Here is a 57,329-nt window from a genome sequence, read left to right as displayed (position 1 = left end):
GCTGGGCATCCTGCTCACCCGCAAGGCCTTCCGCAGGGCAACCCCGGCGGCCATGGCGATCGCCAACACGGGCCAGGCGACCCCGGCGATCGGCCTGCTCGCCCTGCTGGTGATCTGGCTGGGCATCGGCCGCACAGCGGCCCTGATCGGCATCATCATCTACGCCGTGCTGCCGGTGCTGTCGAACACCATCGCCGGACTGAAGGCCACCGACCCGAGCCTGCTGGAGGCCGCGCGGGGCATCGGCATGTCCCCGACGGGGGTGCTGAGGAAGGTCGAACTCCCCCTGGCGGTCCCGCTGATCCTGGCCGGCGTCCGTACGGCGCTGGTCCTGAACGTCGGTACGGCGACCCTGGCGACCTTCGGCGGAGGCGGCGGACTGGGCGTGCTGATCACCACCGGCATCACCAGCCAGCGGATGCCGGTGCTGGTGCTGGGCTCGATCCTCACCGTCTCCCTGGCCCTGCTGGTGGACTGGATGGCCTCGCTGGCGGAACTGCTGTTGCGGCCGCAGGGGTTGGAGGTGGGGAGATGAGGCGCGGGTGTCTGCTGCCGACGGGGCTGCTGGTGGCCGTCTCCGGCTGTGGCCTGACGAGCGGTTCGCCGATGGTGGACGACGTGCAGCCGGGCTCGATCGGACGGGGCGAGCCGCTCAGGGGCGCCGATCTGACCGTGACGTCGAAGGAGTTCACCGAGCAGCTCATCCTCGGTGCGATCATGGGCATCGCCTTCGAGGCGGCCGGCGCGAACGTCCTGGACCGCACCGGCATCCAGGGCTCCGTGGGCTCCCGCGAGGCGGTCAAGAGCGGTGACGCGGACGGCGTCTACGAGTACACCGGCACCGCCTGGATCACGTACATGGGCAACAGCGAGCCCATCACCGACCCCCGGCAGCAGTGGCAGGCGGTGCACGACGCGGACCTGAGGAACGGCCTGACGTGGCTGCCGCCGGCGTCCCTCAACAACACCTACGCCCTGGCGATGAACCAGGCCAACTTCAAGAAGTACGGCACGAGGACCCTCTCCGACGTGGCCGCCCTGTCCAGATCGAATCCCTCGGCCGTGACGCTGTGTGTGGAGGGCGAGTTCGCCAACCGGGCGGACGGGCTGCCGGGGATGCAGAAGGCGTACGGCATGAACATCCCGCCGGCCCGCATCACCCAGATGGACACCGGGATCATCTACACCCAGGCGGCGAAGGGGAGTTGCACCTTCGGGGAGGTGTTCACCACCGACGGACGCATCAAGTCCATGAACCTGGTGGTGATGGAGGACGACCAGAAGTTCTTCCCCAACTACAACGCGGCGCCCGTGATCAACACCAAGACGCTGAAGGAGTGGCCGGCGATCACACAGATCCTCGACCCCATCACGAAGAAGCTGAACAACTCCGTGGCACAGACACTCAACGCGAAGGTGGACGTCGACGGGGAGGATCCGCACCAGGTGGCGCTGGACTGGTTGGTGGAGGAGGGGTTCGTCAAGGAGGGGTGAGCCGTGCTCGGCCGGACAGTCCCTAGCAACTCGGCACCGAGCCGGTCCCCTTCTCCAGGTTCACCAGGGACTCCACCGCCCCCTTCAGCGTGGTCACCGGAATCAGCCGCAGCCCCTTCGGCAGTTCAGACTTCGCGTCGGAGCACTCGGCCCGCGGCACCAGGAACACCGTCGCCCCGTCCCGCCGCGCGGCCTGCGTCTTCAGGGCCACGCCTCCCACCGCGCCGACGGTGCCGTCGGCGTCGATCGTGCCCGTACCGGCGATGGTGCGGCCGCCCGTGAGGTCGCCGCCGCTGCCGTCGCCGTCGAGTTTGTCGACGATGCCCAGGGAGAACAGCAAGCCGGCGCTGGGGCCGCCGACGTCGGCGAGTTCGAGGTCGACCTTGATCTTCTCGTCGCCCCGGTCCAGGTAGGACAGCGCGGCCTGGGTCGCCTCGTCCTGGGACTCCCGCATCTGGGCCTCGTTGTGCCGCTCGATCTCCTTGACGCTGTCACCGCTCGGATAGACCGCGTCGCGCGGCATGACGGCCTGGTCGGTACGCCACCAGGCGTCGATCACATCGCCGAGCGAGATGTGCGCGTCCGGGTTGGTCGCCTCGATCGTCGTCATCCGCAGCTGCCCGCTCGTGTCCCGGGTGGGGGCGCCGGAGATCGTGATCACCGGCGTGCCCCGGTTCTCGCCGAGGACGTTCGCCGTCATCCCGGGCTGCGCCACCGAGAACGGCAGCGGCGCGAACACCGCCGTGGCGATCAGGCCCACGACGGGCAGAGCGCAGACGGCGAGAGCCTGGGAGCGTGTGAGACGAGAGAGCACGAGGTCAATCTAACGCGGCGGCGTGTTCGAACCGCCCCCGGTTCGGATCACACCCGTCAGCGCAGCGCCTCCGCGACCTCGCGTGCCGCGTCCACGACCCGTGGGCCGACCCGCTCCGGCACCGCGTCCGCCAGCATCACGACCCCGACGCTGCCCTCGACCCCGGTGACCCCGACCAACGGCGCGGCGGCCCCACAGGCCCCCGCCTCCAACTCCCCCTGCGTCAGGGTGTATCCGGGGTCACCGGCCGGCCGCTGCCGGGCCGAGAGGATCGCCTTGCCGGCGGCGCCACGTTCCAGCGGATGCCGGAAGCCCGCCCGGTAGGCCACGTGATAGTCCGTCCACGTCGGCTCGACGACGGCGACGGCGAGCGCCTCGGCCCCGTCCACCAGCGTCAGATGCGCGGTCGCGCCGATGTCCTCGGCCAGCGACCGCAGCGCCGGCAGCGCGGCCTCCCGTACCAGCGGGTGCACCTGGCGCCCGAGCCCCAGCACACCCAGCCCGACCCGGGCACGTCCGCCCAGGTCACGTCGTACGAGCGCATGCTGCTCCAGCGTGGCCAGCAGCCGGTACACCACGGTCCGGTTCACACCCAGCTTGGTGGACAGTTCGGTCACGGTCAGCCCGTGGTCGGTGTCGGCCAGCAGTTTGAGGACGCGCAGTCCCCGGTCGAGCGTCTGAGAGGTCTCCGCGGTCACGACGCCCACTCCTTTGGTGGTGAGGTCGGCAGCCCCCTCGCGGCGTATGCGTCGCCGAGTCCCGTCAACGACGCGCTTCAGAGGCTGCCGATCGGCTGACGGCCCGGCCGGTGGTCCGGACCCAGTCGCTTCACGGCTGCGCTCCGCGGCGGCGCTGCCACGGGGCGTGTGCGTAGCGGGACAGTAGCGAAGGGAGTTCGCTGAGCGGAAGGCTCCGTCCAGAATCCGGGCAGTGGCCGACGTGGGCTGTTTCGGTTTGCCCAGATACGTACAGGCGCACATCGCAGGGCGTGCACCACCCCGGCACACAGCGCGCACGCCTCACCGGGGTGGGCCGGTCACCGCATCCGGGTGGCCCACTCCTGCACCTTGGCGATCCGCTGCCGCAGTTGCCCGGCCGTGGCCTCCGCGCTCGGCGGGCCGCCGCAGACCCGGCGCAGTTCGGTGTGGATGACGCCGTGCGGCTTGCCGCTCTGGTGGACGTACGCGCCGACCATGGTGTTGAGCTGCCGGCGCAGTTCCATCAGCTCCTTGTGCGAGACCACCGGCCGCCGCTCGGCGGGCAGTTCGAGCAGGTCGGCCTCGGTGTCGGGCTTCTTGCGGCTGTGCGCGATCTGCCGGGCCTGCCGCTTCTGCAGCAGCAGCTGCACCTGCTCGGGCTCCAACAGCCCGGGAATCCCCAGGTAGTCCTGCTCCTCTTCACTTCCCGGGTGGGCCTGCATGCCGAACTCGGCGCCGTTGTACATGACCCGGTCGAAGACCGCGTCCGACTCGAGGGCCTCGAAGGGCAGCATGTCCTGCTCGCCGGTGTCCTCGTCCTGCTGCTTCTCGGCCTCCTGGAGGAGCTTCTCCTCCTCGGCGTACGGGTCCTCCTCGCCGTCCTTCTTCGGCTTGTCGAGGACGTGGTCGCGCTCGCGCTCCATCTCGTTGGCGAAGGACAGCAGGTCGGGCACGGTCGGCAGGAACACGGACGCGGTCTCGCCACGCCTGCGGGACCGTACGAAACGCCCGACGGCCTGCGCGAAGAAGAGCGGCGTCGAGATGGTGGTCGCGTACACCCCGACCGCGAGCCTCGGCACGTCGACGCCCTCGGACACCATCCGCACCGCGACCATCCAGCGGTCGGTGTTGTTGCTGAACTCGTCGATCCGGTCGGAGGCGCCGGCGTCGTCGGACAGGACGAGGGTCGCCTTGTTGCCGGTGATGTCCCGGATGAGCTTGGCGTAGGCGCGCGCCGAGTCCTGGTCGGAGGCGATGACGAGGGCGCCCGCGTCCGGGATGGCCTTCCTGACCTCGGTCAGCCGCTGGTCGGCGGCGCGCAGCACGGCAGGCATCCACTCGCCGCGCGGGTCGAGCGCGGTACGCCAGGCCTGGCTGATCGCGTCCTTGGTCATGGGCTCGCCGAGCCGGGCCTCGATCTCGTCGCCGGCCTTGGTCCGCCAGCGCATGTTGCCGCTGTAGGAGAGGAAGATGACGGGCCGCACGACGTGGTCGGCGAGCGCGCTGCCGTACCCGTAGGTGTAGTCGGCGGCCGACCGCCGGATCCCGTCGTTCCCCTCCTCGTACGTCACGAAGGGAATGGGGTTGGTGTCGGACCGGAAGGGCGTACCGGTGAGCGCGAGCCGACGGGTCGCGGGCTCGAAGGCCTCGAGACAGGCCTCACCCCACGACTTGCTGTCACCGGCGTGATGGATCTCGTCGAGGATGACGAGGGTCTTGCGCTGCTCGACGCGGTTGCGGTGCAGCATGGGCCGCACGCCGACACCCGCGTACGTGACGGCGACCCCGTGGTACTCCTTGCTGAGCGGGCCGGCGCTGTACTCGGGGTCGAGCTTGATCCCTATCCGCGCCGCGGCCTCCGCCCACTGCTTCTTCAGATGCTCGGTGGGCGCGACCACGGTGACCTGCTGCACGACGTGGTGGTGCAGCAGCCAGGACGCCAGCGTCAGCGCGAAGGTCGTCTTGCCGGCGCCGGGGGTGGCGACCGCGAGGAAGTCACGCGGCTGCTCCTGGATGTACTTCTCCATCGCACCCTGCTGCCAGGCACGCAGCTTGCTGGCGGTACCCCAGGGGGCGCGGCCGGGGAACGCGGGCGAGAGGTGATGGGAGGACGAGGAGGAAGCGGCGGTGGTAGTCACGGTCTCCGGGGGGTGGGTCGGGCGGCTCGGCTACGTAGGACAACCGGGCCACCCTACCGGCGGGCCGGCGGTGTCAATGCGCCAACTGCGCCGGGTCGCCCGTGGGTGGGATCCACGTCACAACTCCCGCAGCCGCCCCGCGATCCCCTCCACATCACGCTCCGCACCCGAGGCCACATCGACGACCAGGTCATACGCCGCGTCCTGGTCGCAGCCCGCCGGATCGACCCCGTTGAGGGTCAGAAACGTCACCGCAGCAAGCCACGCGGTGCGCTTGTTCCCGTCGACGAGGGGATGGTTCGTCGCGATCGCGTGAAGCAGGGCGGCGGCCTGCTCGTAGAGGTCGTCGTAGGCCGCCGTACCGAACATCCGGGCGCGAGGCCGGTGCACGGCCGAGGCGAGCAACCCGGGCGCACGGGCCTCCGGCGCGCGGCCGCCGAAGGCGCTCTCGGCGAGGGCGGTCACCTCCGCAACCGTCAGGTACCGGGTCACTCCCCCAACCTCCTCAGCAGATCGGCGTGCGCCGCGGCCAGCCGCTCCGCGGTGGAGCGCACGCGCGCGCCCTCGTCTTGCAGATGCCTGCGTACGGCTTCCAGGGCGAGGTCCTCCGGCCGACGACCGCACGCGTCCGCGAGGTCGTCGAGGGCCTGCCGGAGGTCGGGGGTGATACGGAGAGTGAGCTCTTGCATGCAAGGAGAGTAGGGGCCACGGTCACATGGCGGCGATCGGTTTACGGCTTACCGCTCCCGCAACCGCGTAGTCACCCAAGCCCCCACCAACGCCACCCCCGCCATCGGCAGGAACACGGCGGCGAAGGCGGCCGGATGCGAACCCGTGGCCTCGGTCGCCGCGTGCGTCACCGTGCCGCCGCCCAGGGCCGCGAAGGCCGCGCCGCCCGCCGAGAGGAGGACCACGTTGGACAGACCGTCGGAGATCTGGAGGGCGGCGGAGTTGGTGCCGGCCTCCTCGGGGGCGGAGAGGTGGAGCAGCAGGACGCTGGTGGACGAGATCACCAGACCCATGCCGAAGCAGCCGAAGCCCCAGGCGACGGCCACGATCCATACGGGGACAGAATCGAGCAGGACACTCGGCGCGGTGGCGATGGCCACCGCGACCAGCAGCATCCCCAGCGTCATCAGGCGTTCGCGGTACCGCTCCAGGCGCGGTCGCGACTGCACCCACGAACCCAGCGCCCACGTCGCCCCGCCCGCCGCCAGCGAGAAACCGGCGAGCGTCGGCGACAGCCCTCGCTGGGTGACCAGCATCAGCGGCACGAAGGACTCCGCGGCGATGAAGGATCCGGCGGCGACACCGCGCAGCAGCACCACGGAAGGCAGTCCGCGTGCCGCCCGGTAGGTGCCGCGTGGGAGCAGCCCGAGCACCGCCGGCACGAGGAGGGCGGCACCCACGATGCCGGGGATCAGAGAGGGCCAGCGCAGATCCTGGGCGGCGTACTGGAGCAGGCCCGCGCCGAGGGAGATGCCGAGGGCGAGCCGGATCCGGCGGTGGTCGAAGGAGGCTCCGTCCGCCGAGTCATCGACGGCCCCGGACGCCCGGCGTCGTATCTGCGGCAGCGCCAGCGCCAGCGGAAGGACGACGAGCACCGGGATCCCGACGAACACCCAACGCCAGCCGAGGTGTTCGGTCACCGTCCCCGAGGCGAGCGGCCCCACGATCGACGGCACGACCCAGGCCGCCGCGAACGCCGCCATGATCGCCGGCCGCAGCCGCTCCGGGTAGGCGCGGCTCACGACGACGTACAGCGCGACGATGACCAGCCCGCCGCCGAGCCCCTGCACCGCCCGCCCGAGGATGAACGGCCACATCGCAGCCGCGGTCCCGGACAGCAGCAGCCCCGCGGCGAACGCCGCGATACCCGTGGTCAGCGCGCCGAGGGGGCCGCGCCGGTCCGACCACTGACCGGCGAGCACCATCCCGAACAGGCTGGTCGTGAAGTACCCGGAGAACGCGAACGCGTACAGCGACACACCGTCCAACTCCCGCGCCGCGACCGGCATCGCGGTCCCGACCGCCGTCGCCTCGAAGGCGATCAGCAGCACGACGGAGACGATCCCGACGCTGAGCGCCCGGTAGGACCGGCTCAGCACACCCTCGCTGTCGGATTCCGACGGGACGGTCCGGGTGTCTGCGACGTCGGTGTCGCGGGGTTCCAGGGCAGCCATGTACGCCAGCGTAAGGGGCACAACCCGACGTGACCCCTGTCGGGAGACGGTGGTGCTCTCAGCCCATGGTCGTAGGTCCGGCGGCCCTTTCCTGAGCTTTCATGAACGCCGTATGGCAGTCCCGTTGCAGCGCCCCGGCTTTCCTTGAGACCCACGTCAGCCCGCCCTACCTTCGAATCACACGGCCGTGTGCCCGAGTGGTTGAGGGGCTCGCCTGCAAAGCGAGTTACGTGGGTTCGATTCCCGCCACGGCCTCAACTGCCTTGACCAGGCAAAACAAAAGGGCGGCACCCCCGAGGGGTTGCCGCCCTTTTGGTCGTCCGTCTCAGTTGGCCGGTACGGGCGCGCTCCGTGCACGGACAAGGTGAGGCTCGCCGGCGCGGGTGCGGCAGCAGACGCCAGGGCCCACCAGCCCTGCCAGAAACCGTGCCGTCATTAAACGACATGCCAGTCGTAAACGATGTCGTAGTCGGCGTCGTGTTCGCGTACTTTCTGGGCCTTCAGGGAATCGACGTCAGGTTGTGTCCTGATGCGCCAGGGACTGTCGACCGTGAGGGTGATCGGGATGGGCGTGAAGATCTCATCCTGCAAGCCTTCGTCAATGACACTGATCAGCCCGTCGTAGCCGGCGCCGGCGAGAGCCCCTAGAGCACCCCCTACGGCAGTTCCGATCCCTGGCACCGCTGAGCCTACTGCCGCGCCGATGCCTGCTCCCACGCCAGCGGCAACACCCACGACGGCTGCTTTCATCTTGCCGCCGACCTGCTGGTGGAGTTCTTGGAAGTCCTGTTGGAGATCCCCGTTGTCCTGCTCCACGACGAAGAGCGTGGTGGTGTATGTGCGTGGAAAGTCGCCCTGCTGCAGGAGATCGAACTCGATGAGTGCGTGAGGATTTGCACCCCAAGGACCTCGCACGGAATCCTCAGACACATCACCGACTGGCTGTGCCGTAATTAGATTCACAACGGGCTTGCCGTCCGGGCCGACTCTTACAGATGATGAGTCAAGTCCCGTGGCAGATATGAATATTTCATCGTCCCCACCTTGGAGAAAATCATCCGTTGATTGGTTTTCCCTGAAGCCTCGCAGACGGAACTGAAGACGCGAGGAGTGCGGGACAACATAGTTGAAGCTGTTTTCGCCGCTGTGAGTTTCACCGTCAGCCGGGCACTTTCCTCGGAACGGGCCGAAGAACAGGCTCTGGCATTTCGGGCAGGCATTCCACTCGGGCTGAGAACCCGGCAACGGAGGGACATTGAAACGGAGAGCGTAGGCGAAGCTGCCCTCCGTGCTGTGCTGACCTCCTGCGGGGCAGGTCCCCTTGAATTCAGCGAAATGGAGACCTTTACAGTTGGGGCAGGAAGCCCAGCCGTGTTGCACATTTTCCTCTGCCGGCACGTCGAAGTCGATCTCGTAGCCGAAGGTGCCCTCCTGGCTGTGCTGGCCTCCTGCCGGGCAGGCTCCCTTGAAGTCATGCCCTGCGAAATGAAGGCCTTGGCAGTTGGGGCAGGAAGCCCAGCCGGGTTGCCTAGTCATGTCGAGCTAACCTTTCCTGCGATAGGGCAAGGAACGGTGATTGTTAGTCAAAGAATTCGCCTCACGCCAATGCGTAAGCGACAACACCGCGCGATTCGCATTGGCCAATAAGCTTGTCGTTTCGACGGCGTCCCGCGGTCTCCGCAGCTATGGACACGCTGATCCGGGCAGTGAGCACCTTGACCCCTGCGGTGAGGTGCTGGATTCGTCGGGCCAGCTACTGTCGGGCGGGTCCCACCGCTTGCTAAGCCCTCTACACCAGCCCACCACTGAGTTGGGCAGGGCGCAAGTCGCACTGCGGAGCGCACGTGAACGTGTATTCGATGCCGCTCCGTCAGCGTATGCCCGAACGGCGGGCTCCAGGGCGCCGATTCACCTTCGTGGCTGCGTCAATAGGGCGGCATCCCATCAGTGATACCGCCCTATTGTCCATCTCAGTTTCCGTCTCACCTGACCGGTACCAGCGCGCCGGCCGCCCCGTCGTCATCGTCCCGACGGTCCGTCTCGGTTCTCCAGATTAGGCCGTCCACCTGGCTCGCGATGTCGGCTCGCACGGCGTCCACCATGTGCTGATACCGGGCGGCCATGGCGGTCGTAGACCACCCCATGAGCCCCATGACGGCTCGCTCGGGGACATTGAGGATGAGCAGCACCGTGGCGGCCGTGTGGCGCGCGTCGTGGAGACGCCCGTCCCGGACGTTCGCCTCTGCCAGTAGAGCCTTCCACTCGGCCCAGTCCCGACGGTGGGACGGGCTGCGGCCGTACTCGTCCGGGAACACCAAACCGTTCTCCACCCAGCGCTTTCCGGCCGCCTGCCGCTCCGCTTCCTGCGCCTTGTGGTGGGTCCGCAGTAGGTCAACGAGCTGTTCAGGGAGGCCGACCGCGCGGCGGCCGGCACGCGACTTGGTGGTGGAAATCTCCGGGTTGGTGCGTCGCCTTTGCGGGCAGTACCCGGCGGCCTTGCGTCCGCAGGGTTCCACGCACCCGTGCGTGTACTGCGGCCGGTGGCGACTACGACGGACCACGAGGAACCCACCGTCAAGGTCCACGTCTTCCCATCTCAGGGCCAGCACCTCCCCTTGGCGCAGTCCGAGGGCGAGGGCGACGGCCCAGCGTGCGGAGTTACGGTGCTGGTCAGCGGCCTTCAGCAACCGCTGTACCTCTTGCACGCTGTAGGGCTCCACCTCGCACTCACCCGTCTTCGGGGCCTTGGCCAACTGAACCGGGTTCTTGCCGAGGTGGCCGCGCCGTACAGCCTCGTTGAGGGCGGTGCGGAAGGTGCGGTGCACCTGGTGGGCGGCGTGTTACGCGGGTTCGATTCCCGCCACGGCCTCCACGTCAACCCGTCTCAGAGGACCCCGCCCGCCTCGTCCTGGAACAGTTCCGTCCAGTAGTGCCAGGGCGAGGAGGGTGTCGTGCTCGTCGGGTCGACGGTTCTCAGGACCTGGATCATCGTCGCCGCCAGCTGGTCGTAGGCGTCGGTCGTGAGCGCGTGGTCCGACGTCTCGTCGATCGTCTTCTCCCGGTGCAGCAGCCAGAGGGTGAAAGCCAGCGTGGAGACATCCGTGTTGAGGGCGTACAGCCTCGCCTCGGGCTCGTTCCAGTTCAGCACCTCGCCCGTCGCGCCGTCGACGACCAGGCTGTTGTCCTCGATGAGGTATCCGAGGCGTATCAAGTGGTCGGCACGCGCGGGGAGTTGCTCGGCCGGGTAGTCGCCGGGGCGCTCGTCCGCGTAGTACTCGGTCAGGGTCGGCAGCGGGACGTCCGTGTCCAGGGAGAAGAGGAAGCCGTCCTCGGGCAGGCCCGTCTCGCGCAGGAAGCGGCGGGTCGGTTCGTGGGTGAGCATGGCGGGGAAGTCGACGTCCTCGAAGCGGGCGACCCGGCCCGGGCCGAACTCCTGGTCCAGCAGGCGGGACGGCAGGTCGAGGGTGAGGCCGGATTCCGTACCCGGGCCCGCCACCAGGGCGAGGGGACGGATCAGTGCCGCCATCCGCCAGAACGAGGGCACTTCACCGTCCGGGCCCGTCTCCTCCTCGAACACCGCCAGCAGTTGGCGTGACGCCCGCGCCACCGCCTTCGGCCCGAAGCGGCCCGCGTACGCGGCGAACTGTCCGCGCAGATGGGCCAGTTCCTCGGTCGTCGACGCGAAGCGCACCAGCGTCCGCAGGGAAGGAGCGAGCGGGCGGGTGTCCATCAGGTCGGGGCGGTCGTGGAAGAAGTACGTCGTCGAGACCTCGCCCGTCGCGCCGTCGAGCAGGACCGACTCGCCCTCCAGGCCCTCGGGGGCCAGGAGTCCCCCTATGACCAGCTGTTCGCTCAGCTGGGCCGCCAGGCGGTCGGGGTCGCCCGTCGAGTCCGCCACCGTACGCAGGCCGTCGCTGCGCAGCGCCTCGAACGTCAACAGCCCGCTGTCGCCCGGCAGTCCGGGACCCGTCAGCCAGCGGCGCGTCGGCGCATGCGTGACGTACGGATCCAGCTCGTCCTCCGTCAAGGTGATCACCGCCGGAGCGGCATCGATCGTGCTCATGGTTCCCCCGCGCATGGTTGTCCCCAGGGTGACGCCGGTCGTCCGTGCCTCGCGGCACCGGCCGTCCCCACTGCCCAGAACACTACGCGGCACCACTGACAATCGCTCCGACCTGCGCAAACAGCGAGCGAACAGCGTCCGTCGGAGAATCAGCGGCTGTGGCTCACTGGCCCGTCACCACCGCCGCCTGCGGGCGGATCGGCAGTCGGTTCACCGGGCGGCCCGTCGCGGCGCGCACGGCCGACGCGATCGCAGCCGGGGACGCCACGACCGGTACCGCACTGGCCGCCTTCGCGCCGAAGGGGGCGACCACGTCGCGTTCCTCGACCAGCTTGACGATCCGGATGTCGGGGGCGTCAAGGGCGGTCGGCAGGGCGTACCCGGTGAGATCGGGATGCCGTATCACTCCGCGCGGGGTGCGCAGGTTCTCCGTGAGGGCGATGCCCACGCCCTGGGTGACGCCCGCCTCGATACGGGCCGCGAGCTGCGTCGGGTTCAGCACCCGGCCGACGTCCTGGGCGACCGCCAGCTCGACCACCCGTACGGAACCGAGCTCGATGTCGACGTCGACCACGGCGCGGATCGCGCAGAAGGCGAGCCCGACGAAGGCGTCGCCCTGGCCGGTCGCGTCGAGCGGTTCGGTCGGGTGCGGGCGGCACTGCGCGGTCGCCCACAGTTCCTTGCCGTCCATCGCCTCGGTGACGGTGGTCGACAGGACTCCGTCGTACGACGTGATCTTGCCGTCGGTGATCTGGAGCAGCTCGGTGGACATGCCGAACTTGTGCGCCAGCGGCTGCAGCAGCTGCGTGCGGACCATCTTCGCCGCCCGCTCCACCGCACCGCCCGACACCCATGTGTGGCGGCCGCGGCAGCCCGCGCCGGCCGGCGGCTGGTCGGTGTCCACGGGGGCCACATGCACCTCGTCGATGCCCAGCGTCTCCTGGACGATCTGACGGGCGAGCGTGCTGAAGCCCTGGCCGGTCTCGACGGCCGCACAGAGCACCGTCGCCACGCCGTCCTGGACCTTCACCGTCGCCGTGGAGACCTCGTCGGCGCCCTCCGCGCCGAGCATGTGCACCATGCCGAGGCCGTATCCGACGCCGCGGCGCACCGCGCCCGGTTCGCCCGCGCCCTCGGGGCCGCCGGGCAGCAGCCACTCGTCCTCGGGCGTGTCCTTGGGCAGGGCCGGCAGGGGGAAGTCCCGTACGGCCTGGAGGAGTTCCGCGACGGGAGCCGGGCACGTCACCGTCTGGCCCGTCGGGAGTACGTCGCCCGTCGCCATGACGTTGCGCAGGCGCAGCTCCGCCGGGTCGACGCCCAGCTTCTTCGCCAGCTTGTCCATCTGCGCCTCGTAGGCGGCGGCCACCTGCATCGCGCCCTCGCCGCGCACATGGCCGGAGGGCGGGTTGTTGGTGCGCACGGCCCAGCCCTCGATGAAGGCGTTCGGAACGACGTACGGGCCGCAGGCGAAGGAGACGGCGGCCGCGAGGGCGTCCGAGGAGGTGTCGGCGTATGCGCCCGCGTCCAGCAGGATCTGCGCCTCGACCTTCACCAGCTTGCCCTCGGCGTCCGCGTGGTGGCGGTACCTGAGCAGGGTCGGATGCCGGTGCGGGTGGCCCAGGAAGGACTCCTCGCGCGTGGCGGTCAGTTTCACCGGGCAGCCGGTCTTCAACGCCAGCAGGCCGAGCGGGAGTTGGAAGCCCTGGTCCTCGCGGTCGGCGGTGGCGCCGGGCACTCCGGTGACGACGACCTTCACGCGCTCCGGTTCCAGGCCGTAGCAGGCGGCGGCGGTGTCGCGGTCGGTGTGCGGGTCCGTGGACGCCAGGTACAGCTCCACTCCGCCGTCGGGGCGCGGCACGGCGAGGCCCGCCTCGGCGCCGATGGGCGCCGGGTCCTGGCGGCCGATGCGGTACAGGCCCTCGACGACGACCTCGCCGGCCGCCTCCGGGTCGCCGTGGCGCAGCGGGATGTGCCGGATCAGGTTGCCGTCGGGGTGCAGCGGCTCGGCCTCGAAGGCCTGCTCGGGGTCGGTCACCGGGTCGAGTACCTCGTACTCGACGATGACGGCCGCGGCGGCCATCCGCGCGGTGTCCGGGTGGTCGGCGGCGACGGCGGCGATGGGTTCACCGTGGTGGCGTACGACCTCGGAGGCGAACACGGGGCGGTCGGACCTGCCGCGGCCGTGCAGCGGCGCGCCGGGCACGTCCTCGTGCGTCACGACGGCCCGTACGCCGGGCATCTCGCGCGCGTGGGAGGTGTCGATGGACACAATGCGCGCGTGCGGGTGCGGTGAGCGCAACACGGCCGCCCACAGCAGGCCTTCGGCCCACAGGTCGGCCGCGTACGGGAAGGTGCCCTCGGTCTTCGCGCGGGCGTCCGCGGCGGGCAGGGAGGCGCCGAGGCCGTGCGGGATCGACTCGGCAGCGGGGACGGCCTCCGCGGTGGTGGTCGCGGTGGCGGCTTCGTTGCTCACGCCTGGCCTCCGTCCTGTCCCTGTCCGTACGGCTGGTCATGCGGTCCGGGTGATCCGGGGGACTCGAACGCCGACGGGTTGACGCCGCCGGCCCCGGGCTCCGCCTGGTGGGGGATACGTGCCTCGTCCGCGTCGTGTTCGGCCGCGTCGGCCGCGGAGTGCGCCTCGCGTTCGGCGACGACGTCCTTGACGGCGTCCAGGACGGCCCGGTAGCCGGAGCAGCGGCACAGGTTGCCGCACAGCGCCTGGCGGGTCTCCAGCTCGGTCGGCGCCGGGTTGCCCTCCAGGAGGTCGTGCACGGTCATCGCCATGCCCGGCACGCAGAAACCGCACTGCACCGCACCGCACCTGGCGAGGGCCCGCTGCACGTCCGAGGGCTGTCCGTCGGCGGCCAGGCCCTCCACGGTGCGCACCTCACTACCGGCCGCGGTGACCGCGGGCACCAGGCAGGAGGCGACGAGCCGCCCGTCGACCTGGACGTTGCAGGCCCCGCACTCGCCCTGCGAGCAGCCGTCCTTGGCGCCCGCGAGGCCGAGCCGCTCCCGCAGGACGTAGAGCAGCGACTCGCCGATCCACGCGTCGGTGACGGGGCGCTCCGTGCCGTTGACGCGCAGCACGTACGAGACGAGCGGGTGCTCCTCGTGTGCGGACGGGGCGGCCGGTGCGTCGGCCTCCTCCGGGGCGTCGTCCGTGGTCTTGCCGTCGGCGCCCGTCACGGGCTGCTCGGCGCCCTCCGGCCCGGTGCCCGCACCTCCGGCCGGTGCGGGCGGCGCGGAGGACTCAGCGGGGCTCTCAGCGGCCTCCTCGGGCCCATGGGCACCTGGGGTGTCCTCGACCGTCTCACCGGCCACAGGGGCGGGCGGCGAAGCCTCCGCGTACGGCTGGGCGGGACGGGCGGCCTGAGCGGCCTCCTCGGCGCGCGCGGCCGACGCGTACGCGGACGCGGATGGCGCGGCCTGCCCCGGATGGGACTGCCCAGGATCGGGCTGCTGCGCGGCGGCACCGGACTGTTCCGGCTCATGGCGCTGGTCCCCGGACGGCCCCGGCTCACCGTGCTCATGCCCGGACGGCCCCGTCCCCGCGCCCGGCGACGGCTCCCGGCTCCACGGCTGCCCCACCGACTCGGTCGCCCATGGCGCGGATGCACCCCCGGGAAGCGTGGCCGGTGGTGTGCCGCCCCACTGCTCCACGAGGGACGAGGTGGTGAACTCGCCCGATTCGTCCGGAAGATCACCGTTCGCAACGGGGATCGACCACTGCCCGGTCACGTCGTGGCCGGGTGCCGCGGATGCCTCCGCGGCGTTGGCGTCCTCGAAGGTCCACTGGCCCGTGGCCGGGGGGTTGTACGTGAACTGGTCCTGCCCGGAGGCGTCCTGCGGCACCGCGTTCGGGTCGGGCCACTGCACGCCTTCGGAGGGCATCGCCCAGGTGCCGGTGGCGGCGGGGTCGGTGCCGGCGGTGGTCGCGGGCGTGACCGTTATCGGCGGCGGTACGTAGCCGTGGCCGGGCGCGGCGAGCGGGCTCTCGGCAGCGGCCAGCAGCGCGTCGACGCCGCCCTCGGGGAGTTTCACGAAGGCGGTGGCGCCGTCGTCGTAGTCGCCCTGGGGCAGCGGGTCCCAGCGGCCGCCACCCTGGGGCGTGCCCCCTTCGTGCTGGTCGTCGGTCACGACAGCGCCCTCCCCAGTGCTCGTCGGGCCAGCGCGGCGACGGTGCGCCGCAGGTGCAGTACGGCGGGCGGAAGCTGCTGTACGGAGCCGTCCTCGGCCGGGACCGGGTCGGGGATACAGGCCGCGGCGACGTACTCGCCGAAGGCGTTCAGCGCCTCGGGGACGATCGCGCGGTTGTTGTCCCAGTCGATGAGCTGCGCGACCCACTGCTCGGCCTCCAGGGGCCTGAGCGGCATCGGCGCTATGGCGCCGACGGCACACCTGACCCCGCGGCGGGCCGGGTCGAGGACGAGCGCGACGGACGCGACGGCCCGCCCGGGGCCGGTGCGGCCGGTCGCCTTCAGGAAGACCTGCGGCGCGTGCAGCAGCGGCACGCGCACGTAGCCGATGAGTTCGCCGGCGCGCAGCATCTCCATGCCGGCCAGCAGGTGCGACACCGGGAGCTCCCGGCGGGCTCCGCCCGGGCCCGCGACGATCAGCGTCGCCTCCAGGGCGGCCAGCACCGGCAGCGCGTCGCCGGTGGGGGCGGCCGTGGCGATGTTGCCACCCAGGGTGCCGGCGTTGCGGATGTGCGGCGGACCGGCGGCCCGCGCGGCGGCGGCGAGCGCCGGGATGAGCGCGGCGAAGTCGGGGCGGCCCATACGCGCGTGGGTGAGGCCCGCGCCGAGCAGGGCGTGCCCGTCCTGGTACTGCCAGCCGCGGATTTCGCTGATCTTGCCGAGGCCGACCAGCGCAGCGGGCCTGAGCTGCCCCGAGTTGACGGCGGTCATCAGATCGGTGCCGCCGGCCACGGGCACTGCGGCGGGCATGACGGTGAGCGCCGCCACTGCCTCGTCCAGCGTGGCGGGCAGCGTGACGGCCTGCGCCGCCTGCGGTGCGTGCGTGGTCAAACCGGCTTGCCCCTTCCCGCTGCCCCACCTGGTCCCGCCCGTGCTGCCGTACGGTACGTGCTGACAGGGCGGACGTGGCAACTCTGGCACATCTTCGCAGGGCCCGAACGCGCGGGTCCGCTAGGAGGCGTTCGCCCACCTCACCAGGGAAATGGTCCGATTTGGACATTCGTCACCCGTGCGTTGGAATTGCCACTCTTCAGTGACGCTTGGGTGCTTTTTCCGTCACTTGTTCGGGGGCGGACCGTCGATCGGCCGGCCGAGCACGCCGGGACGCCGCTGCCAGGGCCGCGGTCCGGCGGGCGGCCGGTACGCCACTCCCAGGGCGTCGAGCCGCCGGTGGTGGACGGCCATCCGCCGCTCGAAGTCCTCGAAGTCCCGTTCCGCCGGGGCGGGCAGGGCACTCCAGGCGACCTCGGCGAAGGCCGCGAGCCTCGGGAAGACCTGGTAGTCCACCCGGCTCTGGTCCTCCATCACCTCGGTCCACACGTTGGCCTGCGCGCCCAGGACATGACGCGTCTGCTCCCCGCCGAGCTGCGGCGGGACCGGCTCGAACCGGTAGACGTCCTCCAGGGTGCGCACATAGCCGATCGGGACGGGTTCGTCCGCGCCGGCGGACTGGCGGTGGTCCAGGTACACCTGCTGCTCCGGGCACATGACGACGTCATGACCGGCCCGCGCGGCGGCGACTCCGCCCGCATAGCCGCGCCAGGACGACACGGCCGCCCCGTCCGCGAGCCCACCCTCCAGGATTTCGTCCCAGCCGATGAGCCTGCGCCCGCGCGCGGAGAGCCACTTGTCGAAGTGGCCGACGAACCAGGACTGCAGCTCGTCCTCGTCGGCGAGCCCGAGTTCCCTGATCCGCGCCTGTGCGGACGGCGACTGCTTCCACTGGTCCTTCGGGCATTCGTCGCCGCCGACGTGAATGAACTCCGAGGGGAACAACTCCAGGACTTCCTCGAACACCCCCTCGTAGAAGCGCAGGGTGTTGTCAGTGGGGGCGAGTACGTTCGGATTGATCCCCCAGGTGTCCCAGACGGTGAGGGCGGTGGTGTCGATGACGTCGGTGTTGCCGAGTTCCGGATACGCGGCGATGGCGGCCTGCGAGTGTCCCGGTACGTCGATTTCCGGGACGACGGTGATATGCCGCTCGGCGGCGTAGGCGACGATCTCCCGGATGTCGTCCTGGGTGTAGTAGCCACCGTGCGGCTTCTCCTCCCACAACGGCGAGGCCCGGTGGCCGAATTTCGTGCGCGCCCGCCAGGAGCCGACCTCGGTGAGCTTCGGGTACCGCCTGATCTCGATCCGCCAACCCTGATCGTCCGTCAGGTGAAAGTGGAAGACGTTGAGTTTGTGCGCCGCCATCAGGTCCAGATAGCGCAGCACGCCCTCCTTGGGCATGAAGTGCCGGGCGACATCGAGCATGAGGCCGCGCCAGCGGAATCGGGGGGCGTCCTCGATGATCTGGTGCGGGATTCCGAGGGTGGTTCCGGGGCGTACGGGGGCGTGTCGGAAGGCCTCGGGGCCGAGGAGTTGGCGCAGTGTCTGCGCACCCCAGAAGACGCCGGCCGCGCTGCCGCCCCGGATCTCGACGCCCCGGTCGGCGACGACGGAGAGCCGGTACGCCTCCGGCTCCAGCGCGTCGTCCAGGTACAGCCGTACGGAGCCGGGCCGGTCCTCCGGTCCGGACGGAAACGGCAGGCCGAGGGCCGCACCCACGGTGGAGCGCAGCCAACGCTCCGTGGTGCCCGTGCCCGGGGCGGCCCACAGGGCCGTTTCCCGGTCGAACAGCACCTCGCAGCGCCTGGGTCCCTCGACGGCACGCGGCGCCGGAATCAGATCCGTCAATGCAGTCACGTCGTCAGTCCTTTGCGTCGACTGCGAAGTGTCGCTGATGATGAGGGACTTGGCGACCAGGACTGTTGAAGAATTGCCGTCCGAATTCCTGCTCCCCGAAGAAACGCCGGAAGGAGTCCAGGGAGGGGCCCGACACGAAGGCCCCCGGAGCGCACCGAAGCACACCCCGGGGGACCTCCCGGAAAACCAGACGGGCAGAGCTACCCGGCTACGGACCTACGGCCTACCGGCCTGACGGCCTACTTCTTGTCGCCGCCCTTGCCCTTGTCGTCCCCGCCGGCGCCCATGGACTCGTAGATCTCCTTGCACATGGGACACACCGGGTACTTCTTCGGGTCGCGGCCGGGCACCCAGACCTTGCCGCACAGCGCCACGACGGGCGTACCGTCGAGGGCGCTCGCCATGATCTTGTCCTTCTGGACGTAGTGGGCGAAGCGCTCGTGGTCACCGTCGCCGTGGGAAGTCTGCGGCGTGGGCTCTACGAGTGTCCCCGTACCAGTCCCGCGCTCGGGCTCGAGAGTGCTCATACCGCCAAGGGTACTGAAGCTCACACGCATCAGTTGAGCGAAGGGTCGTCCGGATAGGTGGCCACCATCGCCAGCTCGTTGCGCTGCCTGCGCAGCACCTCGCGCCAGAGCCGTTCGGGGGCCGGGTAGTAGACGTCGCCCGGTTCGGACTCGACCACGTACCAGGCGCCCTCGACCAGCTCGTCCTCCAGCTGGCCGGGGCCCCAGCCCGCGTATCCGGCGAAGATCCGCAATGAGCCGAGGGCCGAGGCGAGCAGCTCCGGCGGGGCCTCCAGGTCGACCAGGCCGATCGCGCCGTGCACCCGCCGAAAGCCGAGCGGGACGGCCTCCCCGGACGCGCCGCCCGGGATGACCGCCACACCGAGAGCGGAGTCCAGGGAGACCGGCCCACCCTGGAAGACCACGCCGGGTTCGCCGGCCAGCTCCGCCCAGCCCTCCAGGACGTCGCCCACCCCCACCGGCGTCGGACGGTTGAGAACGACACCCAGCGAGCCCTCCTCGTCGTGGTCGAGAAGGAGCACCACCGCGCGGTCGAAGTTCGGGTCCGCCAGGGCGGGCGTTGCCACGAGCAGCCGCCCTGTGAGCGAGGACACCTCGGTCATGGCAGACATGATCCCCCATCTTCGCTCGGTGTGGGGAGCCAATGGGAGGTAGGGAGTGAATGCAGCCATGAATTGAAGGAGTGGCCTGATAAGGCCTCGTTTGAGGGTGGTGGTGGGAGACGGGAGGGCGGCAGGAAGCACCCCCCGGCGCACGCCCCCGCCAGTGACCCCATGTGCCCGATTGGGAACGGTTCGTGTTGTGACAGAGCTATGACAGATCTGGGCGCTGCTTGGGCTTACAGGAGGGGGGTCGGCGGCCATTAGTCTGTCCCTCCGGCCCCTGCCCAACTCATCGGAACGCGAGATTCATGACCGTCAACGACGATGTCCTGCTTGTCCACGGCGGAACCCCGCTGGAGGGCGAGATCCGTGTCCGTGGTGCGAAGAACCTCGTACCGAAGGCCATGGTCGCCGCCCTGCTGGGCAGTGCGCCGAGCCGACTGCGCAACGTCCCGGACATCCGTGACGTCCGTGTGGTCCGCGGTCTGCTCCAGCTGCACGGCGTGTCGGTACGTCCGGGCGAGGAGCCGGGCGAGCTGGTCCTCGACCCGACCCGGGTGGAGAGCGCGAACGTCGCTGACATCGATGCCCACGCGGGTTCCTCGCGCATCCCGATCCTCTTCTGCGGCCCCCTGCTGCACCGCCTCGGCCATGCGTTCATCCCGGGCCTGGGCGGCTGCGACATCGGCGGCCGGCCCATCGACTTCCACTTCGACGTGCTGCGGCAGTTCGGCGCGCGGATCGAGAAGCGGGCGGACGGGCAGTACCTGGAGGCTCCGCAGCGGCTGCGCGGTACGAAGATCCAGCTGCCGTACCCGTCCGTGGGCGCGACCGAGCAGGTGCTGCTGACGGCCGTCCTCGCGGAGGGCGTGACGGAACTCTCGAACGCGGCGGTCGAGCCGGAGATCGAGGACCTCATCTGCGTACTGCAGAAGATGGGTGCCATCATCGCGATGGACACCGACCGCACGATCCGCATCACCGGTGTGGACAGGCTCGGCGGCTACACCCACCGTGCCCTCCCGGACCGCCTGGAGGCCGCCTCGTGGGCGTCCGCGGCGCTCGCGACCGAGGGCAACATCTATGTCCGTGGCGCTCAGCAGCGGTCGATGATGACGTTCCTCAACACCTACCGGAAGGTGGGCGGCGCCTTCGAGATCGACGACGAGGGCATCCGCTTCTGGCACCCCGGCGGGCAGTTGAAGTCCATCGCCCTCGAAACGGACGTCCACCCCGGCTTCCAGACCGACTGGCAGCAGCCGCTGGTCGTCGCCCTCACGCAGGCGACGGGGCTGTCGATCATTCACGAGACGGTCTACGAGTCCCGTCTCGGCTTCACGTCCGCGCTCAACCAGATGGGCGCCCACATCCAGCTCTACCGCGAGTGCCTCGGCGGCTCGAACTGCCGCTTCGGCCAGCGCAACTTCCTGCACTCGGCGGTCGTGAGCGGCCCCACCCGCCTCCAGGGCGCCGACCTGGTCATCCCCGACCTCCGTGGCGGCTTCTCGTACCTCATCGCCGCGCTGGCCGCCCAGGGCACGTCCCGGGTCCACGGCATCGACCTCATCAACCGGGGCTACGAGAACTTCATGGAGAAGCTCGTGGAGCTGGGCGCGAAGGTGGAGCTGCCGGGCAAGGCGCTCGGATAGGCGGCAGCCTCACCGCTCCGGCCGGGGCAGCGCCGGTCCCGGCCGGGGGTCCGGGGGTCGCCCCCGGATGAGCACAGCATGGAGAAGCTCGTGGAGCTGGGCGCGAAGGCGGAGCTGCCGGGCAAGGCGCTCGGATAGGCGGCAGCCTCACCGCTCCGGCCGGGGCAGCGCCGGTCCCGGCCGGGGGTCCGGGGGTCGCCCCCGGATGAGCACAGCATGGAGAAGCTCGTGGAGCTGGGCGCGAAGGCGGAGCTGCCGGGCAAGGCGCTCGGATAGGCGGCAGCCTCACCGCTCCGGCCGGGGCAGCGCCGGTCCCGGCCGGGGGTCCGGGGGTCGCCCCCGGATGAGCACAGCATGGAGAAGCTCGTGGAGCTGGGCGCGAAGGCGGAGCTGCCGGGCAAGGCGCTCGGCTGACAGTTCCTACGACGATGGGGCGGCCTCCCGGATGCCGGGTGGCCGCCCCATTGGCGTTACTCGGGCGCCGTACACCGTCCCGTGGTGTACGGGCAGGATTACTGGCCCTTGGCCGCTTCCTTGAGCTTCGAGCCCGCGGAGACCTTCACGCTGTAACCGGCCGGGATCTGGATCGGGTCGCCGGTCTGCGGGTTGCGCGCGGTACGAGCGGCACGGTGGGTGCGCTCGAAGGTCAGGAAGCCGGGGATGGTGACCTTCTCGTCGCCCTTGGAGACGATCTCGCCGACCACGTCGGCGAACGCGGCCAGCACGGCGTCGGCGTCCTTGCGGGTCACCTCGGCGCGGTCGGCCAGCGCGGCCACCAGCTCACTGCGGTTCATTTTGTTACTCCCGTGTTCTTCTTGCCATTGAGGCGTGCCACGCGGCGGAGCCGCATATCAGGCACAGCGAAGCCGATGCTGCCAGGGTCCTCGGACAGTCCCCGGACCCGGGTCCGTCGTCCGACGCTCGCGCCCAGGGACGCATCCTGCCCCCACCTGCGGCGGGAATGCCAATCCGGCACCCGCAGGAGTCGTGAGAACACCCTTGGGAGTCACACGAAAAGCGCCACTGACCGGCCGCCACCCTAGATGGCAGCCGACGCTGGGTGGTTCCACGACGCGCCGTTGACCAGCGCAGCCGTGGCAATCCTCACAGCCACAGCCCAGCGCGGGTCGACGCCGACGCCGCATGTGCTACAACGCCGCCGCCGATGCTCCGGCAGCCTTCGCCGCTTCCCGCACCGCACCCGCGACCGCGCCGGCGACCTTGTCGTTGAACACGCTCGGGACGATGTAGTTCGGGTTCAGTTCGTCCTCGGTCACCACGTCCGCCAGCGCCTTCGCGGCGGCGAGCATCATCTCCGTGTTAACAGTACGGGACTGTGCGTCCAGCAGGCCACGGAAGACGCCCGGGAAGACCAGGACGTTGTTGATCTGGTTGGGGAAGTCGGAGCGGCCGGTGGCCACAACTGCCGCCGTCTGGCGGGCGATTGCCGGGTCGACCTCGGGGTCCGGATTCGCGAGCGCGAACACAATCGCGTCGTCGGCCATCCCGGCCACGTCGTCACCGTCGAGCACGTTGGGAGCCGAGACGCCGATGAAGACGTCGGCTCCGCGCACGGCGTCCTTGAGGGTGCCGGTGATGCCGTCGGGGTTGGTGTTGTCGGCGATCCAGCGCAGCGCCGAGTCGGGGGCGGCGGCGTCGACCAGGTCCTCGCGGCCGGCGTGCACGACACCGTGGATGTCGGCGACAACGGCGTGCTTCACGCCCGCGGCGAGCAGCAGCTTCAGGATCGCCGTACCGGCCGCGCCCGCGCCGGACATGACGACCCGGACGTCCCCAACTGCCTTGTCCACCACGCGAAGTGCGTTGGTGAGGGCGGCGAGGACGACGATCGCGGTGCCGTGCTGGTCGTCGTGGAAGACGGGGATGTCGAGGGCCTCGCGCAGCCGCGCCTCGATCTCGAAGCAGCGGGGGGCGGAGATGTCCTCGAGGTTGATACCGGCGAACCCCGGGGCGATCGCCTTCACGATCTCGACGATGGCGTCGGTGTCCTGGGTGTCCAGGCAGATGGGCCAGGCGTCGATGCCGGCGAACCGCTTGAAGAGGGCCGCCTTGCCCTCCATGACGGGCAGCGCGGCCTTCGGGCCGATGTTGCCGAGGCCCAGCACGGCGGAGCCGTCCGTCACGACCGCAACGGAGTTGCGCTTGATGGTGAGGCGGCGGGCGTCCTCGGGGTTCTCGGCGATCGCCATGCAGACGCGGGCCACACCCGGCGTGTAGACCATGGACAGGTCGTCACGGTTGCGGATGGGGTGCTTCGACGCCATCTCGATCTTGCCGCCGAGGTGCATGAGGAACGTACGGTCCGAGACCTTGCCGAGCGTGATGCCCTCGATGCCGCGGAGCTTCTCGACGATCTCGTCGGCGTGGCTCGTGGAGGTCGCCGCGATGGTGACGTCGATGCGGAGCTTCTCGTGGCCGGACGCGGTGACGTCGAGGCCGGTCACCGAGCCTCCGGAGGACTCCACGACGGTGGTGAGCTGCGAGACGGCGGTTCCGCTCGCGGGCACCTCCAGCCGGATGGTCATCGAGTAGGAGACGCTGGGCGCCGTTGCCATGGCCGACTTCCTCTGCTTTCACCGAATGCTGCGTTGTGCCGTCCGATCGTCGCACCTACCCCTGAGTACGCGGTAGCCGCCCGGGATTGCGCTCATTTAGTTCACACCCAGGGATGCAATTTCGGAAAACACCTTCCACCATACGAGAACTGATCAGGCAACGAAAGAGGCCCACATCACATCGTGACGTGGGCCTCTCACAAGTCAGTGACACCGACCCGCCATGCTCGCCTCGCGGCAAGTGGTCGCTCGAAGCGACGAAGGTTGGGCCCGGGGGCTTGGATCGGGCCGGTGTCACGTCAAGGCTAACAAACGGATCCCGCACGGCCATTCCCGTCCCGGGAGTCCATCCGGGTCGGTCTCTTCCGCGTCAGTCTCTGAGCAGGTCAGGCACCCCGGCCGCGTCCGGCTCGTCGCGCGCGTCGGAGACGACCGTGAGCTGCTGGGTGGCCCGGGTCAGGGCGACGTACAGCACCCGCAGGCCGGCGGGCGACTCGTCGGCGATCTCCGCGGGCGAGACGACCACCGTCGCGTCGTACTCCAGGCCCTTCGCCTCCAGGCTGCCGAGCGCCACCACCCGGTCACCGAGCCCGGCGAGCCAGCGCCGGGCCTCCTCGCGCCGGTTCATGGCCACCACCACGCCGACCGTGCCGTCCACGCGGTCGAGGAGCCGGGCCGCCTCCTCGCGCACGGTGTGCCCCAGGGACTCCCGTACCACGGTGAAACGGGGCTCGACGCCCGTGGAACGGACGGCCGACGGCGACTCGGAGCCCGGCATGGCGAGGGCCAGCACCTTCGATGCCAGTTCGGCGATCTCGGCCGGGTTGCGGTAGTTCACGGTGAGGTTGAAGCGGCGGCGGGGGCGGGTGCCGAGCGCCTCGTCGCGGGCCTCGGCCGCCTCGTCCGGGTCGGACCAGGAGGACTGGGCCGGGTCGCCGACGACCGTCCAGGTGGCGTGCCGGCCGCGCCGACCGATCATGCGCCACTGCATGGGCGTGAGGTCCTGGGCCTCGTCGACGATGACGTGCGCGTACTCGGTGCGCTCCTGCGCCAGCCGCTCGGCCCGCTCGCGCTGCGACTCCTCGCGCACCGGCATCAGCTCCTCCAGGCCGGTGAGCTGGTCGAGCGGGTCGAGCTCGCGCTTCTTCCGGGGGCGGGCGGGGACACCGAGGAGGGCCTGCAGCTCGTCGAGCATGGCGATGTCGTGCACGGAGTGGCCGTCCCGCCTGAGCGAGCGGGCCACCTTGCGCACCTCGCCCGGGTTCAGGATCCGGCGGGCCCAGCGGCCCAGCCGCTTCTCGTCGGCCATGGCCCGCAGCACGTGCTGCGGGGTCAGCTCCGGCCACCAGGCGTCGAGGAAGCCCACAAAGGCATCCTCCGATGTCACGTCCTCGTCGAACGAGGAGCGCAGCTCGGCGGCGAGCTCGGGGTCGCTGTGGCGGGTCGCGCCGCCCGACTGCTCCCACAGCGCGTCGAGGAGCAGCCTGCGCGCCCGAGGGCGCAGCAGGTTCACCGGAGCCGTGCCGCCCAGCGCGCCCTGCCGGATCCGCTCCAGCTCGGCGGCCTCCAGTTCGAGCCGCCGGCCGAAGGCGACGACTCGCAGCCGCTGCGGTGAATCGTTCAGCTCCAGCGCTCCGCGGGCGGCCTTCCGCAGCACCTTGAGCATGCGGTACGAGCCCTTGGCGCGGGCCACGGACGGGGAGTCGTACAGCGTGGCCTCGGCGCCGTCGACGAGCGAGCCGATCGCGCGGATGGCGACCTGGCCCTCCTCGCCGAGGGAGGGCAGCACGCCCTCGGTGTACGCGACCAGCAGCGGGGTCGGCGAGACGATCAGGATGCCGCCCGCGTAGCGGCGCCGGTCCTGGTAGAGGAGGTACGCCGCGCGGTGCAGGGCGACGGCGGTCTTGCCCGTGCCGGGGCCGCCCTCGACGTACGTCACGGAGGCGGCGGGGGCGCGGATGACCAGGTCCTGCTCGGCCTGGATGGAGGCGACGATGTCCCGCATGGTGTGGCTGCGGGCCTGCCCGAGGGCGGCCATCAGGGCACCGTCGCCGATGACGGGCAGTTCGTCGCCGTCGAGGAAGGCCTTCAGCTCAGGGCGCATCAGGTCGTCCTCGACGCCGAGGACGCGGCGGCCCTTGGAGCGGATGACCCGGCGGCGGACCACCCGGCCGGGGTCGACCGGCGTGGAGCGGTAGAAGGGGGCCGCGGCGGGGGCCCGCCAGTCGATGACCAGCGGCGCGTAGTCCTGGTCGAGGACGCCGATGCGGCCGATGTGCAGGGTCTCGGCGATGTCGGCCGTGCCGTCGTCGCGGATCGCGCCCTCGGCGGGCTCGACCGCGGTGTACGCGCCGTCCGGGCCCTTCTTGCCGTCCTTGCCGGGCAGCAGGTCGATGCGGCCGAAGAGGAAGTCCTCGAACTCGTTGTTCAGCCGGTTCAGGTGGACGCCCGCCCGGAAGACCTGCGCGTCGCGCTCGGCGAGCGCACCGGGCGTGCCGACCTGGCCGCGTTTGGCCGCGTCGTGCATGAGGAACTCCGCCTCGTCGATCTTCTCCTCCAGGCGGTGGTACACCCGGTCCAGGTGTTCCTGTTCCACGCCGATCTCTCGGTCGCGTACGGAGTCGTGGACCGAGCCGAGCGCGGTTTCCTGTTGAGCCTGAGCGGCCACCGGGCCCCCTTCTGACGTGCTGGGCAGCCGTCCACCGTACGCGAAGGGGACCCGGAAAGGCTACGTATGGGCCCCGGGTCCGTCGTCCACAACGTCCCGGGGCCTGCCGTACGACTTACGCGTCGACCTCGACCAGCACTTCACCGTCGAAGGTCATGACCACGAAGTGGTCGATCTCGTTGGGGGCGAAGGCGGCGCCGCCCTGGACGTAGAGCGGGTTCTTGGCCTGCTCGGTCTTGGCGTTCGGGAGGCCGTAGCCCCAGTTCGGGACGGACCAGTTGCTGAGCGTCTCGCGCTCGCCGTTCTTGCCGACGGCGATCAGGGAGCACTTCTCGGGGCCCTTGACGCCCTTGAGCTCCAGGACGGCGTCGGTGCCGTGGGGCTTCTCCTCCAAGGCCACGGTCGCGCTGACCTTGGTGTTCGGGTCGGTCGCGGCGACCCGGTCGGGCATACCGTCGAACGCGGCCTTGGCGGGGCTGGACGCCTGGAGCGGGACGTTGCCGCCCCCGGAGTCGTCGCCGCCGGTCGCCGCGACGGAGACCAGCGGGCCGCCGACGATCAGCGCGGCGGCCGCGGCCACCATGTACATCCCGCGACGGCGCTTCTGGGCGCGGCGCTCGGCGACCTCGTCGACCAGCTTCTCCGCGAGCCGCGGGCTGGGCCTGGCGGACAGCGACTCGCCGATCGAGGGCGTGCCGGCACCGGGCAGGTCGGCGAGGGCGGCCAGCATCGGTTCCATCCCGGCGAGCTCGTCGAGCTGCTGGGCGCACCACTCACAGGTGGCGAGATGGGCCTCGAAAGCGGTTGCTTCGGCGTCGTCGAGAATCCCGAGGGCGTAGGCACCGACGGTCTCGTGTTCGTTCGGGCCCAGTGATCCGCCACCCGGTGTTCCCTGCATGGGACCAGACATACCCGGACCCCCTGCTCCGTATCCCCCGTATGTGTTCATCACGCCGTCACCCCCCGCTCCTCCAGTGCCAGCTTCATCGAACGCAGGGCGTAGAACACCCGTGAACGCACGGTGCCACTGGGTATGCCCAGCGTCTCTGCCGCCTCATTGACGGTACGCCCCTTGAAGTACGTCTCGACGAGCACCTCCCGGTGGGCCGGGGTCAGGTCGTCGAGTGCGTCCGACAGCGTCATCAGCCACAGCGCCTTGTCGATCTCGTCCTCCGCGGGGATGACCTCCAGCGGCGACGGGTCGACCTCCTGCGGCCGGGCCTGCCGGCTGCGGTGGCCGTCGATGACGATGCGCCGGGCGACCGTCACCAGCCAGGGGCGTACCGATCCGGTCGCTCGGTTGAGCTGACCGGCGTTCTTCCAGGCACGGATGAGCGTCTCCTGCACGACGTCCTCGGCGCGCTGCCGGTCTCCGGCGACCAGGCGCAGCACGTACGCGAGCAGCGGTCCGGCGTGCTCTCGATACAGCGCACGCATCAGCTCCTCGTCGGGTTCCGAGGGCTGGGACATGCGATGTCGGGCCCTCGATCCACGTTCATTGGCCACGGCCGCATCCTTGCGCACGCCCACCTCCGGTGTCCGGGGGTTCCCCCAGTCGGTCGCTCAACACCGGGTACGGACGCGGGCCGTGGTGTGTTCAAAGTGAGATGACAGTTTTCTTCGGAGTGACGTGATGAGCGGGACATGGGCACACAATTCCCCCGCTCATCCTTTACGTTTTCGCCACACTGGCAAGATCGTTACGGCGATGGGGCGTTCGAAGTCCGAAACGCGATGTTGTCGAAATCACTTCGACGACACACCAACCGACATGCCGCAGAAGGCATATAAGGGACCGTCAGCCGCGAGTGAGAGCGGCCGTGCGACGCCGGTGCCGGGCGACCCGCTCCCGGTTCCCGCACACCTCGCTGGAACACCAGCGCCTGCGCCGGCCCCGGGACGTGTCGAGGTAGACGATCGGGCAGTTGTCGCCCGCACACTGCCGCAGGCTCGCCCGGGCGACGGGATCGGTGAGCAGCTCCACGGCGTCCCGGGCGATCGCACCGAGCAGTGCGGCGCACTCAGGGGGCCCGTCCAACTCCCGTACGAGCGTGCCGTCCTCGGCGCGCAGGGCGCGCGGCACCGGTGGTGCGGTGCGGGCGAGTTCGTTGACGCGGGCGAGCGCGAGATCGTACGGCCGGGTCGTGGGCGACAGCGTGCCGTGCACCAACTGGCCGACATGGGCGCGCAGTTCGCGGACGCCGACCAGCCAGGAGACGTCGGCGTGCGCCAGCGGGGTGCCGGGCGGGACGAGCCCCGACCCGGTGATCCAGGCGCGCAGCACCTCGACGGAGCCGAGCCGTTCCACCGGGTGGGTGGTCGCCAGCAGGTCCAGACAGATCCGCCCGGCATCGAACCGCAGCTCGTACGGGGCCGGGGCCGTACCCAGTGCCATGCGCGCGTCACCGCCTAGCCGGGGGAGGCTGAGGAACCGTTCCCTCCCACAGTGCCTGCCCGCCGCGGCGACCGGAACCCCGCGTACCGAGCGCACCTCGCCGTGCTCGATCCGGCCGTCAGACGTCGGCGTACTCCGCGTCGGCCGCCGGATCCAGGGCGAGTCGGTAGCCGGCCGTCACACGTCCGCGTACTTGGCGTCGGCAGCCGGATCGAGGGCGAGCCGGTAGCCGCGCTTGACGACCGTCTGGATCAGCTTCGGCGCCCCCAGCGCCGTACGCAGCCGGGCCATCGCCGTCTCCACGGCGTGCTCGTCCCGGCCGGCGCCGGGCAGTGCACGCAGCAGCTCGGCGCGGGCGACCACCCAGCCGGGCCGCCGGGACAGCGCGCGCAGCAGGGACATCCCGGCCGGCGGTACGGGCTTGAGGTCGCCGTCCACCAGCACCGCGTGCCCGCGGATCTCCACCCGGTGCCCGGCGATCGGCAGCGACCGCGCCCGCCCGGGCAGCTCCTGGCACAGCAGCTGTACGAGGGGACCGAGCCGGAAACGCTCGGGCTGCACCGTGTCGACGCCGCGGGCCTGCAACGGCAGCGCGGTGACCGGCCCGACGCAGGCCGGCAGCACGTCGTGGTGGAGCGCGGCGAGCAGCTCGGGCAGCAGCCCGCGCTCCTCGGCCCGGGACAGCAGGGACGCGGCGGCCGGCGCGCTGGTGAAGGTGAGCGCGTCCACACCGCGCGAGACGGTGGCGTCCAGCAGCCGGTCGACCGGCGAGAGATCCTCGGGAGGCATCCACCGGTAGACGGGAACGCCGACGACCTCCGCCCCGCCCGCCCTGAGCGACTCCACGAACCCGGGCAGCGGCTCCCCGTGCAGCTGTACGGCGATACGCCTCCCGTCGACGCCCTCCTCCAGCAGCCGGTCGAGCACCTCGGCCATGGATTCGGAGGACGGCGACCACTCCTCGGTCAGCCCCGCGGCCCGGATCGCCCCTTTCACCTTCGGCCCGCGGGCGAGCAGCTCCACCCCGCGCAGCCGGTCCAGGAGCGCCTCCCCGAGCCCCCACCCGTCGGCGGCCTCGACCCAGCCCCGGAAACCGATGGCCGTGGTGGCCACGACCACATCCGGCACGCGGTCGATGAGCTCCTTGGTGGCGGCGAGCAGCTCGCTGTCGTCGGCGAGCTGCACGATGCGCAGAGCGGGAGCATGCAGGACGGCGGCGCCGCGCCGCTGCAGCAGCGCCCCGAGTTCGTCGGCCCGGCGCGCGGCCGTCACGCCCACGGTGAACCCGGCGAGGGGCCCGTGTTCCGCCCGCTGTCCCGCCATGTCCGCCGCCTGCCCCGTCGGCTGATCCGGTCGCTGTTGTTGCTCGTACATAACTCTCGTCCCGCACTCGAGTCGTTGCACCTACATGCCGACCGAGCCTGTCAACGGTGCGTGACAGGCTCGGTTCGGCTTGATGTCGGTGGTGTTACGTCACACCTCGGCGTAGCTGAGCTGCGGCTTTGCCTCTGAGGCCGGTGTGGCGTTGGTCTCCGGGGCGGCCGGGCGGCGAAGGTATACGGCCCAGGTGACCACGAAGCAGACGGCGTAGAAGGCGAGGAAGGCGACAAAGGCGCCGGTGCCGGAGCCCACGGTGAGGAAGGACTGGCGGAAGGCGAGGTTGATGCCGAGGCCGCCGAGCGCGCCCACCGCGCCGATGAGTCCCATGGAGGCGCCGGACAGCCGGCGGCCGTAGGACGCGGCCTCCTCACCGGTGAGCCCCTTGGCGACGGCCTTCGCGTGGAAGATGCCGGGGATCATCTTGAACGTCGAGCCGTTGCCGAGGCCGGACAGCACGAACAGGGCGATGAACGCGGTGGTGAACAGCGGCAGCGACTTCTGCATCGAGGCCACGATGATGACCGAGGTCGCGACGGCCATGGCGACGTAGTTCCACAGCGTGATCTTCGCACCGCCGAACCGGTCGGCGAGCGAACCGCCCACCGGGCGGATCAGGGAGCCGAGCAGCGGGCCGATGAAGGTGACGTAGGCGGCCTGCAGCGGCGTACGGCCGAACTGGGTCTGCAGGACGAGGCCGAAGGCGAAGCTGTAGCCGATGAAGGAGCCGAAGGTGCCGATGTAGAGGAAGGACATGATCCAGGTGTGGGCGTCCTTCGCGGCGTCCTTGGCTGCGCCGGTGTCGTTCCTGACGGACGAGATGCTGTCCATCTTGAGCCACGCGAGGACGGCGGCGATCACGATGAACGGGATGTAGATGCCGAGCAGCAGGCGCGGGCCGCCACTGGCGCCGATGACCGCGAGACCGACGAGCTGCACCACGGGCACGCCGATGTTGCCGCCACCGGCGTTCAGACCGAGCGCCCACCCCTTCTTACGGAGGGGGAAGAAGGCGTTGATGTTGGTCATGCTGGAGGCGAAGTTCCCGCCACCGACACCGGCCAGCATCGCGCACAGCAGGAACGTGGTGAACGACGTCCCCGGCTCCATCACGGTGAACGCGGCGACCGTCGGCAGGAGCAGCAGGCTCGCCGAGATGACCGTCCACATCCGGCCGCCGAAGACGGCGACGGCGAAGGTGTACGGCACGCGGACGATGGCGCCGACCAGCGTGGCCATCGAGACGATCGTGAACTTGTCGGCGGGGGTGAGCCCGTACTCCGGCCCCATGAAGAGCACCATCACGGACCACAGGGTCCAGATCGAGAACCCGATGTGCTCGGAGAGAACGGAGAAGAACAGGTTCCGCCGGGCGACCTTCTCACCCGTCTCGTTCCAGAAGGTCTCGTCCTCCGGATCCCAGTGCTGGATCCAGCGGCCGCCCCTGCTCGGGGGTGCGGGGGCTGTACTCGGGGCTGTCATGACGCCTCCACGGTGCTCCGGGACTCGGGTACTGCTCTGAGCGGTTGAGTCCCAAAGGTAGGGAGGGCGCGTTTCCTGTCTGTGGCTGTGGGTGACCGGAAAGGAACTTTGCTCTCACCGTTCCTGAAGACTGAGCGTGAGTTCCACGTACTCAGCCGCGTGTCCCGAACGGTCCTGGACACACTGGTCCCCCACTTTCTCACCGCATCCGGGCAGCACGCATCGGGTGCGTGGTCCGGGAATGCGAGGGCGGGATTCCTCGCGCCGTCGGGTGTCCGATTCGGCCTGGACGGTCCGATGCCCACGACGATCACTCTGGTCGTCGTGGGGCGGTGTCGTCCGTCGCCGGATCGGATGCCCTAAGGCGCGCCTCCCGATCGCGACGCTTGCGGCGTCATGACGGGTGGTCTTCCTGGTTTTCGTAGTGAGGGGCTTCTGCCAGTGCTGGGAACCCCAACGGGACGTGTAGGCGGGGTCGACGGCAACGATGGTCAGTCCGAGCTCGACGGCCATTGCCACGAGCCTGCCGCGCAGCCTGCTCGTGGGGAGCCCGGTAATCACCCTCCGGAACCTCTTGCGGCGACCGTGTTTCTCGCGAGTTTTCTCCCGTTGGAAGTCCAGGTCCTCGATGGCGATGGCCAGGCCGTGACGTTTGGCCCAGTGCAGCAGCCGGATCACCGCATGCCGGAGCTGGGCGTCACGGTGCGAAGCCGGTCCCGTGAGGTCGAAAAAGAATCGGCGTGGATCACCACAAGGGTTGCCGTGCTTGTCCAGCCGCCAGGCGGCGAGGTGGTCGGCGTTCGTGTCCACGCCGACCAGCCCGCCGACGCGCACCGTCTTCAACGGGACGGTTCTGCCCGGGGTCATCGTCCACGACGCGGTGAGGTACCAACGGCCCCTCGTCACGTCTTCGTGGATGCGGTACGCCACAGCCCGCTTCGCCTGTACTCGGTCGCCCCACTGGTCGCCCCTGTGCGGGAAAGAGACACGGGCGGCGAGGACGTAGCGGCCGTGGGGGGCGTTGGCGTGGTGGGCCAGCGGTGCTGGGAGCTTGATGCTCACCACGCCCTCCGGGGTGACGCGGATCGTCTCGTTCCCGAAGGGTTTGCCCGCCTCACCGTCCGCTTGGAGAAACCTGCGTTCAGCCTCCCACCTGCGGCGCCACTCGTCTTCGGTAAACTGTGCAGCTTCAAGGTTATGGCGGTTGTTCAGCAGCTTCTTCCCGCCGTGCACCACACGCACTTTTCCGGCTTCCCAGTCGGCCCGAACGGCGGAGAGCCGATCTTCGAGGACGTGCAGGCGGCGGGTCTTGGCGAACCACTCCTGAGCGCTGCGGTAGCCGCCCGGCGCCCGCTTCGAGCCAGGCTCGTCGACAGGGAGAGACAGTCGGTGCCGGATCATGCCGATTCCGCGCTCAAGGTTCTGGATGTACGCCATCTGGCCGCGCCGGGCGAGGGCCCACTGGTCGTGAGTCGCCTTCGTGATGGCGCCGGCGTAGCGAGACGACGACTCCGCGGTCAGCCCTCGCTTCCGCTCGGCCCACTGGTCTTTGTCGTGAGTGAGACCAGCCGCACACCGAACCTTCAGATCACGGGCAGCGAGCGCGCCAAGATGGTCGCCGACCAGCCGCAGCACCTTCACATCCTCAGCCGTCAAGTGCTTGAGCCGGGTACGGATCGCCACTCCAGAGGGTCCGGGCACGACAAAGGGTTCCGCCGCCTCTCGCAGCCCACCCATCCGTCACCCCCACACCCCACCGTGAAGATCGCTTCAGAGCATTCAACGATCACCAAGCGAAGAGGTCACGCATTCGAGACGGGAACCTTTGTTCTTGTCAGGGCTGCATGCTCGCCTCCCTCACCACTCTGCAGAACAGAGATGTTCACTCACGCAGGTCGCAACCCCTTGGAGGCGGGATGGGAGGTTGTGCTGCTGATTGTTATGAACCGGGATGCTGTGGGGGTTGGCCATAACCGTGTGGTTGCTGCTGATAGCCGTACGGCTGCTGGGGAGTGTATGGGCCGGGGGCGTTCGGGCCCGGGGCCGGGGACTGGGCATACGGGGCCGGGGGCTGCTGAGGGGCGTACGCGCCGCCGACCTGCTGCTGGCCGTACGGCCCGGGGCCCTGGGCCGGGACCTGCTGCCCGTAACCGCCACCCGGCATACCGGTGACGGGCGCACCCGCGAACGGCGCCCCGCCGAACGGATTCCCGTGCCCGGGCATCTGACCGCCCGGCGGCAGATACCGCAGCCGCCCGCTCTCGTCGGTGACCGGCGCGAACCCGGCGGCCTGGAGAAGGGCCGCGAACTTGGCGTTGCGCTTCCGGCCCCAGGTGATCGCGAAGCCGAGCAGACCCATGGTCACGGCCCACATGATCCCGCCGATGAGCAGGCCGATGTCCCCGCCGATGTTCACCCCGACGAGAAGGGACCCGACAGTGATGGCGACTGCCGCATACCCCAGCCGCTGCTTCTCGGAGTGCCGGCCGGTGAGGTCGAAGTTGATCCTCGCCTTGAGCAGCTCGACGGCGTCCGGCACGAGGGGCGGCAGCGAGACGCCGTCGCCGGCGTTCGGATACTGCGCCCAGTTCTGCGCGGCCCGCGCGCGGGCGTGCGGGCTGGGATCGGGCACGATCATCATCACGAGCGCGTTGTTGCGGGAGCCGGTCTGCCGTGCGTCCGCGTACTCGTACCCGAACTGCTGGGCGATGAAGGCGAGCCGGGCGAGCTTCTTGACGGAGGCCATGGGACTGGTGAGTTGCACGGGCTCACCACCAGCCATCAACTGCAGCATCTTCTGAATCTGCCGCTTGCTCACCCGCAACCAACTCCCCCGCCGCTTGGGCCGCCCTGTTCACATGCGCAACGTGGGCAGTTTTCCACACGAGTCTGTGGCTGCGGAACCACGCTCCGTCCGTCGAGAGCACACCTCGAACCACAGCAGCTTTCCGGCGCCCCGGTTGAGCGGGCCGTCCCCGAGCGGCCAGCCGCCCCACGCATCGGCGTACTGCTGCACGAGGTGCAGTCCGCGCCCGCTGTCGGCGTCCACGGGAGCGGGCCGGACCCGATCCATGGGCGACTTGCCGAAAGGGGCGGGGACATGCGGGTGACTGTCCCGGACTCCGACCCGCAATCGTCCGTCGCCGAGTGCGGTCAGCCGCAGCGAGGCGGGGCCGTGCGTGTGCCGGTACGCGTTGCTGACCAGCTCGGAGGTCAACAGCTCGACGACGTCCAGGACTTCATGCATGCCGTGCCCGTCGAGCGCTGCCCGCACGGTCATACGTGCGACACGTGCGGCGCGTGGGTCATGGGGCAGGCGGAGGGCGTACACCCAGGTGTTGGGCAGGGCTACGGTGACCATGGAACACCTCCGGGAGGAAGGGGATTGGACGACTCGCCCATGGCCGCGCCGGGCGGTGGCAGTGCCTGGAGTGGTGCGCTTCCGACTTATGGGCGTGGGGAGTTGGGCGGTACGGCATATACGCTAGCGACAGAATTGGAAGATATTCCATTGATTCAGCGAAGGTCTTCCATTCACCACTCATGTGGGTGACCGCACGCGCCCGCGTCAAGGAGAGAAGCGACCCGCCATGCCACCCGCCACCACCGCAACCCTGCGTCAGCAGCGCCTCGGCGCCGAGCTGCGGAAGCTTCGCGAGCGCGCAGGCCTCACGTCTACCGCTGCTGCCGCTCTCCTCGGCAGTCCGCAGGCCCGGATCAGCAACATCGAAGCCGGCCGGTACGCCGTGAGCGCCGATCGCGTGCGAACGCTGGCACGCAATTACAGCTGCGCCGAAGAGGCGTATGTCGACGCCCTCGCCGGGATGACAGGTGCCCGCAAGCGCGGGTGGTGGGAGGAGTACCGCGACAATCTCCCGTCCGGCCTCCTTGACCTCGCCGAACTTGAGCACCACGCAACGGCGCTCCGAGTAGCCGTCACGGTCCATATGCCGGGCCTGCTACAAACTCCGGAACACGCACGCGCCACCATGCGCGAAGCCGTGCCGCCGCTCCGCCCCTACGAGATCGAACACCGCGTCTCGTACCGCGTGAAGCGTCAGGCCATCCTGTTTGAGGACACCCCGACTCCCTACACGGCCATCGTTCACGAGGCAGCCCTGCGCATGGGCTTCGGCGGCCCGGACATCGCCCGCGCCCAGCTCGACTACCTCCTGGAAATGAGCGAGCAGACCACGATCACCGTCCTGGTGATCCCCTTCGGGCAGACCGGCTTCCCCACTGCGGGCCAACCCATCACGTACGCGACCGGCCCGGTCCCCCAACTCGACACCGTGGTCCTGGACACCGACCACGGCTGCGAATTCCTAGATGCTGAGGACCAGTTGAGCCGCTACCGCCGGGTGCTCGACCGCATGGAGTCCCGCGCCCTGCCCGAGCCGAAGTCCCGAGACCTCATCCAACGCATCGCCCGAGACCTCTGAGGAGCCCGCTATGCCCGAACTCGCCTGGCAGAAGTCGACGTACAGCGCCGAGGCTGCGAACTGCGTCGAGATAGCCTCCACTCCCACGACCCTCCACATACGAGACTCCAAGCACGCCGAGGGTCCCAACCTCACCTTCGAGTTCTCCGCCTGGGCGCCCTTCATCTCGTACACAGCTGCTCTTCCGTCACCGCGAGCGGGTTCTCGAAGCTGACCGTCTCTGCGATCTGGTGGAGTACGGCCTGTACTCACCCCGTCGCGCCACGGCCGTCGTGCTGAGCGTGAAGACGGCCAGGCGGCTGCAGACCCCGTGGGGCAGCAGCCGCGAGCGCCTCCGCGTCTACGGCGCCACCCGCAAAGAAGCCGACGACAAGCCCGCCGAGAAGATCGCCGACAGCAACCGCGGCCTGCCCGTCGCCACCGCCGACAGCACCGTGGGCAACTACCTGACGTACTACTGAACTTGAACTCGTGATGTGGGTTGGGTCGTGGTGTCGTCCAAATCGGAGACCGCTGGACGCTGGATCAAGAGCGTGACCGAAGCCACTGACGCGCGGCGGCCAGTGTTATGTCGATGTCGTCGCTCCATGAACAGACTTCCAGCCATGACAGGTAGCCGCCCTGCATGAACACCAGGACCTCACCGGGGCACTCGCCAGTCTCGGTGAAGAGCTGCGCCTCGGCCGCCACGACAGTGCCGGGGCGAGTCGCCACCGGCTCCACCTCGCTGGTGTCGAGCTCGAAGTAGGCGGTACCGCACCCACATGTGCAGCGCGCTCGCACGCTGAGGTGCGGAATTTGCTTTCGAAGCGCGACGTGAACAGGATCCTCCGCGTTCAGGACTGCCCCAAGCACGTCGGCTACGTCGGCAGGCAGGCTCTCGGTCACCCCGTCACCGTATCTGACCAGGGGCTTTGGGCTCCGCCCCCTCCCAGCCTGTCACCGTGGGGTCGGCGGGCGCGCTCACGCGTCCAGGACCAGGTCGGTGCCAGCGAGGCAGCCGTCAATGACCGACCCTGTCCAGGATCACGGAAGTGGCCTGCTCCATATCAGGGAACGAAGATTGGCCAGCGAACGCGCCAGCTCTTCCAGGTCCTCGGCGGCCTGATGGATGTGCCCGACGTGCTCCGTGGCGGTCCACATGGCTACGTCCGCTCCGTGCTCCGCCACCTGCCATGCATAGCGAACGCAGGCCAGCGGATGCGGTGAGTCCTCTTGTGACACATACCGGAAAGTCGTCACACCTTCGCCGAGCCGCTCGGAACGGAAGCTCTTGATGACGGGAGGTTCGACCGCGTTCGGGGCGTCCGCCTCAGTGAGAACACGGAGCGTCTCCTCGCGGGGAGCTTGCGCCGGCCCGATTGCTGCACAGACCGGAAGCGGAGTGTCCGTGGGGTGGTCGAGATGCAGGAGGAGCCAGTGGTCCGAACCGGGAGGGCAGAACTACTCGGCGCAGCGCGCCAGGGTACCGCCGACGAAGTCCATGCCGTTCGGCCTCGGATCGAGCTCACGGTCTGCCCACAGGTCCTTCTTCGCCCCGGGCTGGGCGGACTTCGGATCCGGCGGACGGTCGCCGGGCTCGGCGCGACGCGGACGGCGAACACGCTGGCGGTGGGGGCACTGAGCCGGGCGAGAGCCTCCTTCGGAGCGTTCTTGGCCCACTGCCCGATCGCGGCGAACGAGCGGGCCCCGGCCACCACGGCCGAGCACGCGATCAGCAGCACGCTCACGAACGGGTGACGCTTCCCGCGCCGGTGCCGCGGATCAGCCAGTGTGGCCAGCCGCTGTGGCAGTCCCGGCAGTGCGCGGTGCTGACGCGAGGGCGACTTGATCAGGCAGACACTGGCAGACTGGCGGCACATCGAAGCTCCGGTTCGGCAGGGCGACTTGAGAGGTCACCCGCTCCAACCGGAGCTTCATTGCGTACGAGACGGGCTGACCAGCAGCAGTCACACCACCGTGACCTGCAACTTCGCAGCGTCACCGGGACTTTGAAACAGCCCTGCGTGTCCCCCAGTTTCGCGCTGGCGCGAGGTCCGTCCTACAAGGCTCCTGCCGTTCAATCCGGCAGGACGACCATGTAGGCGGGGGGTACGCCGGGCATGGGCGGGAAGACACGGAATTCGCCGGTCACAAGCACGTCCCGCACGGCGCGGTAGACGTTCGCGACTGCCGGGCCGCGGTACTCCCGGAACGTCGGTGTGGCCTGAAGGAGCAGCGATCCGTTGGGCAGTGAGATCACGGAGTGGAAAGCCTGCGAATCCCGCAGGGCGTCGGCGCCTCCCAGCCTTACGGCAACGTCGGCGGAGATGACCATGAGCCATGAATAGCCCCGCAACTCCGAGCGCCACCGAGGAGTGTTGACCGCCGGGTCACCGGCCTCACCTCGGAGGAAACGCTCGAGCTCCGTCATTTCGCCGGCGTGACGGTAGGAGACATGCCCGAACACCACGTTGTACCGATCGCACGCCCACCGGGCGGACCGCAGTAGGCGGTCCTGTGCGTCCGAGGCCCTTTCCGGATCGAGAAGTTCCGCCTCATCCATGTGAACGACCAGCTTCACATATTCCGGAAGGTCCTCATCAAATGTGACCGAGATCCAGAGGCCAGGGTCGCCGATTTCACCTTCGGCCGTGAATTCCCCGCTCTCGACGGAGATCGACTCCGCCCGATCGTCGATGGACATCTTCAGCCACGGAAGGACTTCCGGGGTGTAAGGGTTGTAGCGGACGTCGAATGTGTCACGCGGCGCCACCGAAACGTAGGACCATCGGTTCGAGTCGCCACGTGGTTTCAAGGCGGGAACCCGAGAGAGTCCTTCACCGGAGATTCTGTACCGGCCAGCGCTCTGCAGGATACCGACTCCCGCATACTCTCGGACACCCTCGGTGAGCCAGCGGAACGCACAGTCATGCAACCCGGCGGAGTCGGTGTCGAACACCGTGAGCTCCATCACCAGCGCATGCGAAAGGTTGGCACTGATCGCATCGCGGATGTCCACTGAGCCCATCCAATCCCTCTATATCGCCACCCGAGAAAGCGCCAGGTCTGGATTACGGGCACACATCCGAACGGCCGACGCACATCGCCATGAGTCAACCAGCGGCGCTCAGATTTCCGACCTTGTCCAATTACGTCGACCGAAGCTTCAAATTCAGGCGCGCCAAGATTTCTGGATTCGGCGGTCAACTCTGTGTACGGCTGGGCTTCAAGGAACTCGGCAGCCCGGAAATCCAAACTGTCACATCGTAAGAGATGTCGGATGGCGAATCACTAACCACCACTCGATGCTCACCTCGACTAGAGCAGCGATAGACGGTCTCGAACTCGCCACTATCGAGCAACGATACCGACACGTACCAACCGACAGAAGGCTCTACCGGCTCCACAACGAAAGAGCCATTATCATGGGAATTAAGCTCGCCGATGAACTCAAAGATCAGGTCCTCGGAAGGATTATCGAAGCGCTCTCCGCGTTCATTTTCAATGAAGCAGTAAGGGCTGCCGAGGATAGACATTCTGTTTCCCTTTGCAAGTTGCGCCGTTCCAGGTCGACACCCGAGTTTAAGCGAAGGGTACCAGCCAGGAGCCACCGGCAGGGGATCGTCGGGGCCAGGAGTGAAGCCCCCGACCTCACGACCACATCTATCGCCCAAGGTCTCTGAATAGACCACCGCCGGTTGCATATCGGAGATCTTGCTCCCAGGTCTGACTCGGCGTGACGGCTCCTCTATGGTCTTCGAAGTTGGCGGGACCAGGGTGTCGCTCGACCATGTATCGTTCCGCGTCCAGAGCGTCACGCCTTGAATCAAAATTCTTAATGATCTGCATGCGCGCCCCACCCATCTCAGCTATTTGCCGGGACGAATAGCGAGCAACAGGGTTCCCCGATATACCCCACTTGATGAGCTTGCCAGTGGAGCTGACGATCGCATAGAACGAGGTCTGTCCGATATCAGGCAACGGTCCGGCAATCGGCTTGCTGGTCTTGAAGCTCCGCCCCCGGGCTCCAGCACTGGTCAGGTTGCCAGGCCCTTCGCCACCACCTCCACCAAGCACTGCGGCCGCAGACATCGCAGATGCGAAGGAGGCCACGCTCCCCATGCAGCCACTCTTGCGCCCAAGAATCGCACAAGCTCGGAATTTCAACAGCGCCAGCTGTTGCTGATCCATTTGGGCTGCTTCTGGGGTCTCCGCTCCAGTCAGGCACGGTCCCAGCGCGTACTTGCAGTAGTTGTCGATTACCCGGCTAAGGATGTGGCCGTACTGGTTGGCGTACTTCCAACTACGCTCAACGAAGACCTTCGGGTAAACCTCCTGGTATTTCTTCGTAACGACAGATGGGGTGACGTTGCCGGCGTCCAGGGCCGCTTGATAGTTCTGAGAATTCTTCTCTTCGCCCGGGACATGCCCCGGAGTGGTGTTTTCGGCACCAGGGCTGGGACGGGTCGGGCAGTCAATGTAAGGGCACAGCCCGGTGGGGTCGCTCTTGCTGACCGGGCTGTTGTTGCTGTACGCGTACCCGTTCATCTGCAGCGGATCCGCGAGGTTCATGATCGGGTCCGCCGACAGGAAACGGCCGGAGTTCTGGTCGTACTCGCGGGCGCCTATGTGAGTAAGACCCGTTGCCGCGTCATCAATGCCCACGCCCAGGTAGCCGCGCTTGTTGGGCCAGTTGGTCGGCTTGGTGCCACGGACCTCGCCGTACGGCTTGAACTCGCGGCGGGTGACGGGCTGACCGCTCGACACTTCCATCGTTGTGTTTGCCGTGCCGAGGTGGTCCGGGAGCAGGACGTTCAGCTTGTGGCCCGTCGTCGCGCCGTTGCTCGTGGTCCGGGTCACCGTAGGTGCGCCGGGTTGGGCGTAGGAGCGGGAAGCCTTGGTGATCACACCCGTGGCGTCCGTCGTCACCTCGGTCTCGCCCAGGTAGAGCGTCGAGCCCGACGGTGAGTTCTCCAGGGTGCGGTTGCCGGCGGCGTCGTAGACGTACGTCGTCTTCTTGCCGTCGTCCGTGATGGTGTCGAGCTTGTTCTCGGCCGTCCAGGTCAGGTTCTGCGTTGTGGAGGACAGGTCCCGGACCTCGGTGTTGCCGACCGCGTCGTAGGTGTAGCTGCTGCCCTGGCCGGACGGGTTGGAGCTGACCCACTTCATGAGGTGCGGCCGCGCGGTGTCGTAGCCGTACGTGAAGGTGGTGTTATTGGACGCGTCCGCCGGGTCCTGCTCCGTCATCACGCGGCGGTTGCCGAGCCAGTCGTAGGTGAAGGACTGGCGATAGGCCGTCGTGCCGGTGGCGACCGTGGCCGCGTCGGGAGCGGTAGCCGCCAGTGTCGACGACAGCGAGCTGTCCGGGCTCGACACGTCCGTCGACGCGTCCGGGGCATCGGCCACCGGGCCGGAGGACGCCACATAGTCGGTGCGGTGGCCCCACGTCGTGCCGTTCGACGCCTTGCAGCCGGTGCCGTTGCCGTCAGGGGTGATCTTCGAGGTCCAGGCGTTGACCAGCTCGCCCATAACGTCGTACGTGAAGCACTGGCTGTCCCAGGTCTCGCCCGAGGCGTCCGACAGCTTGCGCGCGTGGGACGTGATCGTGCCCGACTTGTCGTACGAGTAGTAGCCGTCCGAGATGCGATGCGGACCCGAGGTCTCCCGGTCGGCGACCGTGCGCTGGAGACGGCCGGTGTGCGGGTCGACGAAGTTGGTGGTCCAGACCCGGTAGGGCTGGGAGCCGGACACCGTCCGCAGGACCTCGCCGTACGGCGAGTAGGTGACGTCGGAGGCGACCCGGCCACCACGTACCCGGTCTTCATCGACCCGTCGGTGAAGAAGCACACGCAGGACTGGACCACCGCCTACAGCCGCCACCCCAACGCCACCTTCTACAACGGCAGGGGCTTCAACAAGGGCGGTACGCACGAGGCCCGCGTCGGCTTCGAGTCGGACACCTGGGGCACCTCCCGCTCGTACTTCAACATCGCCTTCGACAAGGACCTCAAGGGCACGAAGATCACCAGAGCGAAGCTGCGCATGCTGGAGACGTACTCCTGGTCGTGCAGCGCCCGTTCGATGAGCGTGCACCTCACCGGCCCGGTCAACGGCAAGACCAACTGGAAGAACGCACCCAAGCTGCACGATGGCAACAAGTTCGCGACCAAGAGCTTCGCGCACGGATACAAGTCCGGTTGCCGGGACGCGTACGAGACGTTCGACGTGCGGAAGGCGGCCCAGAAGCAGGCCGACCAGGGCAAGGACACCATCACCTTCGGCCTGCGCGCACGTGACGAGCACTCGCAGTACGCGTGGAAGAAGTTCCAGGCCAATGGCGACAACGCGCCCGTGCTGGAGCTCGTCTACAACCGCAAACCGACCATGGACGCCAAGTCGCTCGATCTCGGCCCGGACGGCAAGTGCACCACCACCGAGCCGTACGTCCGCATGGGCTCGGGCAACCTGACGTTCACCGCACGAGCGTCCGACAAGGACAGCAACCTCGACTACCTCGATTTCGACCTGTGGCCGCACGGCAAGTGGGAGACGACTGGCGATCTGCTGGGCTCCACCGGCAAGGTTTCCGTCGGCGGTGACAAGGACACCGCACTGCGCACGACGACGGGCTTCTCCACCAGCAAGCTCACCAACGGCACCCTGTACTCGTGGCGGGTGCGCGCCGTCGACGACGCCGGTACCAGCTCGAGCTACGCCCCGGCCAAGACGCCGTGCCGCTTCGTCCTCGACACCACCGCGCCCAGGCCGCCGAAGGTCAGCTCCACCGACTTCCCCAACGCCGACGGCAGCGAGAACGGCTTCGGCAACGACGCCGAGGACGCCAACTGGTCCACCAAGAAGTTCGGCACACCCGGATCGTTCACGGTCCGCGCGCTCAACAGCGACGTCGTGCGCTACGAGTATGGCTTCAACTCGCCCACCTACACCGGCAGCCTCACACGCACCGCCGGCACGGCCACCAGCGTCAGTGCGACCATCTCCAACGCCAAACCGCCGACGGCCGGGCCCAACGTGCTCTACGTCAGGGCCGTGGACAGCGCGGGCAACCCCTCGCAGGCGACGAAGTACTTCTTCTACGTCACGCCCCGGGACCAGGCCGACGCGTCGGGCGACTTCACCGGCGACAAGCTGCCCGACATGATGGTCGTCACCGAGGCAGGCAACCTGGCCCTGTATCCCTCGCAGGCCACCACCGACCTCACCAAGGGCAGCGGCGACCTGGACTACTCGATGCCCGGCGCCTACCGGGACAACCCCGACAAGGACCCCAACGGCGACGACCTGCCGCCCTACGTGGCCGCGCCCAACGGTCACTTCAAGGGCGCGCTGATCACCCACAACGGCGACATCTACGGCGGCGACGGTCTCCAGGACCTGGTCGTCAGGGTCGGAGGCAAGCTGTGGGTGTACCCCGGTGACGGCTACGGCGCCGTCAACATCGACAAGCGCCGCGAGATCCTCCTCCCCGACGGCGCCCCCAGCCCCGCCGACCTGACCCAGTTCGTGTCGGCAGGCGACGCCACCGGAGACGGCCGGACCGACTTCTTCGCCACCATCGGCGACGAGCTGTGGGTCTTCACCGGCTACCACGGAGCAACCATCGACCAGGCGACCCGGCTGTGGGCCTCGGGCTGGACCAGCCGGGACATCGTCACCGCGCTGGACGTCAGCGGCGACGGTGTCACCGACCTCGTCTACCGGTCCGACACGTCGGGCAGGCTCCTGCTGCGCAAGGGCATCGCCGCCTCCGGAGGCGGGGTCAGCCTCACCCTCACTGGGCAACGCCGGAAGCTCGGCCGGGGGCGAGGACAGCGAGTACGGCGCAGCAGGCTGGGCGGTCAGCAACTTCCCGCTGCTGATGGGCACCCCCGACGCCAACGGCGACGCCATCCCCGACGTATGGGGCGTGCGGTCCGACGGATCCGTACGGTTCTACGCGGGCGGCCGGACCACCGTCCCGGGGTCCGGCACAGAGATCATCGCTCCGGCGAGCTACTGGAAGACGCGCATCGCGATCGGGTGACGCCGTCCCTGGCCGCCAGTTGACGACACTGGCGGCCAGGTGCACGCGCGACAGAAGAAAGGAAACGGTCTCCAGCCAGGCCCGGTATTCTCCTACCTGGCGTGTGTGCGCCTCTTGCGACCCCCGTCCGGCCACAGCTGCGGCTTCCTCTTCGCCGCCAGGTCCTCCGCCCAGCCGAACCAGACGATGCAGCCTCCGATGAGCACCCAAGTGAGGGCCAGGACCGGCCATGGGCTCTCCAGCAGCCAGGAGTAGTGCTGCTCCAACGTCTCCACACCCCACAGCCGGTCCCACAGCGTCGCGGCCACGAGAATGCAGATGTTGTGCCAGAGGTAGATCGTCACGGCGCGGGAATTAAGGAGCTCGATCAGGCCGGACCAGCGGCGCAGCCGGTGGGGCCACTCGGACCAGGACGGGCTGACGTGCAACAGCAGCAACACCGTTCCGAAGGACCACATGGCCTGGGCCAGGGGCATGCTGTCCAGATCGTGGTCCGTGGTGAAGTTGTGGTTCACGGCGTACCAGAGGCCCAGGCCTGCGATGAACGGGGCGACGGACGGGATGACGTAGCGCGGCAGGCGCTTCAGGACGCCTTCCTGGTACGCCATGCCGAGGATCCAACAAGCGCCGAACGTGCTGAAGTCCGTGACGGCGGAGTCGATTCGCTCGCCGGGCAGGGAGAGCAGGCCGGATTCGAGGGCGGCCGACAGGGCGATCGGCATCAAGATCGTCGACCAGGGCAGCCGGCGCAGGGCTCGCAGCAGGAAGGGGGAAAGGAGGACGTACCAGACATATGCGCGGACGTACCACAGCGGTCCGGCCAGTTCCGTGGCCCAGTCCTCACCGAGGAGACCTTGGATGCCGGGCAGGCCCTCGGCGTACGGCGGGTCGCTGAGCGGCAGGATCCAAAACGTGAGGTGGAGCCACCACGAACCGGGGTGGCCGTCGTCCTCCGGTCCCCAGCCCTGCAACAGCATCCCCGCCACGCCGATCGCACCCAGTAGCCACAGCGGAGGAAGCAGTCGGCGGAGCCGGCCTCGTACGACGGACAACGGCGGACGCTTGAGCGAGCGGGCCATGAGATTGCCCGCGAGGGCGAACATCACGCCCATGGACGGGAACACCAACGGCAGCCACGCCCAGCCTGTCAGGTGGTAGAGGACTACTCGGAAGAGGGCGATGGCGCGGAGCAGGTCGAAGTAGCGGTCTCTGACCCGCCCCTGGGAATGGGAGGGTGGCTGATCTGGGGCGTCCGTGCCGGGCGGCATGGTGGCCGGGCTGCTCATCCCACCGGCCTCCGATCCTCACTGCTCGTAGTCCGCGGGCTGGGGACCGCCCCCAACGGCGCCCCGACCGCTCCCGTCCGCCGCAGCTTCTGCCACCGCAGCCGACCGCCCGTCAGGGCGGTGATCCAGGACTGGAGCAGGACCACGTACATGAGTTGGCGGTAGAGGATCTGCTGGAGCGGGAGCGAGATGAGGTGGGTCATGCGTTCGCGGTCCAGGCGGAAGGCGTACGCCGCGCAGAAGAGCTGGATCGCCAGGACGCCCAGCCAGGCCACGATCGTCTTTCCGGTCGGGCCGAAGATGATGCCATACAACAAGAACACGTCGATCAGGGGGGCCAGGAGTGGGGCCAGGACCATGAACAGGGACACAAGCGGCAGGCCCAAGCGGCCGAAACGGCCCGACGGGCCTCGGTCCAGAAGGGCGCGGCGGTGCTTCCAAATGGCCTGCATCGTGCCGTACGACCAGCGGTAACGCTGCGACCACAGCTGCTGGACCGTCTCCGGGGCCTCGGTCCAGGCGCGGGCGTTCTCCGCGTAGACCACTCGCCAGCCGTCGCGGTGCAACGCCATGGTGATGTCGGTGTCCTCGGCGAGGGTGTCGTCGCTCATGCCGCCGACTCGTTCCAACGCCGATCGGCGGAACGCTCCCACCGCGCCCGGGATCGTCGGCATGCAGCGCAGGATGTCGTACATGCGGCGGTCGAGGTTGAAGCCCATCACGTACTCGATGTGCTGCCACGCCCCGATGAGTGAGTCGCGGTTGCCGACCTTCGCGTTGCCGGCGACCGCGCCGACCTGCGGGTCGCCGAAGGGCTGGACGAGTTCGCGGACGGTGGAGGGTTCAAAGACGGTGTCACCGTCCATCATGACCACGATGTCGTGACGGGCGTTCGCCAGGCCCCGGTTGAGCGCCGCCGGCTTGCCCGCGTTGAGCTGGCGGACGACGCGGACGCCCGGCAGGCCCATCGCCTCGACGATGCGGGCCGTGCCGTCGGAGGAGCCGTCGTCGACGACGATCACCTCGATCGGGTGCTCGCTCGCCATCAGGGAACGGACGGTGTTCTCGATGCACTTGGCCTCGTTGTACGCCGGGACCAGCACCGACACCGGTTCGGTGACCGGTGGTCCCCAGCTGAAGCCGGGGCGCCGGACGCGGCGGGCGTGCCAGCCGGAGAGGACGAGCATCAGGACGAAGCGTCCGATGACCAGGGAGCCGACCACCGCCAGGCCGACCACCAGCACGTCGGTGATGTTCTCCGAGGTCTGGACGAGGACGATCCACGCCTTGCCCTTCCACAGCTCCAGGCCGCTGACCTGCGTGTGCGCACTGGGGGCGTCGAGGGCTTCGGTGAGGTTGTCGAACTCGTAGCCCCGGTCCTTCATGTCCGGCAGGAACCGGTCCAACGCCGCAACCGTCTGGCTGCGGTCGCCGCCGGAGTCGTGCATCAGGACGATCGCGCCCTTGCCGTCGGCCGGGGTGGAGCGGCGGATGATCTCGTCGGCGCCGGGCCTGCGCCAGTCCTCGCTGTCGGTGTTGTTGACGACGGTGATGTAGCCGCGCCTGCCGATGTACTCGGTCACCGGCCAGGACTTGTTGTCCATGGCGGCGGAGAACGAGGAGTACGGCGGACGGAAGAGCGAGGTACGGATGCCGGCGGCGCCGGATATCGCGAGCTGGTTCTGGGACAGCTCCCAGTCGATGCGCTGCTTCGACTGGTAGGAGAGGTCGGGGTGGTTGAAGGTGTGCAGGCCGACCTCGTGGCCCTCCTCCACCATGCGCTTGACCAGGTCGGGATAGCGCGAGGCCATGGTGCCGGTGACGAAGAAGACGGCGTGCGCGTCGTGCTTCTTCAGCACGTCCAGGACCTTCGGCGTCCAGTCCGGGTCCGGGCCGTCGTCGAAGGTGAGGACGAGGCGGTGGTCGGGCACGCTCAGGCTCGCGGTGCGGCCGCTGCGCGTGTCGATGACCGGGCCCCCGTTCAGGATCCGCTCCGGAACGCGGTCGGTGGCGGCCGGGGGGCGGACGCGGTGGTCGGCCAGGATCTCGCTGTGCACATAGCCGCGCAGCATCAGCATCGCCATCAGGGCGACGAGGACGAGCACGGGCAGCAGATAGCGCAGGGGCAGGCGGCGGCGCCGGGAGCCGTCGCGGGCTCCGGTCCGGCCGGCCCCTTGACGGCTTGGGCGGGATGCCATCAGAGGAGGTGCTCCAGGGACTACAGGGACTACAGGGACTACAGGGACGGGGTGGTGAGCGCGGCGGCAGCCTGGTCCTGGGCGGCAGGGACCGGCTGGGGCGGGCCGTCCGCCACCGTGCCGGTGCCGGCGCTCGTGCCCCCGCTTTCACCGCCCGTCGGCGGGGACGGGTCGGCCGAGGTGCCGCCGGTGGGGCTCGGGTCGGGCGAGTTGGTGACCGGCGACGACGGGACGGGCGGGGCCGGGTCGCTGGTGCCGGGGTCGGGGGTCGTCCGCGTCGCGGTGGGCGTGGGGTCGGCGGACGTGCCCGGCGCATCGGGGGTGGTGGCGGTGCCGGGGGCGGTGGCGTCGGCGTCGCCCGGCACCGGCGTGGTGTCGGGGCCGGCCGTCGGCGTGCTGCTCGGGGTTTCGACGGCGGTGGCGGAGGGCTGCGCCGACTGCGCGGGCAGCGGGGGGCTGTCGACCTTGCCGGCCGGTTTGCCGTTCTGGTCCGGGACGGGCAGCCAGGGGGCGTCGGAGCTGCCGGACAGTAGGGTCGCGACGATGACGACGGCGTAGATCGCGCAGGCCAGGCCCACGGCCATGCCTATACGGCGGAACGTACGGCTTCTGCGGCCCGACTCGTCCACGAACACGGGACCGTCGGAGGCGTCCTGCGCACCGCCCGGCCGCGCGGGTCCCGGCTGCCCGGGGACCAGCTGACCCAGGTGCAGGCCTACGGCGTCGAGCTGGACGGTGACCTCGTGGGGGTCGTGGGTGGGGGCGCCGGATATCTCGGGGGATATCTCGGTGTGCCTGTCCGCCGCACCGCCGGCACGTCCGCCGGGCTGTCCGCTCTCCTCGGGTTCCGCCCAGGGATCACGCAGGGCGATCGCCTTGGTCTCCGGGTCCCGGTCGTCGTCCTGTACGGCCGACGTGCTCCCGGTCTCCGGGAAGGCCTGGGTCTCCCCGACCCGGCGCCGACCCCGGCCCGACAGCCCCCGCACTTCCCCCGTCGGGGACGCAGGTTCGGGCCACTCTGCTTCAGGTTGGGCGTCTTCTCGCCACTTGCTCACGCGCGCACTTCCCCCCACGGGACAGTTCCGGGTGCGCAGACGACACCGAGCACCCGTCGACCGAACCAAGCCCCCTTGAGGTTCGAGCGCCCCGTTTACCACACCGTGCTCGGGCCATGAATGTAGCGCACGCGGAGGTTGTGTGTGTGCGGGGTGTCATTTCTGGACATTCGGCGAGCGCTTGTCGATGGCGGGGATCCAGCCCCCGACCGGCAGCCGCAGCCACCCCTCCTCGGCCGTCAGCCCGGCAGCGGCCCGACGCAGCGCATCGAACGCCGGATGCACCAGCCCCTTCCGCCACACCAACGACACCGGTGACAGCGGAACGGGGTCGACGAGCGGCCGCCGTACCGTCCGGGGCATGTCCGGGAAGTCCACCACGGCGAGCACCGGGCAGCGGGTCTTGGCCATGATCCGCTCGAACTCCTCGTCACCGACGGCCAGGGGAAGCGGTGGCGCGATCTCGATCCCCCGCCCCTCGAACAGGCGGCGCGCGAGGTCGGTCCACTCCGGCGTCCGCGGATTCCCCGCCCCCGCGTACACGGTCTCGCCCGCCAGCTCGGCGAGCGGCACCGCCTCCAGGGAGACCAGCCGGTGGTCCTCGGGCAGCACGATCGCCATCGGCTCGTACCGGACGAGCTGGTGCTCCAACTGCGCCCGCAGCGCCGGTTCCAGACCGGCGAAGCGCCCGAACGATGCGTCCAGCCGCCCGGCGAGCAGCTCCCCCGCCGCGCCGGTCAGCCCGCTCTCGTAGCGGGCCATCAGCTCATGCTCCGGAGCGAGTTCGCGGGCCCGGTGCAGCACCTGGCGCGGGGTACCGAGCCCCGGGGAGTTCAGGTCGACCAGCAGGGGGCGGGCCTGCCCGAAGGCGGCGAGGAGCTCCTCCTGCGCCGTCAGCGCCCGGCGCGCGTACGGCAGCAGCCGCTCACCGTCCGCCGTCAGCGTCACCTGTCGGGTGGTCCGCACGAACAGCTCGGCGCCCACCTCCCGCTCCAGCCGCCGTACGTCCCTGCTGAGCGCCTGCTGGGCGACGTAGAGACGGGCCGCGGCACGGGTGAAGTGCAGCTCCTCGGCGACGGTGACGAAGGCGCGCAGGAGGCGGGGGTCGAGGTGGGTCGGGGCGGGCATCCGGCGAACTTACAACACGGGTGCGTGAATCGGTACGGAGTAAGTGTTGGACCCGGTGATCGTTCACGGGCGACGGTTGCCCCCATGCCGGACATCCCTCAGCCCCTCCGCACCGCCACCCCTCAGCCCCTCCACACCGTCACCGCAGACACCCTCGTCACCGTCGACTTCTCCCCCCGCTCCGGCGACCGCCGGCCCGGCCCGTACCGCCGCCTGTTCACGATCCCCGGCACCCGGGCCTTCACCGCCGGAAACCTGATCGCCCGGCTCCCCATGGGCATGTTCAGCGTGAGCGCGGTCGTGATGATCGCCGGCACGCGGGGCTCGTACGCCCTCGCCGGCGCCGTCACCGCGACCGGCCTCGCGGCGACCGCGGTGGTCGCTCCGTGGGTCGCGCGGCTCATCGACCGGCACGGCCAGGCCCGGATCGCCGTACCGGCCACGCTGCTGGCGGTCCTCGGCAGCCTGGCCCTGCTGCTCTGCGTGCACTACGACGCCCCCGACTGGACCCTCTTCGCCGCCTACGCGGCCACCGCGACGACCCCCAACATCGGTGGCATGTCCCGCGCCCGCTGGGCCCATCTGCTGCGCGGCGACGCCGAGGCCCTGCACACCGCGAACTCCTTCGAGCAGGCCGCGGACGAACTGTGCTTCATGCTGGGGCCGGTGCTCGCCGCCCTGCTGTGCGGGTCGCTCTTCCCGGAGGCGGGCACGCTGGCCGGCGCGGTGCTGCTGCTCACCGGCATGCTGCTGTTCACCGCACAGCGTTCGACGCAGCCGCCCGTCGGACCCCTCCGGAAGACCCGGTCCCCGCTCCGCTCACCCGGCATCCCCCGGCTGCTCACCGCCTTCCTGGCCACCGGCGCGGTGTTCGGCTCGATGGAGGTGGTCACGATCGCCTTCGCCGACGCACAGGGCAGCCGCACGGCGGCGGGTGTCCTGCTCGGCCTCCAGGCGGCGGCCTCGGGCGCGGCCGGGCTGCTGTTCGGCACGCTGCGACCGACGGGCCCGGCGGAACGCCGGCTGCCGTGGTGCATGGCCGCGATGGCGTCCCTCATGGCCCTCCCCCTGCTGGCCGCGAACCTGACGCCGTCCCTCGTCGCCCTGGCGGCCGCGCTGCTCCTGGCCGGCATGGCAACGGCTCCCACGATGGTCACCGCCATGACGCTTCTCCAGCACCGCACGCCGGCCGACCGCCTCAACGAGGGCATGACCCTCGCCGTGACCGCCCTCCTCGGCGGCATCGCCTGCGGCAGCGCCGTCGGGGGCTGGGCGGTGGAGCAGCTGTCGGTGACGGCGGGGTACGGCGTGCCCGTCGCAGCGGCGACCCTGGCGCTGGCGGTCTCGCTCGGTTCGTTCGGCGGCCCGAACCGCCTCACGGATTCCCGCGCAAGTTCCCGCACAACCCATTGACGCCCTGACAGCTCCCCCATACGTTCCCCCGTCGAAGCGCTTCGACGTTTCTCTCCCTGGAGCTGGACTGATGGTCAAGATCACGGACGTGGCCCGGCACGCCGGAGTCTCCCCCAGCACCGTGTCCTACGCGCTCAGCGGCAAACGCCCGATCTCCGAGGAGACCCGGCAGCGCGTCGAGGCCTCCATCCGCGCCCTCGGCTACCGCCCGCACGCCGGCGCCCGCGCGCTGGCCACCAGCAGGTCGAACGTGCTGGCGCTGGTGGTGCCGTTACGGGCCGGGATCCATGTGCCGGTGGTGATGCAGTTCGCGGTGTCGGTGGTGACGACGGCACGCGGGCACGACCACGACGTGCTGCTGCTGACGCGGGAGGAGGGCGAGGAGGGGCTCCGGCGGGTCGCGGACACCGCGCTGGTGGACGCGCTGATCGTGATGGACGTCCAACTGGCCGACCCCCGGCTGCCGTTGCTGCGCTCACTGGACCGGCCGTCGGTGCTGATCGGCTTCCCCGCCGAGCCGGCCGGGCTGACCTGCATCGACCTCGACTTCAAGGCGGCGGGTGAGGCGTGCGTGGACCATCTGGCGCGGCTCGGGCACCGGGTGGTGGCGCTGGTGGGGTCACCGCCGGAGGTGTACGTACGGCAGACGGCGTTCGCCCAGCGGGTGGTGCAGGGCTTCACGGCCGCCGCCGACCAGGGGCGGCTGGCGTCGTCCGTGCACCCGTGCGAGGCGTCACCCGCGGCGGCTCGCGCTGTCGCGGAGCAACTGCTGCGGGAGCAGCCCGCGTTGACGGGCGTCGTCGTCCACAACGAGGCGATCCTGGAGCCCCTGATCGACGCCTTCGAGGAGCTGGGACTGCAGGTGCCGGGCGACCTGTCCGTCACCGCGATATGCCCGGACGAGCTGGCCGAGTCACTGCGGGTGCCGGTGACGTCGATCGCGTTGCCGTCTGGTGAGGTGGGGGCGCGGGCGGTGGAGTTGCTGGTGAAGAAGCTGGGCGGAAAGGCCGTACCGGAGGCGACGTTGCTGGCGCCGAGGATGACGGAGCGGGGGAGTACGGCGCGGCGGGCGGTTGCGTGAACAGTGGCTGATCACGGTGCCGGGTGGGGGGCTGGTGTGCTGTACTTGGATGCGAGGAACGGCGCCGTCTGGGCGGGTAATGCTTTACTCAGGCGGATGCCCAAGCTCAAGAGGAGCCTGTCGGATGTCCCCAGGACCTGTGGGGACATCCGGCTAGCTGCTGAGCCACCAGAGAAGGTGGGCCCCACTCAGAGCGCGAACTCCGAGCGGGGCCCCGGCTCAACAGGAGCCTGTCGGATGTCCCCAGACCGGATGGGGATATCCGGCTACCTGGTGAGCCACCAGAGCAGCCACCTCCTCGCGTGCTTCGCAGCCCGCTCCGGCAAGAGCCGGATCAGCCGCATGACGAGAGTCGGTTTCTGCTCCTCGTGACAACCCATGTGGAGGCGTCCTCCCTTCGACGCGAGGCGGCCTGCACACGGTCCCGGGACCGCTCTCGTCGGGCCGGGCCCCGAGGGGACGGGGCCCGGTGTGAAGGGAGGACGCACCCATAGGGCGCGTCACCGGACAAATGCTAGCGTCTCCAACGCCGTTGCTGTGCCAGGTCGTTCAACAGCGGGCGGGCTTGCGCCACGAGTACTCGAGGTCGCCGTTCATGCCGGCGGCGACAGAGCACTTCGGCTCAGCCCAGCCCCCAGGCCCGCCCCATCCGGAATGCGGCGCACAGGTTCACGTCGAGGACATACGCCCCGGCGCTCCCGCACTGCTCACTCCCGCTCCCGGGATCGACGGGCTGCCCGTGTCCCATCCCGGTGATGCTGTACGTCTCCACGACCGCACGCCCGCCCGCGTCCTTGAAGACCTGGTGGGGATAGCCGGCGACGGTGTCGCTGACGTCGGCGGCCTGATCGGCACCGTGCACATCGGTCCACTGCCGCATCAGGTCGGTCATGTTGACGGGCTTCACGGTGTAGTCGGCCGTGCCCTGGAAGGCGATCAGTGTGGGCCAGGGGCCGGTGTACCCGGGCCGGGCGGCGCGCACCCGGTCCCCCCACTGCTTCGGGGTCTGTGTGGCCCCGACGTACATGCACACATACGGCGACCCGGCGGCCTGCGCACACCCGTACGGCAGCCCGGCGACGATCCCGCCCGCCGTGAACTTCTCCGGGTACGCCGCCATCATCACGGCGGTCATCCCGCCCCCGGCGGACAGCCCGGTGATGTAGACGCGCGACGTGTCGCCGGAGGTGTCGGCGAGTTGCCGGTCGACCATCTGCGCGACGGACGCGGCCTCGCCCTGGCCTCGTGCGATGTCGCCGCTCTGGAACCAGTTGAAGCAGGACGAGGCGTTGTTGGCGGTCTGCTGCTGCGGCAGCACGACGGAGAAGCCCCAGCGGTCGGCGAGTTGCATCCATCCGCTGCCGGTGCCGTACCCGGAGGCGTTCTGCGTGCACCCGTGCAGCGCGACGACCACGGGGCGCCCGGTCGGGAGGCCGTCGGGGACGTACCGGAACATCCGCAGCGCGCCCGGGTTGGTCCCGAACCCGGTGACTTCCTGGAGGGATGCGGCAGCCGCCCGGCCCGGGGTGAGGACGGCGGCGATCAGGGCGACGAGAAGGGTCGCCAGCACGGGGATGTGGCTACGACGGCTTGCGGCTCTGGTCTGTGTCATGCGGAGGGACCGTAGAAGCGTGAACGACCCGCCGATATGGAGTGGGACACCACAACGGACGCGTCCACCATGGTGGTTCACCGAGTGAGCGACCTGCCCGTACGGAACTGCCGCGCAAGCGTCTTCGGGTCCCGCGCGACCTGCCACAGGCCGACCGCGAGCAGCAGCAGGCTGCTGACGAAACAGACCCAGAACACGAACTGGGCGCCCGACGCGAGATTGTCGGTGCTGCCGCCCTCCTGGAGGCAGTATGCCTGCGGGGGAAACGCCTTGGAGACGCCGATGCCCCCGTAGCGCATGGAGCACGGGTCCTCGCCGGGGTCCTTGATCGTGTCGTTCGCCGTGACGACCAGCAGCCAGGCCGGCGCCGCCACCGGAGCCGTGACGAACACGGTGGTCTTCGTCCAGGTCGGCACGCGGGGATGGCCGACGAGCCCGTTCAGCGCGATCAGTACGACGACGAACACCGCACCGACCCAGGCGGCGGAAGGCATTCCGAAGACCGCGTCCAGGAGCCAGACCACCACGGCCACCGGGGGCGCGGTGAGGACAAGGATCTTGACGCCGGGCGCGACACGCGGAAGGGCGAGCAGGTACAGCGCTCCCGCCCACGCGAGGAGGACCAAGAAACCGATCACCGAGGGCTCAGGGAGACGGGAAGGACGAAGGGACGACGGACGGGTACGGCGGCATCGGCCGCGCGGTGTCGATGTCGGTCCCTCGGTGCGTCTCGTCCCTCTTCCACGGCCCGACGCCGAGCTGACCCGTCGTCCCGAGGTCCAGTTCCGGCTCGACCACCACAGGGCCGGCACCGGGCTTCGCCCGCACGCGGACGTACGGCGCGTTGACCGGGTCGCCGACGCCGGCCTCCGTGGTGTTCCGCCACGCCAGCGTCGACTGCGCGGCCTCACCCGGCCGCAGAACAACGGGGTGCGGGCTGCCGCTCCCACCGGTGGCGGTGCTGATCCGGTCGGTCCCCTGGAGGATCCGCACGCCGTCGACTTTGTCGTGGTCCTCGTCGAGGAGTTCGAGCTCCGGGTAGCCGTTGAGCCGATAGGTCTCGGTGCCGCAGTTGACGAGATGCAGCCCGACGACGCGCAGCCCCATGGCGGCGTCCCCCTTGTCCGCGTAGACGTGCACGCCGGAGGCGGGGCACGGCCCCGAGGCGGACGGCGCCTCGTCGGCGGGAACGCTGCGCACCTTGATCACCTCCACGCCCGACACCTCTGGCGCGTCCCCGGCCGGCTCCGTCATGGCGACGATCCCCTTGACGGTCCGCCCCGGCCCGACCGACTCGACGGTCTTCTCGACGTTGTCGACCGCGCCTGCGGAACCCGTCAGGAACCCGATGGTCACCGTATAAGAGGTCGTTTGATGTAGGCGAATCGCCCTCTAAGTGGGCATTTAGGTATGGCTTGCGGTGTTGCGTCGTTCTTGCGGCGTGATCTCTTTGGAGTGATTCACGCCCTACGTGCAGTTTCACGGCCTTCCAGGCTCCAGCCTCGGCGCCTATTTACTCCGCATCTCGCACCCAGATTCCGTCTGGTCTATGGACGTCATGGAAACGCCCAGCCGGTCAAGTACCGCTGTCAGCGGTGCTGTTCGTGTAAGAGCCCTTTCGTGAGCCAGCGCAAGCCGTACCCCAGCGACCTGTCCGACGCCCGATGGGCGTTGATCGAACCGACCTTATCCGCCTGGAGGAAAGCCCGACTCGACCGCAGACCCACCGGCCAGCCGGCCCAGGTCGAACTGCGCGATGTCTTCAACGCAATCCTGTACGTCAACCGCACGGGAATACCCTGGAAATACCTCCCGCATGACTTCCCGAACCACGGCACCGTCTACGCCTACTACGCCGCCTGGCGCGACGAAGGAATCCTCGCCCAGCTCAACTACGACCTCACCGGCCTGGCCCGCGTCAAGGAAGGCCGCAAACCCGAACCGACCGCCTCCGTGATCGACACCCAGAGCGTCAAGACCTCCACCAACGTACCCCTGACCAGCCAGGGAACCGATGCCGCAAAGAAGATCGTCGGTAGGAAGCGGGGCATCATCACCGACACACTCGGCCTACTCCTCGCCGTAACCGTCACCGCCGCAAGCCTGTCGGAAAACGCCGTAGGAATACAACTCCTCGACCAGGCCAAGAAGACCTACCCCACCATCTCAAAGGCGTGGGTCGACACCGGCTTCAAAAACGCCGTCATCGAGCACGGAGCCAACCTCGGAATCGACGTCGAAGTCGTCAACAGAAACCCCGAAATCCGCGGCTTTCATGTCGTCAAAAGACGCTGGGTCGTGGAGCGGAGTATCGGATGGATCATGATGCACCGCCGCCTCACCCGCGACTACGAGACCCTGCCCGCCAGCTCCGAAGCCATGATCCACATCGCCTCGATCGACAACCTCACCAAGCGCATAACGGACGAGACCACACCAACCTGGCGAGGAACTTACTAGGAAATAAACGGCAATTCGTCTACATCAAACGCCCTCTAAGTGGCCGTCTTGGGCCTGTCGATGAATTAGTGGGGTGTGTTGCGCTCGCCGGGCATGGATGTCGCGTGCATGACGTAGCTGGCGAGGTCGCTGGGGTCGATCAGGCGGGCGGGGATCGGTTCGGGGCGGTAGCCGTAGTCCTCCAGGAAGGGGCGGACCTGTTTGATCAGGGCTCTCATCTGGTTCTCTCCGATGCGGAAGAGGTAGGCGGTCAGCGAGCGGGACAGGCCGCGCTGGTCGAGGACGGCGGCCCAGATGATGTTCTCCGTGGTGAGTTTGCGGTGCCGGGGCCGCTGCTTGGGCGGCAGGGCGTCGAGGCGTTCGCGGACGCTGATGGTGAGACGGTCCAGGTCGGTGCGCTCGAGACCCGTCAGGAGGGGATGGGTGGCCAGGGTCGCGCCGAAGGTGTGCGCGTGGCGGGGGTGGGACCGGCGGCCGGGCGGATGGAGCGGGACGTCGGGGAGTCCGGGTTGGGGTGGGATGGTGTAGTTCCACTCCCCGTGGAAGGTATCGGGGCGGATGGTCAGGGCGGCTGCGTGCTGCTCGCTGATCTCGATCCCCGTGGGGTAGCTGCCGGTGTCCAGGCGCGCGGTGACGGACAGCCCGGTGCGGGTGGTGGTCGCCGAGATCAGGTTCAGGGCGGTCTCGTAGCTGGTCAGCGGGTGGGCGCGCCAGTTGAGGGAGATGAAGGAGAACAGGCGGTGCTCGACCCGGTTCCATTTTGATGTTCCCGGCGGTAGGTGGCGCACGCTGATCTCGAGGCCGGTCTCGGTGGCGAGGACGGCGAGGTTGGCCTTCCATGCCTTGGCGCGGGAGCTGTTGGACCCACCGCCGTCCGCGGTGATCAGCAGACGCTTCGCGTGCGGGTATGCGGCCCGTCCTTCTTCCCGCCACCAGCGACGCAGGCAGGAGGCGGCGAACGCGGCGGTGTCGTGGTCGGTGCCCACCACGACGAAGCCGGTGTTGCGGCCCAGGTCGTAGATGCCGTAGGGGATCGCGGTGCCGGTCGCGTGTGAGGGGAAGTCGTGGTCGAGGA

General features: G+C 69.3%; 47 protein-coding genes, 1 tRNA gene and 4 pseudogenes (2 of these 52 only partly in view). 12 read left to right on the top strand and 40 right to left on the bottom strand.

Annotation, left to right across the window (positions count from 1 at the left end):
• Positions 1-535: the 3' portion of an ABC transporter permease gene (locus tag ACKTSN_RS29225; RefSeq protein WP_409471831.1), read on the top strand. The gene continues 326 nt to the left of window position 1, outside the view; only the last 535 of its 861 coding nucleotides appear in the window; the start codon falls outside the window, past its left edge; its stop codon occupies positions 533-535.
• Positions 532-1,494, top strand: a complete 963-nt coding sequence (locus ACKTSN_RS29220; RefSeq protein ID WP_409471830.1) for a glycine betaine ABC transporter substrate-binding protein — start codon at positions 532-534, stop codon at positions 1,492-1,494. The genes ACKTSN_RS29225 and ACKTSN_RS29220 overlap by 4 nt, the downstream gene beginning before the upstream one ends.
• Positions 1,495-1,516: 22 nt before the next feature.
• On the opposite strand, the gene ACKTSN_RS29215 is transcribed toward ACKTSN_RS29220, so the two are convergent.
• From ACKTSN_RS29215 to ACKTSN_RS29190, 6 genes are all read right to left on the bottom strand, one after another.
• Positions 1,517-2,308: a S16 family serine protease gene (locus tag ACKTSN_RS29215; protein WP_409471829.1), complete on the bottom strand. Its 792-nt coding sequence runs from the start codon at positions 2,306-2,308 to the stop codon at positions 1,517-1,519.
• Between the two features lie 56 nt (positions 2,309-2,364).
• On the bottom strand, positions 2,365-3,006 hold the full coding sequence (locus ACKTSN_RS29210; protein WP_409471828.1) for an IclR family transcriptional regulator: 642 nt from the start codon (positions 3,004-3,006) through the stop codon (positions 2,365-2,367).
• Between the two features lie 338 nt (positions 3,007-3,344).
• On the bottom strand, positions 3,345-5,144 hold the full coding sequence (locus tag ACKTSN_RS29205; RefSeq protein WP_409471827.1) for a DEAD/DEAH box helicase: 1,800 nt from the start codon (positions 5,142-5,144) through the stop codon (positions 3,345-3,347).
• A 117-nt stretch (positions 5,145-5,261) separates the two neighbouring features.
• The gene (locus ACKTSN_RS29200) at positions 5,262-5,636 is read right to left on the bottom strand and encodes a type II toxin-antitoxin system death-on-curing family toxin (RefSeq protein ID WP_409471826.1); all 375 of its coding nucleotides are present in this window, start codon (positions 5,634-5,636) and stop codon (positions 5,262-5,264) included.
• Complete coding sequence (locus ACKTSN_RS29195) at positions 5,633-5,833, bottom strand: hypothetical protein (protein ID WP_409471825.1); 201 nt, start codon at positions 5,831-5,833, stop codon at positions 5,633-5,635. Before ACKTSN_RS29195 ends, ACKTSN_RS29200 begins: the two co-directional genes overlap by 4 nt.
• A 48-nt stretch (positions 5,834-5,881) precedes the next feature.
• Positions 5,882-7,327, bottom strand: coding sequence for an MFS transporter (locus ACKTSN_RS29190; RefSeq protein ID WP_409471824.1), 1,446 nt, complete (start codon positions 7,325-7,327; stop codon positions 5,882-5,884).
• Positions 7,328-7,510: 183 nt separating this feature from the next.
• On the opposite strand from ACKTSN_RS29190, the gene ACKTSN_RS29185 reads away from it, so the two are divergent.
• Positions 7,511-7,582, top strand: a tRNA-Cys gene (locus ACKTSN_RS29185).
• A 180-nt stretch (positions 7,583-7,762) separates the two neighbouring features.
• Here the strand turns inward: ACKTSN_RS29185 and ACKTSN_RS29180 are convergent.
• The 9 genes and pseudogenes from ACKTSN_RS29180 to ACKTSN_RS29140 form a co-directional block, all read right to left on the bottom strand.
• Positions 7,763-8,863: a hypothetical protein gene (locus tag ACKTSN_RS29180; RefSeq protein WP_409471823.1), complete on the bottom strand. Its 1,101-nt coding sequence runs from the start codon at positions 8,861-8,863 to the stop codon at positions 7,763-7,765.
• A gap of 446 nt (positions 8,864-9,309) precedes the next feature.
• A pseudogene (locus ACKTSN_RS29175) lies at positions 9,310-10,161 on the bottom strand (tyrosine-type recombinase/integrase); the annotation flags it as partial.
• A gap of 50 nt (positions 10,162-10,211) precedes the next feature.
• Positions 10,212-11,390 (bottom strand): SUKH-4 family immunity protein, encoded by a 1,179-nt coding sequence (locus ACKTSN_RS29170; RefSeq protein WP_409471822.1) that lies wholly within the window; start codon positions 11,388-11,390, stop codon positions 10,212-10,214.
• A gap of 163 nt (positions 11,391-11,553) precedes the next feature.
• Positions 11,554-13,863 (bottom strand): xanthine dehydrogenase family protein molybdopterin-binding subunit, encoded by a 2,310-nt coding sequence (locus tag ACKTSN_RS29165; RefSeq protein ID WP_409471821.1) that lies wholly within the window; start codon positions 13,861-13,863, stop codon positions 11,554-11,556.
• A complete protein-coding gene (locus tag ACKTSN_RS29160; protein WP_409471820.1) occupies positions 13,860-15,530 on the bottom strand; it encodes a 2Fe-2S iron-sulfur cluster-binding protein in 1,671 nt (556 codons plus the stop codon). The genes ACKTSN_RS29165 and ACKTSN_RS29160 overlap by 4 nt, the downstream gene beginning before the upstream one ends.
• Positions 15,527-16,420, bottom strand: coding sequence for an FAD binding domain-containing protein (locus ACKTSN_RS29155; protein ID WP_409471819.1), 894 nt, complete (start codon positions 16,418-16,420; stop codon positions 15,527-15,529). The genes ACKTSN_RS29160 and ACKTSN_RS29155 overlap by 4 nt, the downstream gene beginning before the upstream one ends.
• A gap of 225 nt (positions 16,421-16,645) precedes the next feature.
• On the bottom strand, positions 16,646-18,277 hold the full coding sequence (locus tag ACKTSN_RS29150) for a beta-N-acetylhexosaminidase (protein WP_409471818.1): 1,632 nt from the start codon (positions 18,275-18,277) through the stop codon (positions 16,646-16,648).
• Between the two features lie 239 nt (positions 18,278-18,516).
• Positions 18,517-18,804, bottom strand: a complete 288-nt coding sequence (locus ACKTSN_RS29145) for a DUF3039 domain-containing protein (RefSeq protein ID WP_030054422.1) — start codon at positions 18,802-18,804, stop codon at positions 18,517-18,519.
• A gap of 29 nt (positions 18,805-18,833) precedes the next feature.
• On the bottom strand, positions 18,834-19,406 hold the full coding sequence (locus ACKTSN_RS29140) for a YqgE/AlgH family protein (RefSeq protein ID WP_409471817.1): 573 nt from the start codon (positions 19,404-19,406) through the stop codon (positions 18,834-18,836).
• Between the two features lie 308 nt (positions 19,407-19,714).
• On the opposite strand from ACKTSN_RS29140, the gene murA reads away from it, so the two are divergent.
• Positions 19,715-21,055 carry a UDP-N-acetylglucosamine 1-carboxyvinyltransferase gene (gene murA / locus ACKTSN_RS29135; RefSeq protein ID WP_409471816.1) on the top strand — a complete coding sequence of 447 codons (1,341 nt, stop codon included), beginning with the start codon at positions 19,715-19,717 and terminating at the stop codon, positions 21,053-21,055.
• A 512-nt stretch (positions 21,056-21,567) separates the two neighbouring features.
• Here murA and ACKTSN_RS29130 read toward each other — a convergent pair.
• The 11 genes from ACKTSN_RS29130 to ACKTSN_RS29080 form a co-directional block, all read right to left on the bottom strand.
• Positions 21,568-21,849 carry an HU family DNA-binding protein gene (locus ACKTSN_RS29130; protein ID WP_129799764.1) on the bottom strand — a complete coding sequence of 94 codons (282 nt, stop codon included), beginning with the start codon at positions 21,847-21,849 and terminating at the stop codon, positions 21,568-21,570.
• Between the two features lie 354 nt (positions 21,850-22,203).
• Positions 22,204-23,631: an NAD-dependent malic enzyme gene (locus ACKTSN_RS29125; protein WP_409471815.1), complete on the bottom strand. Its 1,428-nt coding sequence runs from the start codon at positions 23,629-23,631 to the stop codon at positions 22,204-22,206.
• A gap of 370 nt (positions 23,632-24,001) precedes the next feature.
• Positions 24,002-26,299, bottom strand: coding sequence for a HelD family protein (locus tag ACKTSN_RS29120; RefSeq protein ID WP_409471814.1), 2,298 nt, complete (start codon positions 26,297-26,299; stop codon positions 24,002-24,004).
• 115 nt (positions 26,300-26,414) lie between these two features.
• Positions 26,415-27,197: an anti-sigma factor family protein gene (locus ACKTSN_RS29115; RefSeq protein WP_409471813.1), complete on the bottom strand. Its 783-nt coding sequence runs from the start codon at positions 27,195-27,197 to the stop codon at positions 26,415-26,417.
• A 50-nt stretch (positions 27,198-27,247) separates the two neighbouring features.
• Positions 27,248-27,769, bottom strand: coding sequence for a sigma-70 family RNA polymerase sigma factor (locus ACKTSN_RS29110; protein ID WP_010039908.1), 522 nt, complete (start codon positions 27,767-27,769; stop codon positions 27,248-27,250).
• A 328-nt stretch (positions 27,770-28,097) separates the two neighbouring features.
• Entirely contained in the window at positions 28,098-28,694 is a 597-nt protein-coding gene (locus ACKTSN_RS29105) for a CGNR zinc finger domain-containing protein (protein WP_409471812.1), read from the bottom strand.
• A 177-nt stretch (positions 28,695-28,871) separates the two neighbouring features.
• Complete coding sequence (locus tag ACKTSN_RS29100; protein ID WP_409471811.1) at positions 28,872-30,068, bottom strand: uroporphyrinogen-III synthase; 1,197 nt, start codon at positions 30,066-30,068, stop codon at positions 28,872-28,874.
• Positions 30,069-30,167: 99 nt separating this feature from the next.
• Entirely contained in the window at positions 30,168-31,553 is a 1,386-nt protein-coding gene (locus ACKTSN_RS29095; protein WP_409471810.1) for a nitrate/nitrite transporter, read from the bottom strand.
• Positions 31,554-31,667: 114 nt separating this feature from the next.
• The gene (locus ACKTSN_RS29090) at positions 31,668-33,290 is read right to left on the bottom strand and encodes an IS200/IS605 family accessory protein TnpB-related protein (RefSeq protein ID WP_409471809.1); all 1,623 of its coding nucleotides are present in this window, start codon (positions 33,288-33,290) and stop codon (positions 31,668-31,670) included.
• 202 nt (positions 33,291-33,492) lie between these two features.
• The gene (locus ACKTSN_RS29085) at positions 33,493-34,371 is read right to left on the bottom strand and encodes a hypothetical protein (protein WP_409471808.1); all 879 of its coding nucleotides are present in this window, start codon (positions 34,369-34,371) and stop codon (positions 33,493-33,495) included.
• A 36-nt stretch (positions 34,372-34,407) separates the two neighbouring features.
• Positions 34,408-34,914 (bottom strand): ATP-binding protein, encoded by a 507-nt coding sequence (locus tag ACKTSN_RS29080; protein ID WP_409471807.1) that lies wholly within the window; start codon positions 34,912-34,914, stop codon positions 34,408-34,410.
• A gap of 229 nt (positions 34,915-35,143) precedes the next feature.
• Here ACKTSN_RS29080 and ACKTSN_RS29075 point away from each other — a divergent pair, with 229 nt between their 5' ends.
• From ACKTSN_RS29075 to ACKTSN_RS29065, 3 genes and pseudogenes are all read left to right on the top strand, one after another.
• Positions 35,144-35,995: a helix-turn-helix domain-containing protein gene (locus ACKTSN_RS29075; RefSeq protein WP_409471806.1), complete on the top strand. Its 852-nt coding sequence runs from the start codon at positions 35,144-35,146 to the stop codon at positions 35,993-35,995.
• 10 nt (positions 35,996-36,005) lie between these two features.
• Entirely contained in the window at positions 36,006-36,209 is a 204-nt protein-coding gene (locus ACKTSN_RS29070; protein ID WP_409471805.1) for a DUF397 domain-containing protein, read from the top strand.
• Positions 36,210-36,309: 100 nt separating this feature from the next.
• A pseudogene (locus ACKTSN_RS29065) lies at positions 36,310-36,453 on the top strand (site-specific integrase); the annotation flags it as partial.
• Between the two features lie 67 nt (positions 36,454-36,520).
• On the opposite strand, the gene ACKTSN_RS29060 reads toward ACKTSN_RS29065, so the two are convergent.
• The 6 genes and pseudogenes from ACKTSN_RS29060 to ACKTSN_RS29035 all read right to left on the bottom strand — a co-directional run.
• A complete protein-coding gene (locus tag ACKTSN_RS29060) occupies positions 36,521-36,883 on the bottom strand; it encodes a hypothetical protein (RefSeq protein WP_409471804.1) in 363 nt (120 codons plus the stop codon).
• Between the two features lie 138 nt (positions 36,884-37,021).
• Positions 37,022-37,165, bottom strand: coding sequence for a hypothetical protein (locus ACKTSN_RS29055; protein ID WP_409471803.1), 144 nt, complete (start codon positions 37,163-37,165; stop codon positions 37,022-37,024).
• A gap of 68 nt (positions 37,166-37,233) precedes the next feature.
• Entirely contained in the window at positions 37,234-37,857 is a 624-nt protein-coding gene (locus ACKTSN_RS29050; RefSeq protein ID WP_409471802.1) for a transposase family protein, read from the bottom strand.
• Positions 37,858-38,054: 197 nt separating this feature from the next.
• Positions 38,055-38,996, bottom strand: coding sequence for a hypothetical protein (locus ACKTSN_RS29045; protein ID WP_409471801.1), 942 nt, complete (start codon positions 38,994-38,996; stop codon positions 38,055-38,057).
• A gap of 184 nt (positions 38,997-39,180) precedes the next feature.
• Positions 39,181-39,513, bottom strand: a complete 333-nt coding sequence (locus tag ACKTSN_RS29040) for a hypothetical protein (RefSeq protein WP_409471800.1) — start codon at positions 39,511-39,513, stop codon at positions 39,181-39,183.
• A gap of 949 nt (positions 39,514-40,462) precedes the next feature.
• Positions 40,463-41,770 (bottom strand): annotated as a pseudogene (locus ACKTSN_RS29035) (RHS repeat-associated core domain-containing protein); the annotation flags it as partial.
• Between the two features lie 3 nt (positions 41,771-41,773).
• Here ACKTSN_RS29035 and ACKTSN_RS29030 point away from each other — a divergent pair.
• A pseudogene (locus tag ACKTSN_RS29030) lies at positions 41,774-44,021 on the top strand (DNRLRE domain-containing protein); the annotation flags it as partial.
• A gap of 92 nt (positions 44,022-44,113) precedes the next feature.
• Here ACKTSN_RS29030 and ACKTSN_RS29025 read toward each other — a convergent pair.
• From ACKTSN_RS29025 to ACKTSN_RS29010, 4 genes are all read right to left on the bottom strand, one after another.
• Positions 44,114-45,289 carry an acyltransferase family protein gene (locus ACKTSN_RS29025; RefSeq protein ID WP_409474952.1) on the bottom strand — a complete coding sequence of 392 codons (1,176 nt, stop codon included), beginning with the start codon at positions 45,287-45,289 and terminating at the stop codon, positions 44,114-44,116.
• Between the two features lie 14 nt (positions 45,290-45,303).
• Positions 45,304-47,505 carry a glycosyltransferase gene (locus ACKTSN_RS29020; RefSeq protein WP_409471799.1) on the bottom strand — a complete coding sequence of 734 codons (2,202 nt, stop codon included), beginning with the start codon at positions 47,503-47,505 and terminating at the stop codon, positions 45,304-45,306.
• Positions 47,506-47,543: 38 nt separating this feature from the next.
• Positions 47,544-48,560 (bottom strand): hypothetical protein, encoded by a 1,017-nt coding sequence (locus ACKTSN_RS29015; protein WP_409471798.1) that lies wholly within the window; start codon positions 48,558-48,560, stop codon positions 47,544-47,546.
• A 156-nt stretch (positions 48,561-48,716) separates the two neighbouring features.
• Positions 48,717-49,688, bottom strand: coding sequence for a LysR family transcriptional regulator (locus ACKTSN_RS29010; RefSeq protein ID WP_409471797.1), 972 nt, complete (start codon positions 49,686-49,688; stop codon positions 48,717-48,719).
• An 84-nt stretch (positions 49,689-49,772) separates the two neighbouring features.
• On the opposite strand from ACKTSN_RS29010, the gene ACKTSN_RS29005 reads away from it, so the two are divergent.
• The 3 genes from ACKTSN_RS29005 (at position 49,773) to ACKTSN_RS28995 (ending at position 52,554) form a co-directional block, all read left to right on the top strand.
• Positions 49,773-51,101, top strand: a complete 1,329-nt coding sequence (locus tag ACKTSN_RS29005) for an MFS transporter (RefSeq protein ID WP_409471796.1) — start codon at positions 49,773-49,775, stop codon at positions 51,099-51,101.
• Between the two features lie 70 nt (positions 51,102-51,171).
• A complete protein-coding gene (locus ACKTSN_RS29000; protein ID WP_409471795.1) occupies positions 51,172-52,182 on the top strand; it encodes a LacI family DNA-binding transcriptional regulator in 1,011 nt (336 codons plus the stop codon).
• 237 nt (positions 52,183-52,419) lie between these two features.
• The gene (locus tag ACKTSN_RS28995; RefSeq protein ID WP_409471794.1) at positions 52,420-52,554 is read left to right on the top strand and encodes a hypothetical protein; all 135 of its coding nucleotides are present in this window, start codon (positions 52,420-52,422) and stop codon (positions 52,552-52,554) included.
• Between the two features lie 250 nt (positions 52,555-52,804).
• Here the strand turns inward: ACKTSN_RS28995 and ACKTSN_RS28990 are convergent, their stop codons facing one another.
• The 3 genes from ACKTSN_RS28990 to ACKTSN_RS28980 all read right to left on the bottom strand — a co-directional run bounded on the left by ACKTSN_RS28990 (position 52,805) and on the right by ACKTSN_RS28980 (position 55,150).
• A complete protein-coding gene (locus ACKTSN_RS28990; protein ID WP_409471793.1) occupies positions 52,805-53,794 on the bottom strand; it encodes an extracellular catalytic domain type 1 short-chain-length polyhydroxyalkanoate depolymerase in 990 nt (329 codons plus the stop codon).
• Positions 53,795-53,871: 77 nt separating this feature from the next.
• Positions 53,872-54,432 carry a hypothetical protein gene (locus ACKTSN_RS28985; RefSeq protein ID WP_409471792.1) on the bottom strand — a complete coding sequence of 187 codons (561 nt, stop codon included), beginning with the start codon at positions 54,430-54,432 and terminating at the stop codon, positions 53,872-53,874.
• 7 nt (positions 54,433-54,439) lie between these two features.
• Positions 54,440-55,150 (bottom strand): DUF4232 domain-containing protein, encoded by a 711-nt coding sequence (locus tag ACKTSN_RS28980; protein WP_409471791.1) that lies wholly within the window; start codon positions 55,148-55,150, stop codon positions 54,440-54,442.
• A 264-nt stretch (positions 55,151-55,414) separates the two neighbouring features.
• On the opposite strand from ACKTSN_RS28980, the gene ACKTSN_RS28975 reads away from it, so the two are divergent.
• Positions 55,415-56,254 carry an IS5 family transposase gene (locus ACKTSN_RS28975; RefSeq protein ID WP_409467188.1) on the top strand — a complete coding sequence of 280 codons (840 nt, stop codon included), beginning with the start codon at positions 55,415-55,417 and terminating at the stop codon, positions 56,252-56,254.
• Between the two features lie 65 nt (positions 56,255-56,319).
• Here ACKTSN_RS28975 and ACKTSN_RS28970 read toward each other — a convergent pair whose 3' ends face one another.
• Positions 56,320-57,329 carry the 3' portion of an ISAzo13 family transposase gene (locus ACKTSN_RS28970; protein ID WP_409467190.1) on the bottom strand. 640 nt of this gene lie beyond the right edge of the window, so 1,010 of the gene's 1,650 nt are visible here — the last part of the coding sequence; its start codon lies beyond the right edge, outside the window; its stop codon occupies positions 56,320-56,322.

Source organism: Streptomyces flavusporus (assembly GCF_046267975.1).
GTDB lineage: Bacteria > Actinomycetota > Actinomycetes > Streptomycetales > Streptomycetaceae > Streptomyces > Streptomyces flavusporus.
This window is presented reverse-complemented; position numbering and strand designations above follow the sequence as displayed.

What these genes read in the sequence shown, in the direction of transcription:
- ACKTSN_RS29180 (WP_409471823.1), bottom strand. Translation starts at nt 8,863, where the DNA reads ATGACTAGGCAACCCGGCTGGGCTTCCTGCCCCAACTGCCAAGGCCTT.
- ACKTSN_RS29105 (WP_409471812.1), bottom strand. Translation starts at nt 28,694, where the DNA reads ATGGCACTGGGTACGGCCCCGGCCCCGTACGAGCTGCGGTTCGATGCC.
- ACKTSN_RS29000 (WP_409471795.1), top strand. Translation starts at nt 51,172, where the DNA reads ATGGTCAAGATCACGGACGTGGCCCGGCACGCCGGAGTCTCCCCCAGC.
- ACKTSN_RS29140 (WP_409471817.1), bottom strand. Translation starts at nt 19,406, where the DNA reads ATGACCGAGGTGTCCTCGCTCACAGGGCGGCTGCTCGTGGCAACGCCC.
- ACKTSN_RS29005 (WP_409471796.1), top strand. Translation starts at nt 49,773, where the DNA reads ATGCCGGACATCCCTCAGCCCCTCCGCACCGCCACCCCTCAGCCCCTC.
- ACKTSN_RS29040 (WP_409471800.1), bottom strand. Translation starts at nt 39,513, where the DNA reads ATGTCTATCCTCGGCAGCCCTTACTGCTTCATTGAAAATGAACGCGGA.
- ACKTSN_RS29050 (WP_409471802.1), bottom strand. Translation starts at nt 37,857, where the DNA reads ATGTGCCGCCAGTCTGCCAGTGTCTGCCTGATCAAGTCGCCCTCGCGT.
- ACKTSN_RS29090 (WP_409471809.1), bottom strand. Translation starts at nt 33,290, where the DNA reads ATGGGTGGGCTGCGAGAGGCGGCGGAACCCTTTGTCGTGCCCGGACCC.
- ACKTSN_RS29145 (WP_030054422.1), bottom strand. Translation starts at nt 18,804, where the DNA reads ATGAGCACTCTCGAGCCCGAGCGCGGGACTGGTACGGGGACACTCGTA.
- ACKTSN_RS29075 (WP_409471806.1), top strand. Translation starts at nt 35,144, where the DNA reads ATGCCACCCGCCACCACCGCAACCCTGCGTCAGCAGCGCCTCGGCGCC.
- ACKTSN_RS29095 (WP_409471810.1), bottom strand. Translation starts at nt 31,553, where the DNA reads ATGACAGCCCCGAGTACAGCCCCCGCACCCCCGAGCAGGGGCGGCCGC.
- ACKTSN_RS29170 (WP_409471822.1), bottom strand. Translation starts at nt 11,390, where the DNA reads ATGAGCACGATCGATGCCGCTCCGGCGGTGATCACCTTGACGGAGGAC.
- ACKTSN_RS29195 (WP_409471825.1), bottom strand. Translation starts at nt 5,833, where the DNA reads ATGCAAGAGCTCACTCTCCGTATCACCCCCGACCTCCGGCAGGCCCTC.
- ACKTSN_RS29190 (WP_409471824.1), bottom strand. Translation starts at nt 7,327, where the DNA reads ATGGCTGCCCTGGAACCCCGCGACACCGACGTCGCAGACACCCGGACC.
- ACKTSN_RS29125 (WP_409471815.1), bottom strand. Translation starts at nt 23,631, where the DNA reads ATGGCAACGGCGCCCAGCGTCTCCTACTCGATGACCATCCGGCTGGAG.
- ACKTSN_RS28990 (WP_409471793.1), bottom strand. Translation starts at nt 53,794, where the DNA reads ATGACACAGACCAGAGCCGCAAGCCGTCGTAGCCACATCCCCGTGCTG.
- ACKTSN_RS29070 (WP_409471805.1), top strand. Translation starts at nt 36,006, where the DNA reads ATGCCCGAACTCGCCTGGCAGAAGTCGACGTACAGCGCCGAGGCTGCG.
- ACKTSN_RS29080 (WP_409471807.1), bottom strand. Translation starts at nt 34,914, where the DNA reads ATGGTCACCGTAGCCCTGCCCAACACCTGGGTGTACGCCCTCCGCCTG.
- ACKTSN_RS29025 (WP_409474952.1), bottom strand. Translation starts at nt 45,289, where the DNA reads ATGCCGCCCGGCACGGACGCCCCAGATCAGCCACCCTCCCATTCCCAG.
- ACKTSN_RS28995 (WP_409471794.1), top strand. Translation starts at nt 52,420, where the DNA reads ATGTCCCCAGACCGGATGGGGATATCCGGCTACCTGGTGAGCCACCAG.
- murA (WP_409471816.1), top strand. Translation starts at nt 19,715, where the DNA reads ATGACCGTCAACGACGATGTCCTGCTTGTCCACGGCGGAACCCCGCTG.
- ACKTSN_RS29020 (WP_409471799.1), bottom strand. Translation starts at nt 47,505, where the DNA reads ATGGCATCCCGCCCAAGCCGTCAAGGGGCCGGCCGGACCGGAGCCCGC.
- ACKTSN_RS29010 (WP_409471797.1), bottom strand. Translation starts at nt 49,688, where the DNA reads ATGCCCGCCCCGACCCACCTCGACCCCCGCCTCCTGCGCGCCTTCGTC.
- ACKTSN_RS29115 (WP_409471813.1), bottom strand. Translation starts at nt 27,197, where the DNA reads ATGCAGGGAACACCGGGTGGCGGATCACTGGGCCCGAACGAACACGAG.
- ACKTSN_RS29220 (WP_409471830.1), top strand. Translation starts at nt 532, where the DNA reads ATGAGGCGCGGGTGTCTGCTGCCGACGGGGCTGCTGGTGGCCGTCTCC.
- ACKTSN_RS29100 (WP_409471811.1), bottom strand. Translation starts at nt 30,068, where the DNA reads ATGTACGAGCAACAACAGCGACCGGATCAGCCGACGGGGCAGGCGGCG.
- ACKTSN_RS29130 (WP_129799764.1), bottom strand. Translation starts at nt 21,849, where the DNA reads ATGAACCGCAGTGAGCTGGTGGCCGCGCTGGCCGACCGCGCCGAGGTG.
- ACKTSN_RS29110 (WP_010039908.1), bottom strand. Translation starts at nt 27,769, where the DNA reads ATGTCCCAGCCCTCGGAACCCGACGAGGAGCTGATGCGTGCGCTGTAT.